The organism is Rhodoferax sp. (genome assembly GCF_025354435.1).
GTDB lineage: Bacteria > Pseudomonadota > Gammaproteobacteria > Burkholderiales > Burkholderiaceae_C > Rhodoferax_B.
Genome location: NZ_JANXMU010000071.1, coordinates 1 through 50,369, shown reverse-complemented (window position 1 = coordinate 50,369; position 50,369 = coordinate 1). Strand labels below are relative to the sequence as shown.

Annotated in this window: 53 protein-coding genes and 4 tRNA genes; 27 read left to right on the top strand and 30 right to left on the bottom strand. The window is 62.6% G+C overall.

Annotated elements, in window-relative coordinates:
• From Q0T48_RS22075 to Q0T48_RS17785, 6 genes are all read left to right on the top strand, one after another.
• The coding region (locus Q0T48_RS22075; RefSeq protein WP_366887934.1) for an IS3 family transposase at positions 1–103 on the top strand (103 nt) is incomplete at its 5' end.
• Between the two features lie 84 nt (positions 104–187).
• Positions 188–1,564, top strand: coding sequence for a GNAT family N-acetyltransferase (locus tag Q0T48_RS17805; RefSeq protein ID WP_295959020.1), 1,377 nt, complete (start codon positions 188–190; stop codon positions 1,562–1,564).
• 19 nt (positions 1,565–1,583) lie between these two features.
• The gene (locus Q0T48_RS17800) at positions 1,584–2,435 is read left to right on the top strand and encodes a TatD family hydrolase (RefSeq protein WP_295959017.1); all 852 of its coding nucleotides are present in this window, start codon (positions 1,584–1,586) and stop codon (positions 2,433–2,435) included.
• Complete coding sequence (locus Q0T48_RS17795; protein WP_295959014.1) at positions 2,432–2,968, top strand: DNA-deoxyinosine glycosylase; 537 nt, start codon at positions 2,432–2,434, stop codon at positions 2,966–2,968. The genes Q0T48_RS17800 and Q0T48_RS17795 overlap by 4 nt, the downstream gene beginning before the upstream one ends.
• The gene (locus Q0T48_RS17790; RefSeq protein ID WP_295959011.1) at positions 2,958–3,728 is read left to right on the top strand and encodes a spermidine synthase; all 771 of its coding nucleotides are present in this window, start codon (positions 2,958–2,960) and stop codon (positions 3,726–3,728) included. Before Q0T48_RS17795 ends, Q0T48_RS17790 begins: the two co-directional genes overlap by 11 nt.
• 7 nt (positions 3,729–3,735) lie before the next feature.
• A complete protein-coding gene (locus tag Q0T48_RS17785) occupies positions 3,736–5,508 on the top strand; it encodes a GspE/PulE family protein (RefSeq protein ID WP_295959008.1) in 1,773 nt (590 codons plus the stop codon).
• A gap of 5 nt (positions 5,509–5,513) precedes the next feature.
• Here Q0T48_RS17785 and Q0T48_RS17780 read toward each other — a convergent pair whose 3' ends face one another.
• Positions 5,514–6,482 (bottom strand): helix-turn-helix domain-containing GNAT family N-acetyltransferase, encoded by a 969-nt coding sequence (locus Q0T48_RS17780; protein WP_295959005.1) that lies wholly within the window; start codon positions 6,480–6,482, stop codon positions 5,514–5,516.
• A 181-nt stretch (positions 6,483–6,663) separates the two neighbouring features.
• Between Q0T48_RS17780 and Q0T48_RS17775 the strand changes: the two genes are divergently transcribed.
• Positions 6,664–7,566 carry a DMT family transporter gene (locus Q0T48_RS17775; RefSeq protein WP_295959026.1) on the top strand — a complete coding sequence of 301 codons (903 nt, stop codon included), beginning with the start codon at positions 6,664–6,666 and terminating at the stop codon, positions 7,564–7,566.
• A gap of 26 nt (positions 7,567–7,592) precedes the next feature.
• Positions 7,593–8,387, top strand: a complete 795-nt coding sequence (locus Q0T48_RS17770; RefSeq protein WP_295959002.1) for an SDR family oxidoreductase — start codon at positions 7,593–7,595, stop codon at positions 8,385–8,387.
• Here Q0T48_RS17770 and Q0T48_RS17765 read toward each other — a convergent pair.
• The 8 genes from Q0T48_RS17765 to Q0T48_RS17730 form a co-directional block, all read right to left on the bottom strand.
• On the bottom strand, positions 8,384–9,676 hold the full coding sequence (locus Q0T48_RS17765; protein WP_295958997.1) for a tryptophan--tRNA ligase: 1,293 nt from the start codon (positions 9,674–9,676) through the stop codon (positions 8,384–8,386). The two genes, Q0T48_RS17770 and Q0T48_RS17765, sit on opposite strands and share 4 nt — an antisense overlap.
• A 5-nt stretch (positions 9,677–9,681) precedes the next feature.
• Positions 9,682–10,350, bottom strand: a complete 669-nt coding sequence (locus tag Q0T48_RS17760) for a site-2 protease family protein (protein WP_295958993.1) — start codon at positions 10,348–10,350, stop codon at positions 9,682–9,684.
• Between the two features lie 24 nt (positions 10,351–10,374).
• Positions 10,375–11,010, bottom strand: coding sequence for an L-threonylcarbamoyladenylate synthase (locus tag Q0T48_RS17755; protein WP_295958990.1), 636 nt, complete (start codon positions 11,008–11,010; stop codon positions 10,375–10,377).
• A gap of 12 nt (positions 11,011–11,022) precedes the next feature.
• On the bottom strand, positions 11,023–11,913 hold the full coding sequence (locus tag Q0T48_RS17750) for a DMT family transporter (RefSeq protein WP_295958985.1): 891 nt from the start codon (positions 11,911–11,913) through the stop codon (positions 11,023–11,025).
• Complete coding sequence (locus tag Q0T48_RS17745; protein WP_295958982.1) at positions 11,910–12,764, bottom strand: 3',5'-nucleoside bisphosphate phosphatase; 855 nt, start codon at positions 12,762–12,764, stop codon at positions 11,910–11,912. Before Q0T48_RS17745 ends, Q0T48_RS17750 begins: the two co-directional genes overlap by 4 nt.
• Before the next feature lie 114 nt (positions 12,765–12,878).
• Entirely contained in the window at positions 12,879–13,049 is a 171-nt protein-coding gene (gene rpmG, locus Q0T48_RS17740; RefSeq protein ID WP_076198758.1) for a 50S ribosomal protein L33, read from the bottom strand.
• Between the two features lie 11 nt (positions 13,050–13,060).
• A complete protein-coding gene (rpmB, locus tag Q0T48_RS17735; RefSeq protein WP_295958977.1) occupies positions 13,061–13,294 on the bottom strand; it encodes a 50S ribosomal protein L28 in 234 nt (77 codons plus the stop codon).
• A 490-nt stretch (positions 13,295–13,784) separates the two neighbouring features.
• On the bottom strand, positions 13,785–14,567 hold the full coding sequence (locus Q0T48_RS17730; RefSeq protein ID WP_295958973.1) for a DUF5677 domain-containing protein: 783 nt from the start codon (positions 14,565–14,567) through the stop codon (positions 13,785–13,787).
• Positions 14,568–14,705: 138 nt separating this feature from the next.
• Between Q0T48_RS17730 and Q0T48_RS17725 the strand changes: the two genes are divergently transcribed.
• The 5 genes from Q0T48_RS17725 to Q0T48_RS17705 all read left to right on the top strand — a co-directional run bounded on the left by Q0T48_RS17725 (position 14,706) and on the right by Q0T48_RS17705 (position 18,276).
• Positions 14,706–15,296, top strand: a complete 591-nt coding sequence (locus Q0T48_RS17725; protein ID WP_295958970.1) for a recombinase family protein — start codon at positions 14,706–14,708, stop codon at positions 15,294–15,296.
• 1,025 nt (positions 15,297–16,321) lie between these two features.
• Entirely contained in the window at positions 16,322–16,705 is a 384-nt protein-coding gene (locus tag Q0T48_RS17720) for a hypothetical protein (protein ID WP_295958959.1), read from the top strand.
• On the top strand, positions 16,702–16,944 hold the full coding sequence (locus tag Q0T48_RS17715; protein ID WP_295958957.1) for a hypothetical protein: 243 nt from the start codon (positions 16,702–16,704) through the stop codon (positions 16,942–16,944). Before Q0T48_RS17720 ends, Q0T48_RS17715 begins: the two co-directional genes overlap by 4 nt.
• Positions 16,916–17,521, top strand: a complete 606-nt coding sequence (locus Q0T48_RS17710; protein ID WP_295958954.1) for a Bro-N domain-containing protein — start codon at positions 16,916–16,918, stop codon at positions 17,519–17,521. The genes Q0T48_RS17715 and Q0T48_RS17710 overlap by 29 nt, the downstream gene beginning before the upstream one ends.
• Positions 17,518–18,276 carry a hypothetical protein gene (locus Q0T48_RS17705; protein WP_295958951.1) on the top strand — a complete coding sequence of 253 codons (759 nt, stop codon included), beginning with the start codon at positions 17,518–17,520 and terminating at the stop codon, positions 18,274–18,276. The genes Q0T48_RS17710 and Q0T48_RS17705 overlap by 4 nt, the downstream gene beginning before the upstream one ends.
• 205 nt (positions 18,277–18,481) lie before the next feature.
• On the opposite strand, the gene Q0T48_RS17700 is transcribed toward Q0T48_RS17705, so the two are convergent.
• The 8 genes from Q0T48_RS17700 to Q0T48_RS17665 all read right to left on the bottom strand — a co-directional run bounded on the left by Q0T48_RS17700 (position 18,482) and on the right by Q0T48_RS17665 (position 28,221).
• Positions 18,482–19,849: a tyrosine-type recombinase/integrase gene (locus Q0T48_RS17700; protein ID WP_295958949.1), complete on the bottom strand. Its 1,368-nt coding sequence runs from the start codon at positions 19,847–19,849 to the stop codon at positions 18,482–18,484.
• 96 nt (positions 19,850–19,945) lie between these two features.
• Positions 19,946–20,021, bottom strand: a tRNA-Thr gene (locus Q0T48_RS17695).
• Between the two features lie 14 nt (positions 20,022–20,035).
• Positions 20,036–21,043 (bottom strand): class 1 fructose-bisphosphatase, encoded by a 1,008-nt coding sequence (locus Q0T48_RS17690; RefSeq protein ID WP_295958947.1) that lies wholly within the window; start codon positions 21,041–21,043, stop codon positions 20,036–20,038.
• Between the two features lie 18 nt (positions 21,044–21,061).
• A complete protein-coding gene (gene pepN, locus Q0T48_RS17685; protein WP_295958944.1) occupies positions 21,062–23,755 on the bottom strand; it encodes an aminopeptidase N in 2,694 nt (897 codons plus the stop codon).
• The gene (locus tag Q0T48_RS17680; protein ID WP_295958942.1) at positions 23,745–24,434 is read right to left on the bottom strand and encodes an HAD family phosphatase; all 690 of its coding nucleotides are present in this window, start codon (positions 24,432–24,434) and stop codon (positions 23,745–23,747) included. The genes pepN and Q0T48_RS17680 overlap by 11 nt, the downstream gene beginning before the upstream one ends.
• Positions 24,434–25,538, bottom strand: a protein-coding gene (gene prfB / locus Q0T48_RS17675; RefSeq protein WP_295958939.1) for a peptide chain release factor 2 whose coding sequence is annotated in 2 segments (ribosomal slippage) — positions 24,434–25,456 and positions 25,458–25,538 — 1,104 coding nt in all. Because the reading frame shifts where the segments join, the coding sequence is not laid out codon by codon here. The genes Q0T48_RS17680 and prfB overlap by 1 nt, the downstream gene beginning before the upstream one ends.
• An 80-nt stretch (positions 25,539–25,618) precedes the next feature.
• A complete protein-coding gene (locus Q0T48_RS17670; RefSeq protein ID WP_295958936.1) occupies positions 25,619–27,163 on the bottom strand; it encodes a methyl-accepting chemotaxis protein in 1,545 nt (514 codons plus the stop codon).
• 143 nt (positions 27,164–27,306) lie between these two features.
• A complete protein-coding gene (locus Q0T48_RS17665) occupies positions 27,307–28,221 on the bottom strand; it encodes an alpha/beta hydrolase (RefSeq protein ID WP_295958934.1) in 915 nt (304 codons plus the stop codon).
• A 66-nt stretch (positions 28,222–28,287) separates the two neighbouring features.
• On the opposite strand from Q0T48_RS17665, the gene Q0T48_RS17660 reads away from it, so the two are divergent.
• The 3 genes from Q0T48_RS17660 to plsY all read left to right on the top strand — a co-directional run bounded on the left by Q0T48_RS17660 (position 28,288) and on the right by plsY (position 30,739).
• Positions 28,288–29,349, top strand: a complete 1,062-nt coding sequence (locus Q0T48_RS17660; protein WP_295958931.1) for an aldo/keto reductase — start codon at positions 28,288–28,290, stop codon at positions 29,347–29,349.
• A 213-nt stretch (positions 29,350–29,562) separates the two neighbouring features.
• Entirely contained in the window at positions 29,563–30,054 is a 492-nt protein-coding gene (locus tag Q0T48_RS17655; protein WP_295958928.1) for an aminoacyl-tRNA deacylase, read from the top strand.
• 37 nt (positions 30,055–30,091) lie between these two features.
• Positions 30,092–30,739, top strand: coding sequence for a glycerol-3-phosphate 1-O-acyltransferase PlsY (gene plsY / locus Q0T48_RS17650; RefSeq protein ID WP_295958926.1), 648 nt, complete (start codon positions 30,092–30,094; stop codon positions 30,737–30,739).
• 1 nt (position 30,740) lies between these two features.
• On the opposite strand, the gene Q0T48_RS17645 is transcribed toward plsY, so the two are convergent.
• The 3 genes from Q0T48_RS17645 to Q0T48_RS17635 all read right to left on the bottom strand — a co-directional run bounded on the left by Q0T48_RS17645 (position 30,741) and on the right by Q0T48_RS17635 (position 32,929).
• Entirely contained in the window at positions 30,741–31,721 is a 981-nt protein-coding gene (locus Q0T48_RS17645; protein ID WP_295958923.1) for a phosphodiesterase, read from the bottom strand.
• Positions 31,722–31,802: 81 nt separating this feature from the next.
• Positions 31,803–32,444: a TIGR02281 family clan AA aspartic protease gene (locus Q0T48_RS17640; RefSeq protein WP_295958920.1), complete on the bottom strand. Its 642-nt coding sequence runs from the start codon at positions 32,442–32,444 to the stop codon at positions 31,803–31,805.
• On the bottom strand, positions 32,444–32,929 hold the full coding sequence (locus tag Q0T48_RS17635; RefSeq protein WP_295958918.1) for a YajQ family cyclic di-GMP-binding protein: 486 nt from the start codon (positions 32,927–32,929) through the stop codon (positions 32,444–32,446). Before Q0T48_RS17635 ends, Q0T48_RS17640 begins: the two co-directional genes overlap by 1 nt.
• Positions 32,930–33,003: 74 nt before the next feature.
• On the opposite strand from Q0T48_RS17635, the gene murB reads away from it, so the two are divergent.
• Positions 33,004–34,044, top strand: a complete 1,041-nt coding sequence (gene murB / locus Q0T48_RS17630; RefSeq protein ID WP_295958915.1) for a UDP-N-acetylmuramate dehydrogenase — start codon at positions 33,004–33,006, stop codon at positions 34,042–34,044.
• A 13-nt stretch (positions 34,045–34,057) separates the two neighbouring features.
• A complete protein-coding gene (locus tag Q0T48_RS17625; RefSeq protein WP_295958914.1) occupies positions 34,058–34,477 on the top strand; it encodes a 5-carboxymethyl-2-hydroxymuconate Delta-isomerase in 420 nt (139 codons plus the stop codon).
• Positions 34,478–34,495: 18 nt separating this feature from the next.
• Here Q0T48_RS17625 and Q0T48_RS17620 read toward each other — a convergent pair whose 3' ends face one another.
• The 3 genes from Q0T48_RS17620 to Q0T48_RS17610 all read right to left on the bottom strand — a co-directional run bounded on the left by Q0T48_RS17620 (position 34,496) and on the right by Q0T48_RS17610 (position 35,949).
• Positions 34,496–34,813, bottom strand: coding sequence for a pyrimidine/purine nucleoside phosphorylase (locus Q0T48_RS17620; protein WP_295958911.1), 318 nt, complete (start codon positions 34,811–34,813; stop codon positions 34,496–34,498).
• A 136-nt stretch (positions 34,814–34,949) separates the two neighbouring features.
• The gene (locus Q0T48_RS17615) at positions 34,950–35,552 is read right to left on the bottom strand and encodes a hypothetical protein (RefSeq protein ID WP_295958908.1); all 603 of its coding nucleotides are present in this window, start codon (positions 35,550–35,552) and stop codon (positions 34,950–34,952) included.
• Positions 35,553–35,595: 43 nt separating this feature from the next.
• Positions 35,596–35,949, bottom strand: coding sequence for an ArsC family reductase (locus tag Q0T48_RS17610; protein ID WP_295958905.1), 354 nt, complete (start codon positions 35,947–35,949; stop codon positions 35,596–35,598).
• A gap of 31 nt (positions 35,950–35,980) precedes the next feature.
• Between Q0T48_RS17610 and folC the strand changes: the two genes are divergently transcribed.
• From folC to Q0T48_RS17570, 8 genes are all read left to right on the top strand, one after another.
• Positions 35,981–37,270, top strand: a complete 1,290-nt coding sequence (gene folC, locus Q0T48_RS17605) for a bifunctional tetrahydrofolate synthase/dihydrofolate synthase (RefSeq protein WP_295958904.1) — start codon at positions 35,981–35,983, stop codon at positions 37,268–37,270.
• Between the two features lie 11 nt (positions 37,271–37,281).
• The gene (locus Q0T48_RS17600) at positions 37,282–38,046 is read left to right on the top strand and encodes an SPOR domain-containing protein (protein WP_295958901.1); all 765 of its coding nucleotides are present in this window, start codon (positions 37,282–37,284) and stop codon (positions 38,044–38,046) included.
• A 12-nt stretch (positions 38,047–38,058) separates the two neighbouring features.
• Positions 38,059–38,544, top strand: coding sequence for a CvpA family protein (locus tag Q0T48_RS17595; protein ID WP_295959023.1), 486 nt, complete (start codon positions 38,059–38,061; stop codon positions 38,542–38,544).
• Between the two features lie 27 nt (positions 38,545–38,571).
• Positions 38,572–40,098 carry an amidophosphoribosyltransferase gene (gene purF / locus Q0T48_RS17590; RefSeq protein ID WP_295958898.1) on the top strand — a complete coding sequence of 509 codons (1,527 nt, stop codon included), beginning with the start codon at positions 38,572–38,574 and terminating at the stop codon, positions 40,096–40,098.
• Between the two features lie 14 nt (positions 40,099–40,112).
• Positions 40,113–41,495 (top strand): glutamate--tRNA ligase, encoded by a 1,383-nt coding sequence (gene gltX, locus Q0T48_RS17585; RefSeq protein ID WP_295958893.1) that lies wholly within the window; start codon positions 40,113–40,115, stop codon positions 41,493–41,495.
• A gap of 81 nt (positions 41,496–41,576) precedes the next feature.
• Positions 41,577–41,652 (top strand) — tRNA-Ala (locus tag Q0T48_RS17580).
• Between the two features lie 49 nt (positions 41,653–41,701).
• Positions 41,702–41,777, top strand: a tRNA-Glu gene (locus tag Q0T48_RS17575).
• 57 nt (positions 41,778–41,834) lie between these two features.
• Positions 41,835–41,911: transfer RNA gene (locus Q0T48_RS17570), tRNA-Asp, on the top strand.
• Positions 41,912–42,237: 326 nt separating this feature from the next.
• On the opposite strand, the gene pcaF is transcribed toward Q0T48_RS17570, so the two are convergent.
• Genes pcaF through Q0T48_RS17555 form a run of 3 tightly spaced genes read right to left on the bottom strand, consistent with a single transcriptional unit; the run spans position 42,238 to position 44,851 of the window.
• Positions 42,238–43,440, bottom strand: a complete 1,203-nt coding sequence (gene pcaF, locus Q0T48_RS17565; RefSeq protein WP_295958891.1) for a 3-oxoadipyl-CoA thiolase — start codon at positions 43,438–43,440, stop codon at positions 42,238–42,240.
• Between the two features lie 35 nt (positions 43,441–43,475).
• Positions 43,476–44,120, bottom strand: coding sequence for a 3-oxoacid CoA-transferase subunit B (locus Q0T48_RS17560; RefSeq protein WP_295958889.1), 645 nt, complete (start codon positions 44,118–44,120; stop codon positions 43,476–43,478).
• Positions 44,121–44,134: 14 nt separating this feature from the next.
• Positions 44,135–44,851 (bottom strand): 3-oxoacid CoA-transferase subunit A, encoded by a 717-nt coding sequence (locus Q0T48_RS17555; RefSeq protein WP_295958888.1) that lies wholly within the window; start codon positions 44,849–44,851, stop codon positions 44,135–44,137.
• Positions 44,852–44,951: 100 nt separating this feature from the next.
• Between Q0T48_RS17555 and Q0T48_RS17550 the strand changes: the two genes are divergently transcribed.
• Positions 44,952–45,758, top strand: coding sequence for an IclR family transcriptional regulator (locus Q0T48_RS17550; RefSeq protein ID WP_295958886.1), 807 nt, complete (start codon positions 44,952–44,954; stop codon positions 45,756–45,758).
• On the opposite strand, the gene Q0T48_RS17545 is transcribed toward Q0T48_RS17550, so the two are convergent.
• From Q0T48_RS17545 to benC, 4 genes are read right to left on the bottom strand one after another with little or no spacing between them, the layout of a single operon-like run.
• Positions 45,755–46,933, bottom strand: a complete 1,179-nt coding sequence (locus Q0T48_RS17545; RefSeq protein ID WP_295958884.1) for a benzoate/H(+) symporter BenE family transporter — start codon at positions 46,931–46,933, stop codon at positions 45,755–45,757. The two genes, Q0T48_RS17550 and Q0T48_RS17545, sit on opposite strands and share 4 nt — an antisense overlap.
• 27 nt (positions 46,934–46,960) lie before the next feature.
• Positions 46,961–48,325 carry an MFS transporter gene (locus Q0T48_RS17540; protein WP_295958881.1) on the bottom strand — a complete coding sequence of 455 codons (1,365 nt, stop codon included), beginning with the start codon at positions 48,323–48,325 and terminating at the stop codon, positions 46,961–46,963.
• Between the two features lie 47 nt (positions 48,326–48,372).
• Entirely contained in the window at positions 48,373–49,158 is a 786-nt protein-coding gene (locus Q0T48_RS17535; protein WP_295958878.1) for a 1,6-dihydroxycyclohexa-2,4-diene-1-carboxylate dehydrogenase, read from the bottom strand.
• A 53-nt stretch (positions 49,159–49,211) separates the two neighbouring features.
• Complete coding sequence (gene benC, locus Q0T48_RS17530) at positions 49,212–50,219, bottom strand: benzoate 1,2-dioxygenase electron transfer component BenC (protein WP_295958876.1); 1,008 nt, start codon at positions 50,217–50,219, stop codon at positions 49,212–49,214.
• Positions 50,220–50,369: the final 150 nt, after the last annotated feature.

The window sequence follows — 50,369 nt, the reverse complement described above, 5'->3', positions numbered from 1 at the left end:
TTGGTATAACCGGACTCGACTGCATTCGACGCTGGACTATGTCAGCCCGGTGCAGTTCGAGCAGAACTGGCTTGCGAATCAGCCCAAGCAAGCCAACTCATGAGCTCGGTTATGGGATACGGATTCCAGGGGCAAGGTCAGATTTGAAAAAATACCTAACATATTAATAATAACTAAAAACGCATTTATGAAGCATTCGCGCGCATCCAATACCCGCAAATTCGTCCGCCATGGCCTGCGCAAGGCCTTTGCCTTTTTACCCCGGCCACTTCGCTTTTCCATTTACCGCTCTTTTGTCGATTGCGACCCCAATCCCGATGCGCGGCTGGTGCTGAAAATCGCCGACACCCAAGAGGAACTGGAAGCCTGTTTCAAGCTATTGCACGATGCCTATGTAGGCAGCGGCTTCATGCAGCCCGACCCGTCCGGGCTGCGCGCCACGGTGTACCACGCCCTGCCGACCACCACCACGCTGTGCGCCAAGTTTGACGGTGAGGTGGTGGGCACCATTTCGCTGATCCGCCAGAGCAGCTTTGGTTTTCCGCTGCAGGCGATTTTTGACCTGAGCGAGATCCACGCCGAAAAAGGCAAGATCGCCGAAATCTCGGCCCTGGCGGTGCACCCCCGGTTCCGCAAAAGCGGTGGCTCCATCCTGTTCCCGCTGATGAAGTTCATGTACCAGTACAGCACCACCTTCTTCGACACCTACCACCTGGTGATCGCGGTGAACCCCGACCGGATCGAGATGTACGAGTCGCTGCTGTTCTTCAAGCGGCTGCAAAAGCACGCGGTGCAAAACTACGACTTTGCCAATGGTGCACCGGCCATTGGGGCGACGCTGAATTTGTTGCAGGCCCCCAAGCTGTTCAAGAAAATATACGGGGGCAAGCCAAAGCGCAAAAACCTGTATTTTTATTTTGTCAAAACCAAGCTTAAAAATATTATCTTGCCCACCCGCAGGTATTTCACCACCAACGACCCGGTGATGACCCCCGCCATGCTGGACTACTTTTTCAACCAGCGAACCCAGGTGTTTGCCCACCTGTCCAACCGCGAAAAACTGCTGCTGGCCGCCATTTACGACATGCCCCATTACCAGGCGGTGCTGCCCTCCGTGGTCGGGTTTAGCGACTCGCAACAAGACATCCGCCAGCACCAGCGCTACTCGCTCAAATGCCGTGGCGTGCTGACCGTGGACGACCAGGCCATGGCGCTGCAACTGGTCGAGCTGTCCGACGACGGCTTCCAGGCCCACGCCAAAGGCGAGGTGCCGCTGAATGTCTGGGCCAGCGTGCAAATCCAACTGGGCAGTGACGAGGTATCGACCATGCAGGTGATGGCGGTACGAGGTGAGGCGCATGGCGAATACCACTATTACGGTTTCAAGCTGGCCGAGCCGGACCTGGCCTGGCGCAAGTTCGTGACGGCACTGCAGTTGGGCATCACCGCCAAAGACTTGGACAACGCCACCCTATTTCTGCCTGGCCACCAAGACTTCGATGCCACCACCGTGCCCGATCTACTAGAGCGGTCGGAGTTTGAAGACACCCGACCCGGGCGCTGAGGGGTAAAGTCGGCCCCCTATGTGGATCGACACGCACTGCCATCTGGATGCCCCAGAATTTAAAGAAAATCATGCGCTAGCGCATGATCTACGTGCGCAAGCAGCTATTAAAAATGTAGCGTTATGTGTTTTGCAGGGCGTGCTGGCCGCCAACTTTGACACCGTGCGCCGGCTGGCCCACCAAACGGGCGATGCCTACGCGCTGGGCATCCACCCGCTGTTTGTGGCCCGCGCCCAAGATGGCGACCTGGACCTGCTGGATACCGCCCTGACCACCCACCGCGACGACCCGCGCCTGGTAGCCGTGGGCGAGATCGGGCTGGACTACTTTGTGCCCGCGCTGCAAGAGCCCACCCTGCTGGCACGCCAACAATTCTTTTACCGCGCCCAACTCAAGCTGGCCAAAAAGCACGGCCTGCCGGTGATCTTGCACGTACGCCGCAGCGCCGACCATGTGCTGAAACACCTGCGCGCCGTGGCCGGGCCGGGCGGGCGCTGGCTGGGCATTGCCCATGCTTTCAACGGCAGCCCGCAGCAGGCGCAAGCTTGCATAGCCATCGGGCTCAAGCTCGGCTTTGGCGGTGCCATGACTTTCGAGGCCGCGAACCAGTTGCGCCGCCTGGCTGCCAGCCTGCCGCTCGATTCCCTGGTGCTGGAAACCGACGCACCTGATATTCCGCCCCAGTGGCTGTACACCACCACCGCCCAGCGCGCGGCGGGCCAGCCGCAGGGCATCAACTCACCGCTGGAGTTGCCGCGCATTGGCGCAGTGCTGGCCGGGCTGCGTGGGCTGCCGGTGGACGCGATTGAAGCTGCCACCACCGCCAACGCGCTGGCCGCCTTGCCGCGTTTGCGGGCCTTGTTGCCATGATCCCGCTCACCCCGCTCACCCGGCTGTTTGGTTTGCCGCCGCTCGTGTCGGCCAATACCCGGCTGCTGGTGCTGGGCAGTTTTCCGGGGGCAGCCTCGCTGGCGGCGCAGCAGTACTACGGTCATAAGCAAAACCAGTTTTGGCGGATTTTGCAAGCTATTTATGCCTCTGGCGCAGATGCTATCTACACTAGTAGCTATGAAAAACGTAGCGAATGGATGCTGTCGCACGGCGTGGGCCTGTGGGACGTGTACGCCAGTTGCGAGCGCCAGGGCAGCTTGGACAGCCAGATCCGCAATGCCGAGGTGAATGACTTCGCGGCCCTGCGCCAGCGCTGCCCGCAGCTGCGGGCCGTCGCGCACAATGGGGCCGAGAGTTTTCGCCACACCGCCCGGCTGGAAAATCTGGGCCTGCCTACCGTGCGCCTGCCATCCACCAGCCCCGCCAATGCCAGCTGGAGCTTTGAGCGCAAGCTGGCCGCGTGGCGGGATGTATTTGAACAATTTGGACTGATTGAAATTAATGGCCCGTAAATCTGTTGCAAGCGCAACCTCCGCCCTGCCTGAAGTCAACTTTTGCGACTACGGCGACGTGCGCACCCTGCACCTGGGCACCGAGTGGGTCCAGGGCTCGATGCTGCTGGACACCCCGTACGAGATCGAGCTGGAATACGTGCAGCGCATGATGGCCTGGCTGCTGTTTGTGCCGCCCAGCAGCGTGGCCAAGCGCCACGCCATGCAGCTCGGCCTGGGCGCAGCGGCGCTGACCAAGTTTTGCCGCAAGAAGCTGCGCATGAACACCACGGCGGTGGAGCTGAACCCGCAGGTCGTTTCGGCCTGCCGCTTCTGGTTCAAGCTGCCGCCGGATGACGAGCGCCTGCACATCGTGCTGGGCGACGCGGCCCTGAAAATCCAGAACACCGACTGGGCGGGCACGGTAGACGCACTGCAGGTGGACCTGTACGACGAAGATGCCGCCGCCCCCGTGCTGGACAGCGCCGACTTCTACGCCGACTGCCGCAAGTTGCTCACCGAAGAAGGCTGCATGACCGTCAATCTTTTTGGCGAATCCAGCAGCTACCCGGCTAGTGTGGAGAAGATCACCGCTGCCTTTGGGGCCGATGCGGTGTGGGCCTTCAAACCCACGCGCGAGGGCAACACCGTGGTGCTGGCCCAGCGCAACCCCACCCGGCCCACACGCGAGGCGCTGGTGGAACGCGCCGATGTGATCCAGACCCGCTGGGGCCTGCCTGCCGCCAAGTGGCTGAAAGTATTTAAACCCGTTGTGGCCTGAACCCACCATGAAAACCACCCTCCACCCAGCCTACCAAGGCCCCGTCACCTGGCGTCTGCTGGTCGGCTGGTTGGCTGAAGACGGCGTGATCGCCCCCAGCGAGCAGCAGCGCACCATCGCCCGCTGCTCGCAGGCCGAAAGCGCCCAGCCCGCCCTGGTGCGGCTGGCCAGCGTGGCCATGCTGCGCGCCCGCGATGGCAAGCCGCTGGACATGGAGCTGCTGACCCAGTGGCTGGCCGGACGCGCCGGGCTGCAGTATTTGCGCATTGACCCGCTCAAGGTGGAAGTGGGCAAGGTGGCCGACACCATGAGCGCGGTGTACGCTGAGCGCCACAAGGTGCTGCCGGTACAGGTCACCACGGCAGAGGTGGTGGTGGCGACCAGCGAGCCGTTCATCACCGATTGGGTGTCCGAGGTAGAGCGCCAGTCGCGCCGCACTGTGCGCCGGGTGGTGGCCAGCCCGCTGGAAATCCACAAGTTCACGGCAGAGTTCTACGCCCTGGCCAAGTCGGTCAAGGCGGTGCAAAAAGCCGGTGGCAATATCGGCGCGGGCAGCTTCGAGCAACTGGTGGAGCTGGGCAAAACCGCCAAGCAACTCGATGCCAACGACCAGGGCGTCGTGCAGGTGGTGGACTGGCTGTGGCAGTACGCCTTCAACCAGCGCGCCAGCGACATCCACTTGGAGCCACGCCGCGAGCAGGGTGTGATCCGCTTCCGCATCGACGGCGTGCTGCACCCGGTCTACCAAATGCCCATGACCGTGATGAACGCCATGGTGGCCCGCATCAAGCTGCTGGGCCGCATGGACGTGGTGGAAAAGCGCCGCCCGCTGGACGGCCGCATCAAAACCCGCAATCCGCGCGGCGACGAGGTGGAAATGCGCCTGTCCACCCTGCCCACGGCCTTTGGCGAGAAGATGGTGATGCGGATTTTTGACCCCGATACCGCCGTGAAAGACCTGGACGCCCTGGGCTTCACCCCGCACGACGCACAGCGCTGGGAGGCGCTGGTCAAGCGCCCGCACGGCATTATTTTGGTGACCGGCCCCACCGGCTCGGGCAAGACCACCACGCTGTATTCCACCCTGAAACGCGTGGCCACCGAAGAGGTGAACGTCAGCACGGTGGAAGACCCGATCGAAATGATCGAACCCAGCTTCAACCAGACCCAGGTGCAGCCGCAGCTCGACTTTGGCTTCACCGAAGGCCTGCGCGCCCTGATGCGGCAAGACCCGGACATCATCATGGTGGGCGAAATCCGCGACCTGGCCACGGCGGAAATGGCTATCCAGGCGGCGCTCACCGGCCACCTGGTGTTCTCTACCTTGCACACCAACGACGCGCCCTCGGCCCTCACGCGGCTGATGGAGCTGGGCGTGCCCGCCTACCTGCTGAACGCCACCGTGCTGGGCGTGTTGGCCCAGCGCCTGGTGCGCACCTTGTGCAAGTCCTGTCGCGCCCCCGACGAGGCCCTGGCCCGCGACACCCTGGCCACCGCCATCAAGCCCTGGAAGATCAACGCCGGCTACACGCCCTACAAGCCGGTGGGCTGCGTGGACTGCCGCATGACCGGCTTTTTAGGCCGCATGGGCGTGTACGAGTTGCTCACCGTGTCCGAAGCTTTCAAGGGCCTAGTCAACCAGAGCCCCAGCATCGACGCGCTGCGCCGCCAAGCGGTGGCCGACGGCATGCGCCCGCTGCGCCTAGCCGGAGCGCTGCGCGTGGCCGAGGGCCTGACCACGCTGGACGAAGTGCTGTCCACCACGCCGCCGCTGGAATAAGGCCGTTACACGGTCGGTGCCGCTTCCCGTAGCCGGACGAAGCGCTGTTCGACCAGTTCCGTGCCCCATTGGCTGCCAGGCTGCTCTTGCGCCAGCACAAAGCCCTCGCTTTCATACAGGCGGCGGGCGGCATCCAGCCCCTGGAATGTCCACAGGTGGACCGCCGCCCGCCCCTGTTGGTCGCAAAACGCCAGGGCCTGCTGCAATAGCGCGCGGCCCACACCCGACCCCCGCTGGCTGTCGTCCACGATGAACCAGCGCAGGTGGGCGATCTCGCCACCCAGGTCTTCGCCGTCAATGGCAATCGATCCGACGGTGCGACCGGCCTGCACGGCGGTCCACAGCGCGTTGTGAGGGCAGTCCAACCGGGCGGTGAATTCGGCCATGCCGGTGGCGACCTGGCTCTCAAAGAACTGGCCGAAACCGAAGTTGTGGGCGTAGTAGTCGGCATGCATCTGCGCCACCCGTCCAATCACGCCGGGCTGGTATCCGCGTGCAATGCGGGTCTGCTCCGCAGTGCTGGCCACCGGGCCCAGGCGCAGGGCTTCCAGCGCCTGGGCGTAGGCGACCAGCCCATCGCGCACCACGCTGTGTTGCGCTTTGGCCAATGGGGCCAGGGCGGCGGCCACCTGCTGCCTGCCAAAAGCCTCTACCGCCGCCCATGTGCGTTGGCCTTGCGGGGTCAGGGTGAGCGTCTTGGCGCGGCCGTCGGCCCCGCTGGCACTTTCTTGCACCTCATCTGCCTCTACCAGCTTGCGCACCATGCGGCTGACGCTGGATTTGTCGAGGTTCAGGATGTCGGCCAACTGGGCAGCCGTCAGCGACTGCTGTCGGCCGATTTCCAGAATCGCGTGGACCGCCGACGGTGGGTAATCTGTGGCTGCCAGTGTCGATTGCATGAAGCCGAGTTCGCGCACCATCTTGCGCGAAGCGCTGCGCACCGAATCGACCAGGGAAGGGGCTATGCCAGGCATGTGGGGGCGGCCTAAAAAGGTTGCATCATACAACTAGGCGCCGTGCGTGCACCATGGGCTCCACGCCATGTGGGTGCGCCACCAGGGCTGCATGGGCCGCGCGGTGCGGGCCATTGCTGCGGCGTATCGCGGTGGACTGCAGGTTTTTTAGCCTTCAACATAAAATAAGGCTCCAGCGCTTATTCCATCTGCACCAGTGGCTACAAAAAATAGAGCATCCGGCCTTCTGCTGGCCCTCGTGGGTTCGATTGCCTTCAGCGGCAAAGCCATCATCGTCAAGCTCGCCTACCGCTACGGGGTCGATGCCGTCACGCTCATCATGTACCGCATGCTGTTTGCGCTGCCCATCTTTGCCACCATGGCCTGGTGGTCCAGCCGCGGCAAACCGCCGCTGACGCGCAAGGACTGGTGGGGCGTGCTGGGCCTGGGCTTTACCGGCTATTACCTGGCCAGCTTTCTGGACTTTGCCGGGCTGGGCTACATCAGCGCCTCGCTGGAGCGGCTCATCCTGTACCTGAACCCTACCATCGTCGTTGCCATGGGCTGGGTGCTGTACCGCAAGCCCATCACCCGCATCCAGGCCCTGGGCATGGCCGTGTGCTACGCCGGTGTGGTGCTGGTGTTTGGCCACGAGATCAACATCCAGGGCGCGAACGCGAGCCTGGGTGCCGTGCTGGTGTTTGGCAGCGCCATCAGCTACGCCATCTACCTGGTCTACAGCGGCCAGATGGTGCAGCGCCTGGGCTCCATCCGGCTGGTGGGCCTGGCGACCACTGTGGCTTGTCTGTGCTGCCTGCTGCAGTTTGTGCTGGTGCGGCCGATGTCGGCGGCCATCGTGGCACCCGAAGTTATCTGGCTGTCGGTGCTGAACGCCACGGCCTGCACCGCCGCCCCGGTGCTGATGGTGATGATGGCCATCGAACGCCTGGGCGCTGGCCTGGCCGCGCAGGTGGGCATGGTGGGGCCGCTGTCCACCATTCTGATGGGCGTGGTGATCTTGGGTGAGCCGTTTACCGGCTGGGTGGCCGCAGGCACGGTGCTGGTGGTGGCCGGAATTTATGTATTTACCCGCAGCGGGCGCTGAATCTTCACATACGCAAAGGAAAAATCATGGACTTAGGAATCGCAGGCCGCTGGGCCTTGGTGTGCGGGGCCAGCAAGGGCCTGGGGCTGGGTTGCGCGCAGGCGCTGGTGCGCGAGGGGGTGAACGTGCTCATCGTGGCGCGCGGTGCGGAGGTACTGGAGGCAGCTGCTATGCAATTAATAGCTGATAGTGCAGGTAGCACCTACGCTAGCGTGCTATTTTGTGCTGCAGATATCACCACGCCAGAAGGCCGGGCCGCCGTGTTCGCCATCCGCTCTGACTTTGACATTGTGGTCACCAACGCGGGCGGTCCGCCCACGGGCGACTTCCGCAGTTGGGACCGCGACACCTGGATCAAGGCGGTGGATGCCAACATGCTGACCCCCATCGAACTGATCAAGGCCACGGTGGACGGCATGGCGGCGCGGGGCTTTGGGCGCATCGTCAACATCACCAGCAGCGCGGTGAAGTCGCCCATCGACGTGCTGGGCCTGAGCAACGGTGCGCGCAGCGGCCTGACGGGATTTGTGGCCGGTGTGGCGCGCAGCCCGCTGGCGGCGCAGGGCGTGACTATCAACAATCTGCTGCCGGGCTCGTTCGACACCGACCGCCTGCGCGGCAATATGCAGGGCGCGGCCACTAAGTCCGGCCAAAGCGTGGAGGCACTGGCCGATGTGCGTCGCCAGGACATTCCGGCCCAGCGCTTTGGCACGCCGGAGGAATTTGGGGCCATCTGCGCGTTTTTGTGCAGCACGCATGCGGGCTACATCACCGGCCAGAACGTGTTGGCCGATGGTGGGGCGTATCCGGGGACGTTTTAAGCCGCCTGCAGTGCTTCCAGGGCCTGGGTTACCTCGTCCAAGGTGACGCCGTCGGCCGGCTGCAGCGTGCCCAAGGCGGCAATGCCTTCGGTCTGCAACTGGCGGACCGCCGTGCCCGCATCCTTGGGGGCATCGAAACCGGCGCTCAGCAATAGCAAGCGCCCGTGGGCATCGACCAGCTTGAAATGGAATTTGCCGTCCGCTTCGCGGTACTGCTTGAAGCTGGGCAGTGCGGCCTTGGCGGCCTTGGTCGATTTTTGCGTGGCCTGGGCGTTCAGGTCGCGCAGGCCGACGGCGTGGCGCAGCTTGGCGATGAACGGGGTGGCGGTCTGGCGGGCCTTGAGGGCTCCGGCGCGCAGAATGGTTTCCACCTCACCGGGGTTGTCCATGTAGCGCTGGTAGGCCTCGCGCATGGGTGCGACTTCGCAGTCGATGCGCTCAAACAGGGTTTGTTTGGCATCGCCCCAGGCAATGCCGTCGGCATAGGCTTGGCGCAACTGGGCGGTTTCCTCTTCGCTGGCAAAGGCTTGGTAGATCTGGAACAGGGCCGAGCCCTCGGTGTCCTTGGGTTCACCGGGGGCGCGCGAGTCGGTGACGATGCCCGCAATCAGCTTGCGCAGCTCGGCCTTGGGTGCGAACAGCGGAATTGTGTTGTCGTAGCTCTTGCTCATCTTGCGGCCATCCAGGCCGGGCAGGGTGGCCACGGACTCTTCGATCAGCGCCTCGGGCAGTACGAAGTGATCGCCGTAGCTGTGGTTGAAGCGCTGGGCGATGTCGCGCGCCATCTCGATGTGCTGGATCTGGTCGCGGCCCACCGGTACTTTGTGGGCGTTGAACATCACAATGTCGGCGGCCATCAGCACCGGGTACATAAACAGCCCGGCGTTGATCTCGGCATCCGGGTCGGCCTGGGCGGCAACGTTCTTGTCCACCGAGGCCTTGTAGGCATGGGCGCGGTTGAGCAGGCCCTTGGCCGTCATGCAGGTCAGCAGCCAGGTGAGCTCGGGGATTTCAGGGATGTCGGACTGGCGGTAGAAGGCCACGCGGCTCGGGTCCAGCCCGGCGGCCAGCCAGCTGGCGGCAATCTCCAGCGTGGAGCGCTGGATGCGCGCCGGGTCGTCGATCTTGATCAGCGCGTGGTAGTCGGCCAGGAAGTAGAAGCTCTCGACCCCGGGAGCCAGGCTGGCGCGCACCGAGGGGCGGATGGAGCCCACGTAGTTGCCCAAATGGGGGGTGCCGGAGGTGGTGATGCCGGTGAGGACGCGGGAAGTCGCACGGGAGGTGGTCATAAAAATCAGCGGATCAAAAAGTTCAACGGGCTCAGCAAGATGTCCAGCAGGCCAAAGGTCAGGCCCATCACCGGTTGCATCCATAGCGTGCTGACGATGCCGGAAATCACCAGGGCCATGACGATGAAAAAGCCCCAGGGCTCCACCCGCGACACCAGCACGGCCTGGCGGTAGGGCAGCAGCCCCACCAGAATGCGGCCCCCGTCCAGCGGCGGCAGCGGGAACAGGTTGAAAGCAAACATTACCACGTTGACCAGCATGCCAGCCTTGCACATCTTCAGGAAGAACGGCTCGGTGGTGCCGGTAGCCACCAGCACATACATCAGCACGCCCCACAAAAAGGCCTGGATCAGGTTGGCACCTGGACCCGCCAGGGCCACCCACACCATGTCGCGTTTGGGGTTGCGCAGGTTGCCAAAGTTGACCGGCACCGGCTTGGCATAGCCAAACAAAAAGGTGCCCGAGGTGGCGAAGTAAAGGATCAGCGGCATCAGGATGGTGCCGACAGGGTCGATGTGCTTCATCGGGTTAAGCGTGATGCGGCCCATTCGCGCGGCGGTGTTGTCGCCAAAGTAATGGGCCACATAGCCGTGTGCGGCTTCGTGCACCGTGATGGCAAACAGCACGGGCAGGGCATAGACCATGACGGTCTGGATCAGGTTGGCAATATCCACGGGGGAGGTGTCTCGGTAAAAAGTTTAAAGGCCTATTGAGGCCAAGTCGCCCCGGCCTTGGCGCACCAGCACCGGGTCGCCGCCGTTGCCCATCTCGGTCAGGTCGATCACGGTGGTGGGCTCCAGCGGGCAGGCCCCGGCATCCAGCACGGCGGCAATCTGGTGCTCGAACATATCGCGGATGGCGTGTGCGTCGTTCAGTGGCTCGGTCTCGCCCGGCGGAATCAGCGTGGTGGCCAGCAGCGGGCCGCCGTGCAGTTCCAGCAGGGCTTGCAGGGTCTTGTGGTCGGGCACGCGCAGGCCGATGGTCTTGCGCGACGGGTGGCTCAGGCGGCGCGGCACTTCCTTGCTGGCTTCCAGAATGAAGGTGTAGGGGCCGGGCGTGGCGGCCTTGAGCAGGCGGTACTGCTTGTTGTCTACCCGCGCGTAGTTGGCCAGCTCGCTGAGGTCGCGGCACAGCAGGGTCAGGTGGTGCTTGTCGTCCACGCCCCGGGTGCGGCGCAGCAGGTCGGCGGCGGCCTTGTCATCCAGGTGGCACACCAGGGCGTAGCTGGAGTCGGTAGGCACCGCCACCAGCTTGCCCTGGCCTAGCAGAGCCACGGTTTGTTTGAGCAGGCGGACCTGCGGGTTGTCGGGGTGGATTTCGAAGTGCTGGGCCATATCGTTGTGATTTTAAGATTCGGTGGGTTGCACGGTAATGCGGCTTTCCCGCACGGTCAGCCAGGCTCCGGCAGCACCGCAAATGGCCACCAGGATGATGCCCAGTGTGGCCCACAGGTCAGGCACGTGGTCGAACACCAGCCAGCCGCCCAGCATGGCAAAGCCAATCTGCCCGTACAAAAATGGCATCAGCGTGGCCGCCGGGGTGCGGGCATAGGCCAGGATCAGCAGCAAATGGCCGACGCTGGCCATCACCCCCATGACCACCATGCCCATCCACAAATGCCAGTCGGTGATGGTTTCCCAAACGAAGGGCACAGCCAGCGAGGCCACCACGGTACCAATCCAGCCGGTGTAGAAATGCATGGTCAAGGGGTCTTCGGTGCGGGCGAGCCGACTGGTCAGCACCTGGAACCAGGCGTTGCAGGCCACCACGGCCAGAGGCAGCAGCATGGCCCAGGCAAAGGTGTCGCCGCCGGGCCTGATGATGACCAGCGTGCCCATAAAGCCGCCTGCTACCAGCAGCCAGCGCAAGCCCGACACGCGTTCGCCCAGCACGGCCGCCACCAGGGTGATGACCAGTGGCGTGATCATCACAATCGCGGTGAATTCCCCCACTGGCATGAACTTGAGGCTGAAAAATGCAAACAGGCTGGTCAACAGCAGCAGTACGCCACGCAGGCACTGGAATTTGGGATGCGCGGTGCGCAGTAAAGCCTTCCCGCGTACCGGCAGCATGGTGACCGTAGTTACCACCGCCTGGAAGGCGTAGCGGAACCACAGAGCCATTAGCAGGGGCACGCTGACGGTGGTCCATTTGGTGGTGGTGTCCAGCACGGCAAAGCACGCTACCGCCACCGTCACCAGCGCAATGCCGGCTAGCGCAGAGCGGGGGCGGTTCACTGGATGCGGTCCGCCAGCAGCTCCCACACCGGTGTGAGGTCTTTTGGCAGGTAGGGCAGGGTGCCCAGATCGGTGTGGCTCTCAAGGGGGCTGTGGAAGTCGCTGCCGCGCGAGGCGGCCAGGCCAAATTCACGCGCTACGTCGGCGTATTCGGTGTATTCGGCCACCGTGTGGCTGCCGGTGACCACCTCTACACCGCGCCCGCCGTGCGCCTTGAATTCGCTGAACAGGGCGTACTCTTCGTTGGCGGTAAATTTATAGCGGCCGGGGTGGGCGATCACGGCGATGCCGCCGGTTTGGGTGATCCAGCCCACGGCATCCTTGAGCGCTGCCCAGCGGTGCGGCACGTAGCCGGGCTTGCCTTCGGTGAGGTATTTGCGAAACACCTCGTAAGTGTCGGTACAGGCACCGGATTCGACCAGAAAGCGGGCGAAATGAGTGCGCGAGATCAGCTCGGGGTTGCCTACAAACTTGAGTGCGCCCTCGTAGGCGTTGGGAATGCCAACCGCTGCCAAGCCTGCTGCCATTTCCATCGCACGCTGTCCCCGGCCCCCGCGGGTGGCTTCCAGGCCTTGGCGCATCGGCGGGTTGTTGGCATCAAAGCCCAGGCCGACGATGTGCACGGTTTCATTGGCAAACGTCACTGAAATCTCGGCTCCGGTCAGGTATTTCATGCCGTGTGCTTTGGCGGCCGCAGCGGCACGCTGCTGGCCGCCCACCTCGTCGTGGTCGGTCAAGGCCCATAGCTCGACGCCGTTGGCGCTGGCGCGGGCTGCGAGTTGTTCGGGGGTGAGTGTGCCGTCGGATACGACCGAGTGGCAATGGAGATCGGCGTTGAGTATGGAGGTCACGGGTTGATTTTAGGCGGTATGGGTTTTCCCTGCCCCCGACATCGGCAATCGGCTGGCAATAAAAAACCCGCCGGATTAGGGCGGGTTTTTGTTGGACACAAAGACCAGTCTGAATTACTTCAGCTTGATTTCTTTGTAGTCCACATGCTTACGAGCTTTGGGATCAAACTTGCTGATCAACATTTTCTCGGGCATGGTTTTCTTGTTTTTGGTCGTGGTGTAGAAGTGCCCCGTACCCGCTGTAGATTCCAGCTTGATTTTTTCGCGTCCGCCTTTGGTTGCCATGATTCAGCTCCTTATGCTTGGCCACGTGCGCGCAAATCGGCGAGCACAGAGTCGATACCGTTTTTGTCGATCAAACGCAGACCGGCGTTGGAGATGCGCAAGCGAATCCAACGGTTTTCTGTTTCGACCCAGAAGCGGCGGTATTGCAGGTTCGGCAGGAACCGACGTTTGGTTTTGTTGTTGGCGTGGGAGACATTGTTCCCCGTCATCGGGCCTTTGCCCGTTACTTCGCATACGCGTGCCATGAGGACACTCCAATCAGAGCCGGGGCAGCAGACAAGCTATCCCAGCCAATTAACGGCAAATGCCGCACCTCGCCATCCATGAAGGTGGCGGTAAAAGTAATTTACCTTGTCTTGCAAGACCTTGGAAGAGGTCGCAAAATTCAGTAAAGTCTGTGATTATAGCCTTGTCAGAGAAAAGCCTCCTTGACATGCTTTCAGGCATGAAAAAGCCCACTACTTTTGACAGCAGCGGGCTTTTTTTGTATGTGGTGCCGGAGAGATGCTTTTATGCACCATACATCCAAGCGCAAGATGTTGATTTTAAACGGACTTGCTGTGTGGCTGGGTTGAAGTTACCACGCAGTCTACCACTCCCGTATTTTCTTCACAAAAATGTCTGGGGTCTATGTATATGTTCGTTCTGCGGTCTTCCCCCCGTGCCCCCCCCCCCCTCGGTTCTCATTGATGCCCTGTGTATAGAGGCCGGGCAAGCGTTTCTGTCCATCGTGCCTTAGTCTCGCTTGTCTGCGCGCACCCTAAAAGTGTTCAAGGTCGTTTGCATTCTCAATAGTTTCGTTTTCCTGTCGTCGGTCATCGTTTGCAATGGAAGCACGGTGAGCGCATCGAACATCAATGAGGCTGCGGTTAGACAATATTCAGGTGCCAACCGCCTTGGAATATTAGGGCGCAGGCGTGGTGAGTCAGTGTTGAGCCCATCGAAGTAGTCGCAAGTGCCTGCTGAACCGCCGTGCGAATGTCTGCACAATAAACGATAGATGGTGACGTAGTTGCCTTTTGATTTCGCCAGCCCCGCCCAGTTGTGTGCCACGAACTTAGTTCCTGCATTCAGGTTAGCCATCTCGGCATCAAGAAAGTCATCAGTCAGCAGATCATCGCGTTCATCCGGCCCTAATTGTTTGAGTCCTTCAAGAGCGTTGCGGCCTTCGGCTTGGCCCTGACTAAAGAGGTCGCTTAATTTGTCCGGGTTATCTGCAATCGCTACGAGCACATACCAAAGCTCTATGAGGACGCGCAGCAAGGCCCCAGCGGGGTCTATGAGTCCGCCGGCTGCCGTGCTTTCAATGCCTTGAGAAAACCGCAGCATTCTCCAGCGGTGAGCTAGAAGAAACTGGTCCCTGTCAGTTAGTCCAATTTGCGGCCCTCCTAGGACACTCTCTGCAAAGCGGTTCAGCTCTGCGATAAATTGGAGAGCGTCTGCCGTGAGGTCCTCAATCTGTTGTGCCCCTGTGAATTGGTTCATCCGTTGATTTTGCACCGCTTGCGGGGAATCCATCTGGAGTACACCCTAACTGCACAGGCGTAATGCCCGTGGATTGTGTTCGTCTGGGGTGGTTTTATAAATTGATTGACACTTTACGTATTGGGTCTTAGAATCTATCTGTACACAACCAACCATACGGACAGATTGACCATGAGCACCAGCACCCCCAGCACAGCGCCAGCAGCCCCCAAGGGCCAAACTGTAGGCTATGTCCGCGTTAGCAGTGTTGACCAGAACACCGCCCGCCAACTGGATGGCATCCACACCAATAAGACCTTCACCGACAAGGCCAGCGGGAAGGACACCCAGCGGCCACAGTTGCAGGCCATGCTTGAGTTCGTCCGTGCAGGTGATACGGTGCTAGTTCACAGCATGGACCGCTTGGCCCGGTCTTTGGGTGACCTTGAGGGTATCGTGAAGGGACTCACGGCCAAAGGCGTGGCGGTCAATTTCGTCACCCAGAATATGACGTTCACCGGGGATGATTCGCCTATGAATACGCTGCTGCTGCAACTGCTAGGGGCCGTGGGGCAGTTTGAGCGCTCCCTGATCCTGGAACGCCAGCGTGAGGGCATCGCCAGTGCCAAGACCAGGGGCGTTTACACGGGCCGCAAGGCTTCGCTGAGCCCTGCGCAGGTGGTGGAGCTGCGGGCGCTGGTGGTGGGAGGAATGCCCAAGGCGCAGGCGGCGGTGAAACTGGGCGTCTCACGGACCACGGTTTATGCGGCCTTGAAGGATTGAGGGCGCGGGGCTGTCTGCACCTGTTTTTTGCGCACCGATGCAGCGGTGAATAGCCCGCCCCGGTTTAATCCATTTTTGGAATCATCTCACTTCGGTAATCATTCCACAAATGAGACGATTCCATATATGGGTGCTTGCTATGTAGCTATGATTTTTGAGTGGTATAGTCCGCCGCACAGGGCGCATTCGGTGCCCTGCAATTCACCTCAAGGGACACCACAGAATGCACAGCGCTACCGACCCCATCACACCAGCCCCCACCACCATTGCACAGCGGGCATGGGACCGCCTCCTAGGCCGCACGGTGCATGTCCTGGATGTACTTGGGGAGGGCGCAGCGGCCATCGTTTCCCGGTTCACGCCGGATGTATGGGGCGTTCATTTTCAGGTTCATCCCCAGCATATGGCGCACACCGATGCATGGGCGGTGAATTCAGGTAGCGACAGGTGCTATTACCTGCACGTCGGGCGGGGGGAGTTCGCATTCTTCCGTGAGGCGCGGCGTGCTGGCTGACCACAGCGCCCAGCGGGGCAATCACCGGCCCCGTGAAGGGCCAAGCAAGGGGCCGTATCGGTCCTTTGGTGTTTCTGGGGGCTGGCAGAGGCCGTGCACGCGGTGCTATCGCCATATGAATCAAAGGCTTGCGTAGGTTTTCTGGATGTTTCCCCCTCCATGCCCCCGACCCTAGCTAGAACAGAAGAAACCGCCAGTGCGCAGTGCAGCCCACCCAACACGGAAGGATATTTGCAGGGGCTCAGGAAGGCTATCCAGAGGCTGCGTGAGCCGACTTATTGGACTTTTGATGCTGGTGTAGCTATGTGCCGGTTAAATCGTTTTCAGTGCTATGAAAAACTGCTGTGAAATTAAAGCCAGATAAGGGCTGGGGCCGTTTTCCTTGCTAAACCCACACCATCGCTAAAACAAAGAGCCAAAAGCCGGGTATTTCGCCCGGCGGTTTCTGCCGTTTTATCACCCGTCTCCGCTGCACTTCCGCAGCACTTACCAACCCCGAAAGATTGAATCAATGAAAACCACCAAAGCCACAGCCACGCCCGCACCTCAAGCCCCCGCAATGCCGGACGTGTGGTTAGACCCCCGCCAAGTTAAAGCACTTCGCGCATCCATCACACCGGAAACCTTGCAGGAGCTGGTGGACTACCAGGAGGAAATATGGGGCGTGCTCTGTATCTCGCACGGCCTTGAGCTACGCGGGGCCTTTGAATCTGGCGAAACAGCCCCCGTTGATGCCCTCGTGCGGATGCTTATCGCCGACTCCCGGGGCATCCGAGAGGCTGCGCTCAATGCCACCGATGAGGCACAACGGGCGGCGATGCGGGCGAACTACGACATTCAGAATGACCCGCTATGGAAGTTGGATTCCACGGGTATCACGGCATTCAAAGCATGAGCGCCGCCACGAGCCCCCACCCAGAAAAGGCGGTCTTCCGCAATCTGGCCCTCCCGGTCTCGGTCTTTGACTACATCAAGGACACCCAGCGCGGCCAAGAGGCCCGCCACGGAGACCGTCTGAGCATTTCGCAGGTGGTCAGCCAGATCATCCGCGAACACCAAACCCATTCAACCCCTGAGCGGTCAATCCGCAGTGAAGCACAAAACAATGTTCCAGCTCTCTTTATCTCTCGCTGAATCCTCAGCCGTCCCGGCCCTGCACTTCATCCGTGAAGGACAGGCACACGCCCTGCGCACATCCATAGGCCCCGATGGGCAACATTGGTTTGTGGTCAAAGATGCCTGCGCGGCGCTGGGCTTGTCCAATGCCTACCGCTCCCTGCTTGCGCTGAGCCCCGAGGAAAAGGGTTCTACACAATTGTCCACCCCCGGAGGTGTGCAGACGTTTGTCACCGTGAACCAGTCAGGGCTATATGCAATGGCCCTGCAAAGCCGCAAGCCTGCCGCCGTTGAGTTCCGCAAGTGGGTTACGGGGCATGTGCTCCCAGCCATCCAGCGTGATGGCGTGTATGTCCGAGGGGAGGAGAGGCTACTGCAGGCGACCTCTCCCGAGGAGGCGCAGGCACAGGCGCAGGTGCTGGCCGAGGTGGCCGCGCAGGGCTTGGCGGCAAAGTATGAGCGCACCCGCGAAGATACCCTTGAGGAGCGAGATGGGCAGCGCAGTGCGTGGAAGATCATGAGCAGGAACCGCAAGCCTCACAAGAAACCGAAAGCCACCAGCCGGGCCGCTTCCAAGAAGGCGGGCACACGATGAAGCCCGGCAAAGCCCCCCAGCCCGTGGCCCTCAAGGCCCCCGAATGGGCCGAGGAGTGGATTCCCTTTGCGGCCATTCAGCAGGTCCACGGGCTGCAGGTTCGGCACAGACTTAACGAGGGGGCAATCAAGCGCTACCAGGACCAGACGCGGGCCGGGAGTCTGCCGCCCCCTATCAAGATTGGACGGACCCCCACGGGCGCTCTGTTCTTGGTCGATGGGTGGCATCGCATGGAAGCCGGGGCACTGCAAACGGTCGATGAGCTGAACGGGCGGGAGGTCTTGGCCCTGGTGGCGGACCTGTCAGAGCGGGAGGTCCGATGGGAGGCCGCGCAGGCCAACATGGGCCACGGCGTGCAACTGAAGCCGAAGGAGTACCGGGAGGTATTCCGGGCGTTCGTGAAGGCGGGCAAGTGCAAGCTCCCCCGTGGGCGGCTGATGAGTTATCGGGAGATTGCCCCGCTCATTGGAAAAGGCCACACCACAATCAGAACCTGGATGATGGCGGACTTCGCAAGCATCGCCGAGCGGATGGGCGGGGATGAAGGCGGAAATGTGAATGCAGAACAGCCCCCGGCTGAGCTTGTCACGCTGGCGGATGAGCAGTGCGCCGAGGCGGTGCAGGCAGCAAAGATGGCCTTGCTGGCACTCCCCGGCTTGTCCCCGCAGCAACGGCACAAGGTTGCGGAGCACCTGCGGGAGGTCTTGCAGGAGGCGGAGCGCCTGGGCATGGAGGCCGAGGTAAGCGCGTTCTGATGGCGTGAGTCTCAAGGCCCCAGTTCGGGGCACAACAGGGCCGCAGTCGGCGCGCCACAGGGGCAACTTGAGGGGGCCGACTGGGCTACTGTTCAAAATGAACAGGTGCAGTGAACAGGAGAGGGCTTAAGTTGTTGTCAGCATTGGACTTTTTGACGCTTTTCGTCGGGTTTTTGAAAACGGCACGCCGAACCCCCTGGAGTCCTCACGGCGGGGGTAGTGCGACCTTATCCAGCCACCCCGCAAGCGCCTTGAGGCCGTGCCCGTTGCCGTAGGTGTCGCCCACATCCTGCGCAGCGTGGCCGTCGATGGCATAGCGGATTTCCTTGGAGCAGCTCACATCCCGCAGCCTATCGGCCATCGTGTGGCGCAGTTCGTGGATAACATGGTCTATGCCCCTGCGCCGTATCCAGCTAACGAGCGTGGCCGATGCGGAAGTGGCGTTGCACTCTGTGGCGGTTGTGTACTGCGGAAAGGCGAACCGCTGACCCGGTGCTACGGTGGCAACTACGCGTTGTGCGCCCCACAGAGCCGCACCCACGAGGGGCACTTTGCGGGCGGAGGCTTTGTTCTTGAGGCTGCGCCACGGGTGCGGCTTGATGTCGATGTACGGTGTGGGCGTGTCAATGTGAATATCCGCCAGGGCCATGCCCGTGAGTTCCGCAAGTCGCGCCCCGGTGTCAGCGCAAAGGGCTATCAACCAGCGGGCGGAATCGTCTTTCTTGACGCACTCAGCGTAGAGCTTGGACAGGTCCGCAGCGGAATACGGGTTGCGTTCTTCTCTGTCGTCGCCTTCACCTGCGATGGCGATGTTCTCGAACGGGTTTGCTTGCTGTGGGTCTTTCTCAATTCGCCACGTGGTGAGCACCGCACGCATAGCGCCCATCAATCGGCGCACGGTGGTTGTTTTGCTCCCTCCTGCCAATGCCTTTTCAATGTAGCTGCGCACATCGTCGCGGGAGAGGTCTTTTACAGCCTTGTCCCCGGTCACCGCCAAGAGAGCCGCCCATGCCCTGCGCTGGTAAGTGGTGAATTTGAGATCATCCCGCTTTTTGTGGATGCGTAGATGCAACTCCAACGCCTCAGACAAGATAGGCGGCAATGTATGGGCATGCAACAGCTTGAGGGCCGCAAGCTCCAAAGGTGGCAAGACTTCCGCAGGCGTTAATTCTTGGTATGCCGCATCGTCCAAGCCCAGAGCGATAGCATGGGCGTGGGCTTTGTCTTCCAGTGCCCCCAGGAAGTGTTCCGCCTCAATTGATGCCGCTGCATCCGCTGTGCCTGGAATGACCCCGAAGGTCTGTAGGAGGGCTGCAGCGTGGACCCTGAGGGCCTGCGGGGAGGACTCAGGCGCAGCCAGCAAGCCAGACCATTCCGCCTCGAACTCCTTGTTCAGGGCTGCAACCCGCCGGGCGGCTGTGGGAATGTCCACGGGGCCGAGGTTGATTTTTATCAGGCTGGACGTATAGCGGCCCCGCAAGGCCCGTGGAATGGCCCGCTGGTAATAGATGGAATCACCGCGCTGGTACGTGTTCTTTATTGTCACTAGGAGGGGGCCAAAAGCCTTGAACATGGGCGGTATGCCGTGGAGTTACCACGGAAATTACCACACAGAAGACCCTAGGTGTCCCGCAAACCCAGCATTGACGCGGGCTGCGGGACTTTTGGATGGTGCCGGAGAGATGAATCGAACATCCGACCTTCTCATTACGAATGAGCTGCTCTACCAACTGAGCTACACCGGCACATAAGCCTTCAATTATAGCTTGTCGAAATAGGCCACTGCCTGGGCGACTTCATTTTTGGACCCCAGCACCACGCTCACGCGCTCATGGAGCTTTTGCGGGACGATGTCGAGGATGCGCTGGGTGCCGGTGCTGGCGGCACCACCGGCCTGTTCGACCAGCCAGCCCATGGGGTTGGCTTCGTACATCAGGCGCAGCTTGCCGGGTTTGCCGGGTTCGCGCTTGTCCCAGGGGTAGAGGAAGATGCCGCCGCGGGTGAGGATGCGGTGCACGTCGGTGACCATGCTGGCGATCCAGCGCATGTTGAAGTCTTTGCCGCGCGGGCCTTCCGTGCCTTGCAGACAGTCGTCGATGTAGCGCTTCACCGGTGTGTCCCAGTGGCGCATATTGCTCATGTTGATGGCAAATTCTTGCGTGTCCACCGGGATCTGGACGTTTTCTTGCGTGAGGAAGAACGAGCCCTGCTCGCGGTCCAGGGTGAACATGGCAACGCCGTTGCCCACCGTCAGCACCAGCGTGGTTTGCGGGCCGTAAAGGCAGTAGCCTGCGGCGACCTGGTTCTTGCCGGGCTGGTAGAAGTCTTGCTCGACCACGGCGGCATCGCCCTTGGGCTTTTTCAGCACGCTGAAGATGGTGCCGATGCTGACGTTCACGTCGATGTTGCTCGAGCCGTCCAGGGGGTCGAACAGCAGCAGGTATTCGCCCTGCGGGTAGCCGTTAGGCACGGCGTAGATTTCTTCCATTTCTTCCGAGGCCATGGCCGCCAGGTGGCCGCCCCATTCGTTGGCTTCGATGAGCACTTCGTTGGCGATGATGTCCAGCTTTTTCTGGATTTCGCCCTGCACGTTTTCCGATTCGGCCGAGCCCAGCACGCCACCGAGCGCGCCCTTGTTGACGGCGTGGCTGATGCCTTTGCAGGCGCGGGCCACGACTTCGATCAGCAGGCGCAGCTGCGACGGGATCAAGCCGTCTACGCGTTGCTGTTCGACCAGGTAGCGGGTGAGAGAGATGTGTTGCGACATGGGGATTATTCCTTCTTGTTAGTCTGCCAGTGCACGGGAAACCACCTCGCGCACGTCGTTGCTGAGGTCGGTTTTGGCGGCCACGCGGCCCAGCGCTTCGCGGGCGGCGGTGCGGTAGGGTTCGGCCAGATTTTTCCAGCGGTCTAGGGCGCGTGCCAGGCGGGCGGCCACCTGGGGGTTGATGCCGTCCAGCTCGATGACGCGCTCACTCCAGAACACATAGCCCGCCGCATCCTTGCGGTGGAAGGCACCCGGGTTGGCGCTGCAGTAGCTAAACACCACGCTGCGGGCGCGGTTCGGGTTGCGCAGGCTGAAATCGGGGTGCTTGAGCAACTGGCGCACGGCGGGCAGGATGTCACCGTTGCGGTCGGTGGCACCGGCTTGCAGGGCAAACCATTTGTCCAGCACCAGCGGCTCGTTCTTAAACAAGGCGTGGAAGCGGGGCAGGGCCTGCGCCGCCAGCGGGTGGCCGCTGGAGACCAGGGCGCTGAGCGCGTTGAAGCGGTCGGTCATATTGCCCGCATCCTTGAAGCGCTGCAGCGATTTACCGGGCCAGACCGTGTCGCCACTGGCTTGCGCCGCCAGGCAGAGCTGGCTCAGGGCCATGCCGGTCAGGGCGCGGCGGCCGCTGGACAGCGGGTCGGGCGAGTAGGCCCCGGTATCGCTGTAGGTGGCGTAGACCCAAGCCCAGTCTTCTGCCAGCGCCTGCGCGAGCTGGCTGCGCATGGCTTCGCGCACTGCGTGGATGCGCTGCGGATCGACCACATCCAACTGCTCGGCCAGGTAGGTTTCCGACGGCAGGGTCAGCACCAGTTCCTTGAAGGCAGCATCCAGATCGGGGTGGCGCAAGACGCTGCGCATGGCCTCGATATAGGCATCGTTTAGAGGGTTTGCGCTGATTGGATCAGCGTGGGCAGCTATTAAAGAAATAGCGGACCGCACGGCCAGGCGCTGCCCGGCTTCCCAGCGGTTGAAGGCATCGGTGTCATGCGCCAGCAGGGTCAGCAGCTGGGTGTCGGTGTAGTCAAACGCCAGCACCACCGGGGCCGAGAAGCCGCGCAAGATGCTGGGCACGGGCTCGGCATCCAGGTTGACGAAGGTCAGCGTTTCTTCGGCCTCCGACATCACGAAGGTGTAGGGCGCGGTGAGTGTGGAGCCGTCGGCGCTGTGCAGGGCGAGCTCGGTGCCGTCTTGCGCCAGCAGGCCCAGGCCGATAGGGATCACGAACGGCTCCTTGGCGGCCTGCCCCAGCGTGGGCGCGCAGCTTTGCGCCAGGGTCAGCGTGTAGCTGCGCGAGGCTGCGTCATACATGCCTGAGGCCTGCACGCGCGGCGTACCGGCCTGGTTGTACCAGCGTTTGAACTGGGGCAGCAGGCGCGCTAGGTCGGACTGTGGATTGGCATCGGCAATCGCCTGGGCGAAATCGTCGCAGGTCACGGCCTGGCCGTCGAAGCGCTCAAAGTACAAGGTCATGCCCTTGGCAAAGCCGTCGCGGCCCACCAGGGTTTGCATCATGCGAACCACCTCGGCACCCTTTTCGTAGATGGTGACGGTGTAGAAGTTGTTGATCTCGATGTAGCTGTCGGGCCGCACCGGGTGGGCCATGGGGCCCGCATCTTCGGGGAACTGGGCGGTGCGCAGCACGCGCACGTCTTCGATGCGCTTGACGGCTTTGGCCGACGGGTCGCGGCACAGGTCCAGGCTGAACTCCTGGTCGCGGAAGACGGTCAGGCCTTCTTTCAGGCTCAGCTGGAACCAGTCGCGGCAGGTGACGCGGTTGCCGCTCCAGTTGTGGAAGTACTCGTGGCCCACCACCGACTCGATATTGGCGAAATCGGTGTCCGTGGCGGTGGCCTGATTCGCCAGCACGTACTTGGTGTTGAAGATGTTCAGGCCCTTGTTTTCCATTGCGCCCATGTTGAAGTCGCTGGTGGCGACGATCATGAAGCGCTCCAGGTCCAGCGGCAGGTTGAAGCGGGCTTCGTCCCAGGCGATGGAAGCCATCAGCGAATGCATGGCGTGTTCGGTCTTGTCCAGGTCGCCAGGGCGCACAAAGACCTGCAGCAGGTGGTCTTTGCCGTTGCGCGCGGTGATGCGCTGCTCGCGGCTCACCAGCTGGCCAGCCACCAGTGCAAACAGGTAGCAGGGCTTGCGGAACGGGTCTTCCCACTTGGCGAAATGGCGGCCATCGTCGAGCAGGCCGTGGTCTACCAGGTTGCCGTTGCTCAGCAGCACCGGGTACTTGGCCTGGTCGGCGCGCAGCACCACGGTGTAGGTGGACATCACGTCCGGGCGGTCCAGGAAGTAGGTGATGCGGCGAAAGCCCTCGGCCTCGCACTGGGTGAAGAAGGTGTCGTTGCTGACAAACAGGCCCATCAGCTTGGTGTTCTTGATGGGCGCGCAGGTGGTGAAAATCTCCAGGTCAAACGCGCCGTCGTCCACGCTGGGCAGGTTCTCCAGCACCAGCTGGCTGCCTTCGATCTTGAAGGAAGCCCCTTGGCCGTTGACCAGCACGCGCGCCAGGTTCAGCTCTTCGCCGTCTAGGCGCAGCGCCTGGGCGGGCACGTCGGGGTTGCGGCGCATGCACATCTTGTTGAGCACGCGGGTTTTGGCAGGGTCCAGGTCAAAGCACAGCTCCACCGTGTCGATCAAGAAAGCAGGCGCGGTGTAGTCGGCCCGGTGGATGGCTGTCGCCTGTCCTTCACGGTACATGGAGGGTCTCCAAAAAATTCGATTGCAAAAGTTCTTCGTAATTGTGCACAGTGGCGATGACGTGCGGCCCGGCCAGCTCCTCGGGCGTGTTGCTGGTGCAGATGGCTACGGCCCGCATCCCGGCCCGGCGTGCAGCTTCTATGCCAAAGGGTGCATCTTCGAACACGATACAGTGCTCTGGCGCAATACCCACGCGCTGTGCAGCTGCTAAAAAGATAGCGGGTGTGGGCTTGCCACTCAAGCCCTCGTCGCCGCGCGCAATCGCATCCGGCGGTGGGTTCATTTGCAAATGGCCCAGTGCGAATTCCACATTGTGGATATCGCCCGCCGTGCCCACGCCCACCTTCAGGCCCCGCGCCCGGGTGGCGGCGTAAAAGGCGGTGAAGCCTTTGACCTCTTGGAAGATCGGCCCAAAGATATCGCGGTAGAGCTGCTCTTTCTCGTGCACCAGCGCCCAGGCGTGTGCCTCGTCCATCTCCGGCTGGTCAAGGATCAGGCGCACGCATTCCAGGCCGGTGCGGCCCGTGGTGCGGCGCATCAGCTCGGCAATGTCCATTTCCAGGCCATGCTTCTGGGCAAAGTCCAGCCAGGTGGACGTGTGGTGCGGCATGGAGTCAATCATGGTGCCGTCCATGTCGAAGAGGATGGCCTTCACTGGCTGCGAGAGAAGAGCTTGCATTACACGCCTTGCTTCAAAGAGGCTTCAATAAAGATGTCCAAATCCCCGTCCAGCACCTTCTGCGTGGCCGAGACTTCGACGTTGGTGCGCAAATCCTTGATGCGGCTGTTGTCCAGCACATAGCTGCGGATCTGGTGGCCCCAGCCTACGTCGGTCTTGGTGTCTTCCAGCTTTTGCTGGGCTTCTTGCTGTTTGCGCAGTTCGAAGTCGTACAGGCGGCTGCGCAGGCGCTTCCAGGCGACGTCGCGGTTGCTGTGCTGGCTGCGGCCATCCTGGCACTGCACCACGATGCCGGTGGGCAAGTGGGTCAGGCGCACGGCCGAATCGGTCTTGTTGATGTGCTGGCCGCCTGCGCCGCTGGCGCGGAAGGTGTCGGTGCGCACATCGCTGGGGTTGATGTCGATCTGGATCGAGTCGTCGATCTCGGGGTAGACAAACACGCTGGCAAAGCTGGTGTGGCGGCCGCCCGACGAGTCGAACGGGCTCTTGCGCACCAGGCGGTGCACGCCGGTCTCGGTGCGCAGCAGGCCGAAGGCGTATTCGCCCTCGATCTTGATGGTCGCGCCCTTGATGCCGGCGGTGTCGCCGTCGGTGATGTCTTCCACCGTGGCGGTGAAGCCCTTGCGCTCGGCGTAGCGCAGGTACTGGCGCAGCAGCATGCTGGCCCAGTCGCAGGCTTCCGTACCACCGGCACCGGCCTGGATGTCCAGGAAGCAGGGCAGGGGGTCGGCCGGGTTGTTGAACATGCGGCGGAATTCGAGGGTTTCGACCTCGACGGCCAGACCGGCGGTGTCCGTTTCGATGGTCAGCAGGCCGTCGTCGTCGCCTTCTTCCTTCGACATTTCGAACAGTTCGGTGTTGTCGGCCAGCTCACGGGTGAGCTTTTCCAGCATCAGCACCACGGCGTCGAGCGACTTTTTTTCCTTGCCTAGTTCCTGGGCTTTTTTCGGGTCGTTCCAGACGCTGGGGTCTTCTAGCGAGGCATTGACGGTGCGCAGGCGTTCGGCTTTGGCATCGACGTCAAAGATACCTCCGTAAATCTTCCGTCCGCACGCTCAGGGTGCTGAGTTGGTTGCCAATGGTGTTGATACGTTCTGCGTCCATGAGATTCTTCCTGAAGTGGGTGCCGGGGGCTAACCGATTATTTTCTCATGCCACGCAGTGCCGTTTTGCGGCTGTGCGCTTCAGGCCAAAAGCCGTGTTCCGCCCAGCCGGAATACCGACACGGTGTGCACCAGTTCGGCCGCCTGGTGCTTCAGGCTGTCGGCGGCAGCCGCGCTTTGCTCGACCAGGGCGGCGTTTTGCTGGGTGGTCTGGTCGATCTGGGTGATTGCTTCGCTGATTTGCTGCACCCCCAGGGTCTGCTCGCGGCTGGCGGCGCTGATGTCGCCCATGATGTCGGTGACGCGGCGGATGGAGGCCACCACTTCCTGCATGGCGGCCCCGCTCTCATCCACCAGCGCCGTGCCCTGGGCCATGCGCTGCACGCTGGTCTGGATCAGGCCTTTGATTTCGCGGGCGGCATCGGCGCTGCGCTGGGCCAGCAGGCGCACCTCGCTGGCCACCACCGCAAAGCCCCGGCCCTGCTCCCCGGCGCGGGCGGCTTCTACGGCGGCGTTCAGCGCCAGGATGTTGGTCTGGAAGGCAATGCCGTCGATCACGCCCACGATGTCGGCGATCTTGCTAGAGGCCTGGGCAATGCCGGTCATGGTGTCGGCCGCGCGGGTAAACACCTCGGAGCCGCGTACGGCCACGCTAGAGGCCTGCAGCGCCAGCTGGTTGGCGTGCTGGGCACCGTCGGTGTTTTGTTGGATGGTGGCGCCCAGTTCTTCCATGCTGGCGGCGGTTTCTTCCAGGGCCGAGGCCTGGGCTTCGGTGCGGGCGCTCAGATCGTGGTTGCCTGCGGCGATCTGGTGGCTGGCGCTGGAGACGCTTTCGGCGCTGGCGCGTACGCTGCCGACCACCTTGGACAGGCTGGTTTGCATGCTATTGAGGGCGTTGAGCAGGTCGGCCAGCTCGTTTTTACCCACCACGGCCTGGGCGGCGGTCAGGTCGCCGCTGGCCACCGACCGGGGCACGCCCAGCGCATGGCCGATGCGGGTGGTGATGGTGCGGCTGAAGCGCCAGCTCGCCAGCATCACGGCCAGGCAGACTAGCAGCATGACGGCCAGGCTGATGCGGGTGGCGCGTTGGCCGGTCTGGGCGGCCAGGTCGGCCACGGCACTGCTGTCAGCGGCGATGGTTTTTTCGGCATCGTCCAGCAGCTTGGCGGGTTCGCGGTCCATGCCTTGCACGGCCTTGTCGCCCACGGTGGGGTCGAAGTCGGCGGCTTTGAAGGCTTCCAGCCCCTTGCGGTAGGCTGCACCCATGGTTTGGTGGGCCTGCGCAAAGCGCTCGACCAGATTGCGCGCTTCGCCCGACGGCAGGGCCTGTTGCAAGGTGCTGGCGGCTTTGGCAATGCTGCTCTCCTGGGTTTCAAACGACTTCCAGTAGCGCGCCAGTGCCTCGGAGTTTTTGCCGCGCAGCAAGACGTTTTTCCATTCCTGCACCTGCACCTTGAAGTCATTGAGCAGGTGGGAAATGGCGCGTTCGTTGGCGTGGCTGGACTGCACCGTGGTCTGGTAGGTGTTGAGCGACTGGTTCAGCTGGTAGATGCCAAACAGCGCGGCACACAGCACCAGCACCATGGCGGCGGCAAACGCCAGGGGAAGTTTGAGACTCAGTTTCATACTTAACCGCTTTGCAGCGCCCGTGTAGCCAAGGTGCTTACATACTGACACAGATCACCGCCAGGCGCTATGCAATCAATTGCTATTTAATTAATAGCTATATGTCAAGGTGGAACATGCGCTAGAGGCCTAAAAAGCTTGCATTATTCGGCTAAAAAATCCTCTACCAACCGGGCCAATGCTGCGGGCTGGTCGTGGTGCAGCATGTGGCCCGCGTCCTGGACCACCGCCACCGTGGCCTGGGGCACCGACTGCAGGCGCTCGTGGTATTCGGCCAGCGTGTAGCCCAGGCCCCAGCGGGCCAGGCTGTCGTCCGAGGCTTCGACCGACAGCGTGGGCGCGGTGATGCGCTGGTACACGGCCACAGCCTCGTCCACGCGGAACAGCTGGGGGTTGCGCAGCTTGTGGGCCGGGTCGCCCAGAATCTGCCAGGGCCGGGTGCCGTCGTTCTGGATGGTAGGGGCCGACCAGTGCTGGGCCAGCCAGTCGGCCTTGTCCTGGGGCAGGCGGGGGTTGGTCTTCATCAGGCGGCGGGCCACGCCGCGCAGGTCGGGGTAGGTTTTCAGGCCCATCTCGCCCTGGTGCAGGCTGTGCAGGCCGTCCATCCATTGGGCGAAGCGGCCCGGTGCCTGGGCGGCCTTGGTGGCGGGCATGCCAAAGCCCTCCAGGTTCACCAAGCGGCGGATGCGCTCGGGGCGCACACCCGCATACAGCATGGCCACGTGGCCGCCCATGCTGTGGCCCACCAGGTCCACGGCCTGGCCGGGTGCGTAGTGGTCCAGCAGAAAGTCCAGGTCGGCCAGGTAGTCGGGAAACCAGAAGCTGTCGGCCCCGCCGCTGCCGGTCTGGCCAAAGCCGCGCCAGTCGGGGGCCAGGATGTGGCGGTCTTGCGCCAGGGCATCCACCATGAACTGGTAGCTGGCGGCCACGTCCATCCAGCCGTGCAGCAGCACCAGGGGCGGCTGGCCGGGGCGGGGCTGGCCCCATTGGCGGACGTGGTAGCGGATGGTGCGGATAGGGATGAACTCGCTGCGCGAGGGGCGTTGGATGGCGTACATGGCGCAATATTAGCCACAGCCATGTTGTAGGATGGAAAAAACCCCCTTCTGACTACCTCCGACCCCATGAAAAAAATCCAACTCGGTCAAAGCGACCTGCAAGTCACCGCCGTTTGCCTGGGCACCATGACCTTTGGCGAGCAGGTGGATGAAGCCCATGCCCACGCCATCCTCGACCGCTCGCTGGAGCGCGGCGTGAACTTTGTGGACACGGCCGAGATATATTCCGTGCCCGCCCGGGCCGAAACCTACGGTGCCACCGAAACCATCCTGGGCCACTGGTTCATGAAAAACCCCGGTGCACGGCACAAAGTGGTGTTGGCCACCAAGGTGGCGGGCCCGGCGCGCGGTATGGGCTGGATCCGCAACGGCAGCGCCGACCTGACCCGCGCCGAGATCATCGACGCCTGCCATGGCAGCCTGCACCGCCTGCACACCGACGTAATCGACCTCTACCAGATCCACTGGCCGGTGCGCCACGTGCCCGCGTTTGGCGGCGTCTACTTCGACCCGGACAAAGACCTGCCGGTGTCCTCCATCCACGAGCAACTGGAGGCCCTAGCCTCCCTGGTCAAGCAGGGCAAGGTGCGCAACATCGGCCTGTCGAATGAAACCCCGTACGGCGTGCACGAGTTTGTGCGCTTGGCCGAGCAGCACGGCCTGCCGCGCGTGGCCACCGTGCAAAACCCCTACTGCCTGATCAACCGCACCCTGGAAAACGGCCTGGACGAAACCATGCACCGCCTGGGCGTGTCGCTGTTGGCCTATTCGCCGCTGGGCTTTGGCCTGTTGACGGGCAAGTACGATGCCTCGGGCACCACCGGCCCGGACGCACCGCAGGGCCGCATGGCCATGTTTGAGTCGATGCGCAAACAGCGCTGGGGCCGCCCCGAGGCGCTGGAAGCCGCGCGCCGCTACAACGCCCTGGCCCGCGCCAACGGCATGACCCCCACGCAAATGGCGCTGGCGTTTTGTAATTCCAAATGGCAGGTGGCCAGCACCATCATCGGGGTCACGTCCCTGGCGCAACTGGACGAGTGCCTGGATGCCTGGGGCAAGACCCTGCCCGCCGACCTGCTGGCCGCCATCGACAAAATCCGCTGGGAACTGCGCGATCCAGCCCAGTGATTAGGCTCACCCCCAGGCTCACACTTCGTGTTTCCGCCAACCCCCTTGCAGGGGGCGAACCCAGCGGTCCGGCGAAGCCGGTCCCGCGGGTTCTCTGGGATAAGCCCGGAGTGTTAATGTGCATCGGAGGTGTTTTTAGGTTGTTATAATTTAAATAGCTACTAGCGTAGGTGGTACATGCGCTAGAGGCACTTTTTATATAAATTTTTGAGTATGGCCAAAGCTGCGCATATTTCCGAGACCCCCGCCACCCAGTTTCTCAAAGCGCAGGGCGTGGCTTTCACTGAGCACCCCTACGCCTACGTAGAGCACGGCGGGGCCCAGCACAGTGCCGAGGTGCTGGGGTTGGACCCGTTCACAGTCGTCAAAACCCTGGTGATGGAGGACGAGCACGCCAAGCCGCTGCTCGTGCTGATGCACGGCAACCGCGCGGTGTCGCTGAAGAACCTGGCGCGGCAGATCGGCTGCAAATCCGTCACGCCCTGCAAACCCGAGGTGGCGAACCGGCACAGCGGCTACCTGGTCGGCGGCACCTCGCCGTTCGCCACCCGTAAAACCATGCCGGTGTACATCGAGGCCGCCATTTTGGAACTTCCCCGCATCGCCATCAACGGCGGGCGGCGCGGCTACCTGGTGGGGCTGGACCCGCAGGTGTGCGTGCAGCTATTGAATGCAAAGCCGGTGGACTGCGCCATACCCCTGTGACGAACAGGCAAAATGCGCTCCAGTTTGGAGACACATTTTGACCACGATTTACCCGACCATCTACCCTGTTTTGGCCACCCTGGCCGCCTACCTGCTGGGCTCTTTGTCGTTTGCCGTCATCGTCAGCCGGGTGATGGGTCTGAGCGATCCGCGCACCTTTGGCAGCAAAAACCCCGGGGCTACCAACGTGCTGCGCTCGGGCAGCAAGCCCGCCGCCATCGCCACCTTGCTGCTGGACGGCGTGAAGGGTTGGCTGCCGGTGGCGCTGGTGGGCTGGTACGGCGCACCCTACGGCATGGAAGACGGCACCATTGCCTTGGTCGCGCTGGCAGCGTTTCTGGGCCATCTGTACCCGGTCTTCTTCAAGTTTGTGGGCGGCAAGGGCGTGGCCACCGCGCTGGGTGTGCTGCTGGGCATCCACCCGCTGCTGGGCCTGGTGGCCATGCTGACCTGGCTGCTGGTAGCCTTCATCTTCCGATTTTCGTCACTGGCTTCGCTGGTGGCCACGGCCCTGGCCCCTGTGGTCTATGTGCTGGGCAGCGGTGGAGCCTGGTACAGCGAAACGCCGGTGCTCATCTCTATCTGCGTGATGGGTGCGCTGCTGTTCTACCGGCACCGCGAAAACATCGTGCGTTTGCTGGGCGGCAAAGAGTCTCGCCTGGGCAAAGGCAAAAAACCGGCTTGAACTAGCGGGCTGCGGCCCGGTCTGCGTAGATGCCCTGGCGCAGCAGGCTCTGGTGGTTCACGCGGACCTTCACCGCGTCCTGGGTCAGCGCGGCCTGGATCAACGGGCTGCTGGTGGCGGTGCGGTGCAGGCGGGGTGGCGCAAACGCTTCGCCCTTGCGGTTCAACAGCATGGCCACCAGCGGGTGGTTGGCTTTGGCGCTGCGGCGCAACACCACGGCGGTTTCGCCACTGTCCATGCGCACATAGGTGCCGGGTGGGCACAGACCAATGGCGCGCACCAGCGCAAAACCTACCGGGTCGTGCGCGCCCAGGGCGCTGGCCATGATGCTGCGCACCGAATCCGTTACGCTGCGCCCGGTGCGCGATTTGCGCGGGCTGACCATGGCGGCATAGCGGTCCACCACCCGCAGGGTGTGGGCCAGCCGGGGCACCAGGCCCAGGCTTTGGATGTCGCTGCGTGGGTCGTGTGCGCTGTGGTGGGTGGCCACCACGTCCAGCCAGTCGGTGTCGGTGATGCCTACGTCCACCAGCACCTCGCGGCTGGTGGCGGCATGGGTACGGATCTGCGCCTGCTGGGTGTCGCTGGGTTGGCTGGTTTGCACGGCCAGGGTGTCTTGCAACTGGGTCATGCCGATGTTCATGGTCATGGCGGCACACACCAGGCTGTCGCGCTCGCTGTCTACCAGCCGCAGCTCCTGGGCGGTGATGTGGCACAGCACGGCGCACACCAGGGCGTGCAGGGCGCTGTAGCCGACCGACGCATTGGTGGCCAACTGGAACAGCAAATACAGCGCGGTGTCGGTGTCTTGTTGCAGCAGGTCTTGCATCCAGCGGTCGTACTGCCGGATCTTGGATTCAAAGTCGGGGATGTTGCGCGGATTGGCCAGCACCATGGCCAGGCCCGACTCCAGATCGGCCCACAGGCTGAGCAGGTCTTCGTAGTCGGCATCCTGCGGGTGGGGCAGTTGGGTGGTGGACATGGATCGGGGTGGGGCAGTCTTGCTTGTATCGTCTGCAGGCGGAATTTATCAGAGAACGTAGTTTGCCAACTGTGGGGCGCGCTAGTAGCGCCGTTCCAACACCATCTGGTCGTTGATGCGGGTCATCTGGAACTGGGTCAAAAAGCTGTTGCCCAGCAACACGTAGGGCATGGATGCCGGGGTGATCACCGCCTCTACGCCCGGCAGCTCCACATCGCCAATGCGCACCGAGGCCAGCCGTACCCGCCAGCCGACCGAGTTGCCATTGGCCGTGCTCATGTTGACCTGCTGGCCAGTTTTGTAATTGATGCCTATGCGCTCGGCCTCGTTCACGCTCAGGCTGACCGCCGTGGCACCGGTGTCCACCACAAACTGCATGGCCTGGCCATTGATCTTGCCGGGGCCGATGAAGTGGCCCTGGCTGTCGGCCGTGAGCACGATCTTGTTGCCCGCCCCTTTGCCTTTGACGCTGACCGGCGACTCGCCCATGTGCAGCGTGGCGCGCTTGCCCGCAATCTCCACCACCGCTTCTTCGTTGGCAGCCGACACCAGCTTTACCCCCAAATAGGTTTCGCCCGGCGCTACGCTTTTAGGCGCACGGCCATCGACCAGCAGCAGGGCCTTGCCGCCCATCATGCCGCTCAGTGCCACGGTTTGGGCTTGCGCGCCCGCCACCACGGCCGCGCAGAGCACGGTCAGGCCGAGGCGGCGCAGGGTGTGCATCAGTCTCTTTGGTTGTTGAAGCTCAGAGGCAGGTCGGTGATCTCTTTGCGGATCAGCGCCATGGCCGATTGCAGATCGTCGCGCTTGGCACCGGTAATGCGCACCGAATCGCCTTGAATGGCGGCGGTGACCTTGAGCTTGCTGTCCTTGATGGCGCGGGTGATTTTTTTCGACACTTCGGTCTCGATGCCGCTGCGCACCGTGATGACCACTTTGACCTTGTCGCCGCCCATCTTCTGCACGTCGCCCTTATCGAGGAACTTCACGTCCACATTGCGCTTGGTGAGCTTGTTGGTCAGCACGTCCATGATCTGGTCGAGCTGGAATTCGGCGTCGCCGATCAGGGTGATTTCCTTGTCTTTCAGCGCAATGCTGGCCGAGGTGCCCTTGAAGTCGAAGCGGGTGGTGATTTCTTTGGTGGTGTTGTCCACGGCATTGCGCACTTCGGGCATGTCGGGTTCGCAAACGGTATCGAATGAAGGCATGGTTTTCTCGGAAATATGGTGTGGGCGAGGGCTGTATTGGCAGATGGCCCGCCGCCCGGTGGGACAATCTAGGCATGTTAATCGAGAAAAATGTTCCCTTGCGCGGCTATAACAGCTTTGGCATCCATGCCCGCGCCCACACGCTGGTGCGCATCCGCAGCGAGGCCGATCTGCAGGCGCTGCGCTCCGATGCCACGCTGCATCCGCAGCCCAAGTTTGTGCTGGGCGGTGGCAGCAACATCGTCATCACCGGCGATGTGAAACCCCTGGTGCTCAAGGTCGAAGTGCTTGGCAAGCGCCTGGTGTCCGAGACCGATAAAGCCTGGGTGGTCGAGGCCGGAGCCGGGGAGAACTGGCACGACTTCGTGGCCTGGACGATGGACCAGGGCTACTGGGGGCTGGAAAACCTGGCCCTCATCCCCGGCACCGTGGGGGCCACGCCGGTGCAAAACATCGGAGCCTACGGCGTGGAGCTGCAAGACCGCTTCGAGGCGCTGGACGCGGTGGATTTATTGACCGGCGACAGCTTTACCCTGAACGCCGCCCAGTGCGCCTTTGGCTACCGCGATTCGGTCTTCAAGCACCAGGGCGGTATGGGGCTGGAGGGCCGGGCGCTGATCACCCGCGTGCGTTTCCATCTGTCCAAGGCCTGGAAACCCGTGCTGGGCTACCTCGATCTGGAAAAGAAAATGGCCGCTACCGGCATCACCGCGCCCAGCGCGCGCCAGATCTTCGACTGGATTTGCGAGATCCGCCGCGCCAAGCTGCCCGACCCGCAGGTGCTGGGCAACGCGGGCAGCTTCTTCAAGAACCCCACCGTCAGCGCCGAGCAGTGCGCCGACATCATCGCCCGCGAGCCCCGCGTGGTGTATTACCAGCTGGCCAACGGCACGGTGAAGCTGGCCGCAGGCTGGTTGATCGACGCGTGTGGCTGGAAGGGCAAGTCGGTCGGCAACGCCGCCGTGTACGACAAGCAGGCGCTGGTGCTGGTGAACCGCGGCGGGGCCGAGCACCCGGCCACCGGCGGCGAGGTGATGACCCTGGCCAAAGCCATCCAGACCAGCGTGTACGAGCGCTTCGGCATCCGCCTGGAGCCCGAGCCGGTTGTTGTTTAACTTCTTATTTCCTATGCCGCACCTCGTCATCCTCTACACCGGTCAACTCGACGCACCCGCCGCCCAGGGCGGCAGCGACATCGGCCAACTCTGCCGCAGCTTGGCCGACACCATGCTGGGGGTACTGGACGACGCGGGTAAACAGCTCTTTCCCACCGGCGGCACGCGCGTGCTGGCCTACCCGGCGGCACACTACGCGGTGGCCGATGGCAAGGAGGACTACGCGTTTGTGTACCTGAATCTGCGCATGGGCAAGGGCCGCAGCGAGGCCACCCAGCAGCGCGCGGGCGAGGCCTTGCTGGCCTGTACCCGGGCGCATTTCGCGCCCATCTTCGACCAACGTCCGATCGGCATCACGTTGCAGATCGACGTGGGCCCCGAGGTGTTTGACGGTAAATACAACAACCTGCACCCGCTGTTCCAGAAGAACTAGCGGGCGCGGGCGGCTGCTTTAGCCAAAGTGGCAGATGTAGTGGTACGGGGCGGTTACACGAATTTGGAAGCTGGTGTTGCCCGCCACATTGAAGGTTTCGCCTTCGCCGGACTTCACCCACACGTCCGTACCGGCCAGCATGTATTCGCATTCGCCGCCCACGCCTTCCATGATCTCTGGCGCACCGGTGTTGAAGGTCAGCGTGGCGGGCAGGATCACGCCGACGCTTTTCTTCGTGCCGTCGGCAAAGGTGATGCCGTGGCTGATGCACTTGCCGTCGAAGTAGACGCTGGCTTGGGTGGTGACGGTGACGCTGGGGATGTGGGTGGTGATCATGGATACAAAGAGAGTTTGCTACTGTTTGTGTAGCTTCTTGCCTAGATATAACATGCGCTAGAGGCACTTTTTATCTAAATTCGGCAGCTACGCGTTCCCGGATTTTAAGCGCTGCAATTGTGCTGACATGGTTGGCTTACATGGGCGGCGTGAAGCCGTTGCGGCCCGCCAGAATGCGCTGCGCGGTAGGCTTGCCGTCTACCACCTGGGCGTTCACCAGCACCTTGGCACCGGGTACCAGCAGGCTGGCATCGGCGGGCTGGAAGGTCACCACCGGCACGTTGGCGGGCACCAGCAGCTTCTTTTCGCCGTCTTTGTACTTCAGCGTCAGCGTGCGGCCATCGCCTGCGGTCACCAGATCGGCCACGGTGGCGTTGGTCATGGTGCTTTGCGGCTGCAGGTCCCATGGGTAATGGCCCTCGCCCGCGCCGCGTGCGGCCTCGGGAAACACCAGTACTTCCAGCGCCAGTTGGCTGCCATCGGCCTGCGGCATGGCGGCGGTGCCGATGAAACTACTGGCTTTGATTTCGGACAGGGCGATCGGCAATACCTCGGACACCGGCGTGGCAGAGGTCATCACCAGTTGCACCACCTCGCCGCTGCGCTCCTTGAGGGTGATGCTGCCTGGCTCCACCTTCTCGATGGTGCCGCGCAAACGCACGGTGGTGGCGGTGGCTTGCGCGAAAACAAGGGCGCTGGCGCTGCACAGGGCCAGGCCGGCTATCAGGTGTTTGATCATGGGGTGACTGGGTGGGTTAGTGAAAGACCGCCCAGTCTAGGGATTAACCGGGAATCTTGTCGGCCCAGGCATCCGGGCTAAAGCCCACTGTAAGGACATCACCCCCCCATTCCACCACCGGGCGCTTGACTGTGCTGGCATGCGCCAGCATTACCGCCTGGGCGCTGGCCGCATCGGTCACGCTGGCCTGGGTGGCCGCGTCCAGCTTGCGCCAAGTGGTGCCCTGGCGGTTCAGCACTTTCTCCCAGCCCAAAATCTGGGTCCAGGTGGCCAGCCGGTCAGCGGGTACACCGGCTTTTTTGAAGTCGTGGAAGCTGTAGGGCAGGGCGTGGGTGTCGAGCCAGGCGCGGGCCTTTTTGACCGTGTCGCAATTGGGGATGCCGTAGAGGGTAATCATGGGCCGATTATCGTTTGCGACAATAGGGGCTATGGACACTTTGAACGACTGGCTGGCGCACTGCGAGCGGCTCCACCCCACCATCATCGAACTCGGCCTGGACCGGGTCCGCACCGTGGCCCAACGCATGGGCTTGGCGCTTGCCTGCCCGGTCATCACCGTAGCGGGCACCAACGGCAAGGGCTCGACCTGCGCCATGCTGGAAGCCATCCTGCTGCAATCGGGCTACCGCACGGGGGTCTACACCTCGCCGCACCTAGTGCATTTTGAAGAGCGCTGCCGGATTGGCGGCGAGATTGCAGGTGCTGCGGATTTTGTAGCGCACTTTGCAGAGGTGGAGAGCGCAAGAGGCGATATTTCCTTAAGCTATTTTGAATTTTCGACCCTGGCGATTTTGGCGCTGATGGCGCAGTCCCAGCTGGATGTGGCGATTCTGGAAGTGGGCCTGGGCGGGCGGCTGGATGCCGTCAACATCATCGATACTGACTGCGCCATCATCACCAGCATCGACCTGGACCACATGGAATTTTTGGGCACCACCCGCGAAGCCATTGGCTTCGAGAAGGCCGGCATCATGCGCGCGGGCAAGCCGGTGGTGGTCAGCGACCCCATGCCGCCGCAAAGCGTGCTGGACCACGCCAAATCTATCGGTGCCGACCTGTGGCGCTTTGGCGAAGACTTCAACTTCTCGGGCGACAAGCAGCAGTGGGGCTGGGCCGGGCGCGGGCGCCGGTACGCGGGCCTGGGCTACCCGGGGCTGCGCGGGGCCAACCAGCTCGTGAACGCCTCGGGCGTGCTGGCGGCGCTGACCGCGCTGCGCGAACAGTTGCCCATCACCGCCCAGGCGGTGCGCACCGGTTTGTCCATGGTCGAACTGCCGGGCCGCTTCCAGATCGTGCCCGGCCAGCCCACCTTGGTGCTGGACGTGGCGCACAACCCGCACGCGGTGGCGGCGCTGGCGGCGAACCTGGATGCCATGGGCTTTTATCCCACCACCCATGCGGTTTTCGGGGCCATGGCCGATAAAGACTTGCTGCCCATGCTGGCGCGCATCGGCCCGCTGATCGACCGCTGGTATTTCACCGACATGCCCACCCCCCGTGCGGCCACGGCGGCGCACTTGCAAACCCAGTGGCTGGCCCAAAATACCCGTAAAAATGCAGCCAGCACGGTTCACGCCGACCCCATGCAGGCGTTGCAGGCGGCCATCGCTGCCGCAGACCCCGCTGATAGAATTGTGGTCTTTGGCTCGTTTTACACGGTCGGCGGCGTCCTCCAAGGCGGTATTCCCCGGCTGACTGCCAAACACATGGGTTCCTGACTCTCCTCAGCATGGCATTTTTCAAGTTTCGCCCCAGCGGCTCCAAAGGCGACGAACAGTCGGCAGGTCCCGCTGAAACCATCGACGGCATGCGCCGCCGCGCCCGGCACCGCCTGATTGGCGCGGCGCTGCTGGTGCTGGTCGGCGTGGTCGGCTTCCCGTTGTTGTTCGACACCCAGCCACGCCCCGTAGCGTCCGATATCCCGATCGATATCCCCGACAAAGCCAAGGTCAAGCCGCTCAACGTCGTCAAGGTCGAGAAACCAGTCGAAACCGAAGAGCCCGTGGCCGCCCCCGCCAAAGAGGTCAAGGACGCCAAAGAACCCAAGGTGTCGGCCGAGTCCAGCCTGGATGCCAAAGAAGAAGTGGTGGCTTCCCGGCCCGTGGCCAAGGCCGAAAAGCCCGCCAAACCTGAGCCCAAGCCAGAACCTAAACCCGAATCCAAGCCTGAACCCAAAGCGGAACCTAAGCCCGTCCACAAGCCCGATGACGACGCGGCCAAGGCCCGCGCGCTGTTGGATGGCAAAGCCGTTGCCGACGCAGGCGATGGCCGTTTCATTGTCCAGGTGGGGGCTTTTGCAGATGCCGACAAGGCCCGCGAAGCCCGTCTGAAACTGGAGCACGCGGGCTTGAAAACCTACACCCAGGTCGTAGATACCAAAGATGGCCCACGGACCCGGGTACGGGTGGGTCCGTTCACTGGCAAGGCCGAGGCCGAAAAGGCCGCCAACAAGATCAAGGGCCTGGCTTTGCCCGCCTCGATCTTGTCTTTGTAGGTGCTGGCTTCCGTGGCCCTGCTGGACTGGGCTGTGCTGGCCATTTTGTTCATGTCCCTTTTGTTGGGCGCGTTCCGGGGGCTGGTGTACGAAGTATTGTCGGTGCTGGGCTGGATTGCGGCTTTTGTGGCGGCGCAGTGGTTTGCCGCCGACGTGGCCGCCAAGCTGCCCATGGGCACCGCCTCTGGCACGCTGCGGTTTGCCGCCGGATTTGTGCTGGTATTTGTGGCGGCCGCGTTTGCCGCCGGACTGGTCGCCCGTTTGATCAAAACGCTGGTGCAGGCTGTAGGCCTGCGATCAGTGGACCGCGTGCTGGGGGCTGTGTTTGGCCTGCTGCGCGGTGTCATTTTGGTGTTGATCGGCGGTGTCGTCGTCCACCTGACAGGCATGCACCAAGGTGCATGGTGGCAAGAGTCGCGCAGCGCCGGTGTGGTCACCGAAGTGCTGCACACCGCCCGGCCCGTGTTGCCGGAGGCTTTTTCTAAATTTTTACCATGACGCAAGTCACTCGCTAGGGAATAAACCATGTGTGGAATCGTTGGAGTTGTTAGCAACGCCCCTGTGAACCAGTTGATCTATGACGCCTTGCTGCTGTTGCAGCACCGGGGCCAGGATGCGGCGGGTATCGCCACCCAGCTGGACCGCAAGTTCTTCATGCACAAGGCCAAGGGCATGGTGCGCGATGCGTTCCGTACCCGCGACATGCGCGGCCTGCCGGGCAATTGTGGCTTGGGCCAGGTGCGCTATCCCACGGCGGGCAATGCCTACAGCGAAGAAGAGGCGCAGCCCTTCTACGTGAACGCGCCCTTTGGCATCGTGCTGGTGCACAACGGCAACCTGACCAATGCCCACGCGCTGAAGGCCGAGCTGTTCAATACCGACCACCGCCACATCAACACCGAGAGCGACTCCGAAGTGCTGCTCAACGTGCTGGCGCACGAGATCGAAAAATCCACCCGTGGTTTGCCGCTGTCGCCGATGGACGTGTTTGCCGCCGTGCGCAATGTGCACCGCCGGGTGCGCGGCTCGTACGCCGTGATCGCCTCTATCGCGGGCCACGGCCTGCTGGCGTTCCGCGACCCGTATGGCATCCGCCCCATGTGCATGGGCCGCGCGCCCGGCTCGGTGATGTTCGCCAGCGAATCGGTGGCCCTGGAAGGCACCATGCATACCCTGGAGCGAAATCTGGCCCCCGGTGAAGCCGTGTTCATCGACCTGGAAGGCAATGTGCACGCCCAGCAGTGCGCCGATGCGCCCACGCTGAACCCCTGCATCTTTGAATACGTCTACCTGGCCCGACCCGATTCGGTGATGGATGGCATCTCGGTCTACCAGGCGCGTTTGAACCTGGGTGAGACCCTGGCCAAGCGGGTGATTTCCACCGTGCCGCCGCAAGACATCGACGTGGTGATCCCGATTCCCGAGTCCAGCCGCCCCAGCGCCATGCAGCTGGCGCAGTTGCTGGGCCTGCCGTACCGCGAAGGTTTTGTGAAAAACCGCTACGTGGGCCGCACCTTCATCATGCCCGGCCACGAAGTCCGCAAAAAGTCGGTGCGCCAGAAGCTCAACGCGATTGCCAGCGAATTCAAGGGCCGCAACGTGCTGCTGGTAGACGACTCCATCGTGCGTGGCACCACCTCGAAAGAAATCGTGCAGATGGCCCGCGACGCCGGTGCCCGCAAGGTCTACATGGCAAGCGCCGCGCCACCGGTGCGCTTCCCCAACGTCTACGGCATCGACATGCCGACCAAGGACGAGCTGGTAGCGCATGGCCGCACCGTGGAGCAGATCCGCGAGCTGATCGGCTGCGATGCGCTGATTTACCAGGATGTGGACGGCATGAAGCGCGCCATCTGGGCCGCCACCGACACCTCTGCCGGTTCGCCCAATATGCCCATCAGCGGCTTCGATGCCTCTTGCTTTGACGGCGTGTACGTCACCGGCGACATCACTACCGACGACATACAGCGCATGCGCGACAACCGCCCAGTAGAGCAAGAGTCGGGTGGCGAAAACTCCCGTCTGGCCCTGCCCAATGCCGAACCCGCCTAATTTTTAAGAGTGTTATGAAGACCCGTACCCGTTTCGCCCCGTCGCCCACCGGCTTTATCCACCTGGGCAACATCCGTTCCGCCCTGTACCCCTGGGCCTTTGCGCGTGCCACCGGCGGCGATTTCATCTTGCGCATCGAAGACACCGACGTGGAGCGCTCCACCCAGGTCGCGGTGGACGTGATTATCGAAGGCATGCAGTGGTTGGGCCTGGACTATGACGAAGGCCCGTTCTACCAAATGCAACGCATGGAGCGTTACAAGGCCGTGCTGGCCGATATGGTGGCCGCCGGGCACGTGTACCCCTGCTATATGTCAGTGGCCAAGTTGGATGCCCTGCGCGACGCGCAAATGGAGGCCAAGGAAAAGCCCCGTTACGACGGCACCTGGCGACCTGCAGACGGTAAAACCCTGCCACCCATTCCCGCAGGCGTGCAGCCCGTGCTGCGCTTCAAGAACCCGCAGGGCGGCTTGGTGGTGTGGGACGATAAGGTCAAGGGCCGTATCGAGATCAGCAACGACGAGCTGGACGACCTGGTGATTGCCCGCCCCGACGGCACGCCCACCTACAACTTCTGCGTGGTGGTGGACGACCTGGACATGGACATCACCCACGTCATCCGGGGCGACGACCACGTCAACAACACGCCGCGCCAGATCAATATCTTCCGCGCCCTGGGCAAAGAGCCGCCGGTGTACGCCCATTTGCCCACCGTGCTCAACGAGCTGGGCGAGAAGATGAGCAAGCGCAACGGTGCCAAACCGGTGACGCAGTACGCGTTAGAAGGTTACTTGCCCGATGCCATGGTCAATTACCTGGCCCGCCTGGGCTGGAGCCATGGTGACGACGAAATCTTCAGCCGCGAACAATTCCTGCAGTGGTTCAACCTGGACCACCTGGGCAAGAGTGCCGCGCAGTTCGACGAAGCCAAGCTGCGCTGGGTCAACGCCCAGCATCTGAAGGCTATGGCCGACGACGCACTGGCGGCGCTGGTAGCCGTGCACCTACAGGCCAAGTGCATCGCCAGCGACGAGCGCCTGCCCGCCATCTGCGGCCTGTTCAAAGACCGCTGCGATACCACCGTGGTGCTGGCCGAATGGGCCGCTACCTTTTACGCCGATGTAACACCCAAAGCCGAAGAGCTGGCCCAGCACGTCACACCGGCCATCCGGCCCGCGCTGGCTTTGCTGCGCGAGAAGCTCGCTAGCTGCGCCTGGGACAAGCCTAGCATTGCGGCGGCCATCAAGGAGGTGCTGGCGGCGCAGGGCCTGAAGATGCCCCAACTGGCCATGCCGGTGCGCGTGCTGGTTATGGGAACGGCCCAGACGCCATCGCTGGATGCGGTGCTTTTTTTAAGTTCTCGCGAAAAAGTTTTGCAACGCTTGCAAACATCGTAATTTGCGCGCTATAATTCAAGGCTTGGAAGGTTAACAACAAAGCAGAGCTTACAAGGCAAAGCAGAGTTGGAGACAAAGTTGGGGGGTATAGCTCAGCTGGGAGAGCGCTTGCATGGCATGCAAGAGGTCAGCAGTTCGATCCTGCTTACCTCCACCACTTCTTTCAAGTGTGGAAGTTATTTTTGATAACGTTGTTCCAAGGTTTTGACCCTATCGTCTAGAGGCCTAGGACACTACCCTTTCACGGTAGGTACCGGGGTTCGAATCCCCGTAGGGTCGCCAAGTTGTAGCGCTTGGGTATGTTACTCGCAAGAGTCATGTGCCGAAAGCTATCTACCAGGAGTGGTAGTTCAGTTGGTTAGAATACCGGCCTGTCACGCCGGGGGTCGCGGGTTCGAGTCCCGTCCACTCCGCCACGTAAGTAAAAAGTCGTTGTAAATCTATGATTTACAACGACTTTTTCATTTTCTGCGATATGGCTTGTGGGTTTGCGGTACCACCCGAATTGGTATCGGGCGTTACTCGGTCGGGTTCTTCATGGCTCTACATGGAGTAGCCCCCAATGCCTTCTCCATCTTCGGCCGCCAAAACGGCGCTGAAGCGACGACGTACACGTTCCCGGCTATCTCTACCAACGCGCACTTAAAGTGCTCCAAGGTTTATCCATCTCGCCATCCACCATCTGACTGGGCCTGGCATCGCCGATCCATTGTGGGAATGGGCGGCCGGATGCATCCAGCCATCACATTCTTTCCAATACAAGGGCAATGCCCTGGCCCACGCCGATGCACATGGTGCACAGCGCATAGCGGCCACCGGTAGCGTGCAGGCGATTGATGGCGGTGGTGGCCAGGCGCGCGCCGCTGGCGCCCAAAGGGTGGCCCAACGCAATGGCGCCCCCCCAGGCATTCACCCGTTCGTCATCGTCTTGCAGGCCCAATTGGCGAAGCACCGCCAGGCCTTGCGCAGCAAAGGCCTCGTTTAGCTCGATCACGTCGAGCTGTGCCAGCGTCAGGCCGGTGAGGGCCAGCACTTTTTCGGTGGCAGGTGCCGGGCCGATGCCCATGACACGCGGGGCCACACCGGCCGTCGCCATACCCACCACGCGGGCACGCGGAGTCAGGCCGTATTTAGCAGCGCTGGCTGCATCGGCCAGCAACAGGGCGCAGGCGCCATCGTTCACCCCCGAGACATTGCCTGCCGTGACTGTGCCGCCGGGACGCACCACGGGCTTGAGCTTGGCCAGGGTCTCCATGCTGGTGGCACGCGGGTGCTCGTCGGTGTCCACCACGGTGGCGTCGCCTTTTTTTTGCGGGATGGTGACGGCGGTGATCTCGCGCGCCAGGTGCCCGGCTTTTTGCGCGGCCACGGCACGCAACTGGCTGTGCAAGGCCATGGTGTCCTGGTCTTCGCGGCTGATGCGGAAGTCGGTAGCCACGTTCTCTGCCGTTTCGGGCATGGAGTCCACGCCGTACTGCTCTTTCATCAGCCGGTTGATAAAGCGCCAGCCGATGGTGGTGTCGTGCACCGCGTTGCTGCGGCTGAAGGCGGACTCGGCCTTGGGCATGACGAAGGGGGCACGGCTCATGCTTTCCACACCGCCTGCTATCATTAATGTAGCTTCTCCAGCTTTGATGGCGCGCGCTGCAGTGCCTAAAGCATCCAAACCCGAGCCGCACAGGCGGTTCACGGTAGAGCCGGGCACCGCCAGCGGCAGGCCCGCCAGCAGCGCGCTCATGCGGGCCACGTTGCGGTTGTCTTCACCGGCCTGGTTGGCGCAGCCGTAGATGACATCGGTGACTGCCGCCCAGTCAACCTTGGGGTTGCGGGCCATCAGCGCCCGCAGGGGAATGGCACCGAGGTCATCGGCGCGCACGCTGCTCAGGGCACCGCCGTAGCGGCCAAAGGGGGTGCGGATGGCATCGCAGATAAATGCTTGGTTCATGGGGTTCTCGGTAGGGGTGGGGGCAACGGTGGCGGTCAGGCCTGGATGGGCAGGCCCACCAGACGCTCGAGTTCGGCGTGTTCCAGCCCATCGACCTTGTCGATCAGCTGCAGGCCTTGCGGCGTGCACGCCAGGGTGGCCAGGTCGGAGTAGATGCGCTTGACGCAGGCGATGCCGGTAAGGGGGTAGCTGCAGGCCTCGACCACCTTGCTTTCGCCCTTTTTGGTCAGCAAATCCATCATCACCCAGGTCTGTTTGGCACCGATGGCCAGGTCCATGGCACCGCCCACGGCGGGGATGGAGCCGGGCTCGCCGGTGCTCCAGTTGGCCAGGTCGCCGGTGGCAGAGACCTGGAACGCGCCCAGCACGCAGATGTCCAGGTGGCCGCCGCGCATCATGGCGAAGCTGTCGGCGTGGTGGAAGAACGCGCCGCCGTCCAGCAAGGTCACCGGTTGCTTGCCCGCGTTGATCAGGTCGTAGTCTTCCTCCCCCGCAGCGGGGGCCGGGCCCATGCCGAGGATGCCGTTTTCGCTGTGCAGCACCACTTCCCTATGGGCCGGGATGTGGTTGGCCACCAGGGTGGGTTGGCCGATGCCGAGGTTGACGTAGGCCCCGTCGTGGATGTCTTGGGCCACACGCTGGGCGAGTTCGTCTTTGCTGCGTTTTTGGTAGCTGCTCATGCTGTATCTCCGGCCTATGCGGCGTGTTTGAAGCCACCGGCTTGGGTGGCCACGTGGTGGATCTGGACGATCTTGGAAACAAAGATGCCGGGCGTGACGATGGCCTCGGGGTCCAGCGTGCCCAGTTCCACGATGGAGTGCACGGTGGCTACGGTGCACTTGGCGGCGGTGGCCATCACCGGGCCAAAGTTGCGGGCTGCCTTGCGGTAGACCAGGTTGCCCCAGCGGTCACCGCTCTCGGCCTTGATCAAGGCCACGTCGCCGTAGATCGGGTACTCCAGCACGTACGGCTTGCCGTTGATGGTCCGGGTCTCCTTGGGGCTGCCGTCGGCATGCTTGGCCAGCTCCGTGCCAAAGCCGGTAGGGGTAAAGAATGCACCCACGCCGGCCCCGGCGGCGCGTAGGCGCTCGGCCAGGTTGCCCTGGGGCACCAGTTCCAGTTCGAGTTGGCCGCTGCGGTACAGGCCGTCAAACACCTGGCTGTCGGCCTGGCGCGGAAAGCTGCAGATGATCTTGCGCACCCGTCCGGCCTTGAGCAGCGCGGCCAGCCCGGTCTCGCCATTGCCCGCGTTGTTGTTGACCACGGTCAGGTCGCGGGCCCCTTGGTCTATCAAACCGTCTATGAGTTCGTTGGGGATACCGGCGGTGCCGAAGCCACCGATCAGCACGGTGGCCCCGTCCTGGATACCTGACAATGCCTCGGCAACCGAGGCCGCAATTTTGTTGATCACACACTCACTCCTGCAATGTTTTCCGCAAAGGGTGCGGCATCCCGTTGTTCTCAATAAGAACAAATGTTCGTATAATGAATTTTAAAAGATTTCACTGACTATGGCAAATTCCGCAGTCCGCTCGGAGAGCGCTCCCGAGCCCGGCGACAGCTACGTGCAGTCCTTCGCCCGCGGGCTGGAGGTGATCCGCTCGTTCAACGCCCAGGCGCAGCAGCAAACCCTGAGCGAGGTGGCGGCCAGCACGGGCCTGACCCGCGCCGGTGCGCGCCGCATCCTGCTGACCCTGCAAACCCTGGGCTATGTGGACGGCGACGGCAAGTATTTCCACCTCACGCCGCGCATCCTGGAGCTGGGCTTTGCCTATCTGTCGTCCTTGCCGATCTGGAACCTGGCCGAGCCGGTGATGGAGCGCCTAGCCGACCAGGTCAAGGAGTCGTGCTCCGCCGCCGTGCTGGACCGCAGCGACATCGTTTATGTGCTGCGCGTGCACACCCACAAAATCATGTCGCTGAACCTGGGCGTGGGCTCGCGCCTGCCGGCTTACTGCACCTCGCTGGGCCGGGTGCTGCTGGCGGGTTTGTCGGATGCCGAGGTGGTGGATCATTTGCGCGCTACCGATCTGCAGGCCCGCACCCGCCACACCCTGACCGACCCGGCCGAGCTGCTGCGGCAGGTGCAGCAGGTGCATGCCCAGGGCTGGTGCCTGGTGGACCAGGAGCTGGAGGAGGGCCTGATTTCCATGGCGGCCCCGGTGTTCAACCGGGCTGGTGTGACCGTGGCGGCGCTGAACATTTCAGGCCAGGCCAACCGCAGCAGCGCCGAGGCCATGCAGCAGACCATGCTGCCCGCTCTGCGCGAGGCGGCCAGTACGATTTCCATGCTGTTGCGCTCCAGCCGGGCCCGCTAAACAGACTGCGCTGGGGCGGACCAGCGCTTGTGCAACAGCAGGTAGGCGACCGCCCCCAACACCACGCCCCAAAACGCCGACCCCAGGCCCCAGAAGCCCATGCCCGATGCAGTGGCCAAAAAGGTGATGACCGATGCCTCGCGGTGGTCGGCCTCCTGCATGGCTCCGGCCAGGCTGCCCGATATAGCCCCGACCAAGGCCAGCCCGGCCAGCACCGCGATCAGCTCTTTGGGCAGGGCCGCAAAAAACAAAATGATGGTGCCTGCAAAGCAGCCACCTACCAGATAGAAAACGCCGTTGGCGATACCGGCCACATAGCGCTTGCGGGCATCTTCGTGCGCATCTTTGCCGGTGCAGAGTGCGGCGGTGATGGCCGCAATCACCACCGTGATGCCGCCAAAAAAGGCCGCTCCTATGGATGCCAGGCTGGTCACCATGATGATGGGCCGGGCCGGTGTGCTGTAGCCCGCGCTGCGCAAAATCGCCATGCCCGGCAGGAACTGCCCCGTCACGCTGACCAGTACCAGGGGCAGCGCCAGGCTGAGGGTGGCACCCCAGGTCCATTCCGGTCGGATGAACACTGGGCTGGCCAGGTGCAAACCCACCCCGGCCAGGCTCACGCCTTTGAAGGCGACCGCCATGGCCAGACTGGCGATGAGCAAGACCACCAGACAGTATCGGGGCAGCAAGCGCCGGAACAGCAAGTAGACAGCGATCATGCCGAAGGTGATGGCGGGCATGGTTTTAACCGCCTGGAATGTGCCCACCCCAAACTGGAACAAGATGCCCGCCATCATGGCGCTGGCAATGCCCTTGAGGATGGCGTGCATCAGCTTGTCAAAGTAGCCCGAGGTACCGATGCCCAGAATGACCACCGCCGCCACCAGGTAGGCCCCTACGGCTTGTTCCAGCGAAATGTGCGGAAACAGCGTCACCAACAAGGCCGTGCCCGGGGCCGACCAGGCGGTCACCACCGGCACCTTGAGCCACCAGCTCAGCACAATGCCTGAGACCCCGGCACCGATGGAGATCGCCCAGACCCAAGAAGCCATCATGTCCGGGGATACGTGGGCATTCTGGGCCGCCTGAAAAAAGATCACCAGCGGGCCGGAATAGGAAATCAGCACCGCCAGGAATCCCGCCGTTATCGCCGACAGGGAAAAGTCTTTGTACATAGCGAAGCTGCGCCGGAACCGGGGCGCTTACTTGCCCGCGACAGCCGAAGCCGCAGGCACTGCCAGGCCCAGGTTTTCATGGCTGGCCGAGGCCGATCGGCGGTGGTTGATCATCGATGCGGCCAGCATGGCGATCACGGCGGGAATGGCAATCGCCATGAAGTTCTGCTGCAGTGGCAGCGCCATGCCCACCAGCGTGCCGATCACAATGGGTGCCAGGATGGCCCCACTGCGGCCCACGCCCGATGCCCAGCCGATGCCGGTCGAGCGCACGGCCATCGGGTAGAACTGGCCCGCATAGGCATAGGTGACGATTTGCGTGCCGATGGTCGATGCACCGGCCAGCCCGACCAGCACAAACAGCATTTCTGTCGATACCTTGTAGCCCAGCAGCGTGATCGACACGGCGGCCAGCGCGTACATGCCCACCAGCACATATTTGATGTGGAAGCGGTCGGCCAGCCAGCCGCCGCCCACTGCGCCAACCATCGCTCCAAAGTTGAGCACCAGCACAAAGGTCAGTGCGGAACCCAGGCTGTAGCCCGCACCGGCCATCAGCTTGGTCAACCACGAACTGAGGGCATACACCATGAATAGGCACATGAAAAAGGTGATCCAGAACATCACCGTGCTGAAGCCCCGGCCATCCTGGAAGAGCTTGCCGATGGGCGCGCCTTCTGCCCGGTCTGTGGATGGCAGCGCGAAGCGGTCATTGGCATCGGGCCGGTAACTCGGGGAGAGTTGCGAGACGATTTTCTTCAACTCGTCCAGGCGGTTTTGTTGGATCAGGAAGGGCATGGATTCGGGTAGCGGCTTCAGGATGAACGGAATCAGGAGCACCGGCAAACCGGCGGCCAGAAAGACGGATGCCCAGCCGTAGGCTTCGATTAGGCCCTTGCCCAGCAAGGCGGCCAGCATGCCGCCCACGGCATAGCCGCTGAACATCAGCGTGACCATGGTGGCGCGGATCTTCTTGGGCGAGTATTCGGTCATCTGCGCCACCACGTTGGGCATGACACCGCCGATGCCCAGACCGGCCAGGAAGCGCATGGCAGTGAAGGCAACCGGGTCGTGGGTAAAGCCTGCGGCTGCGGTGAACACGCTGAACAAAAAGATGCAGATGGCGATGGCCTTGCGGCGGCCGATCTTGTCGGCGATAGTGCCGAGGAAGATGGCTCCGAACATCATGCCAAACAGGGCCGAGCTGACCATGAAGCCCGCGTTCTGGGCGGTGACACCCATCTCCTTCATGATGGACGGCAGTGCAATGCCCGCCACCGCCAGGTCATAGCCGTCAAAGATGATGATCAGGGCGCACCATAGAAGAACCTTGCCGTGGAAGCCATTGAATGTGGCTTCGTCGGACAGCTTGTGTACATTGATGTGTCGCATGGTTTGTCTCTTTGTGGATATTGTTGAAATGCTTGCAAAAAATTGCCTCAGCCGAGGTCGCCGCCACCCACCGGCATGGTGATGCCGGTGATGTAGGAGGCCTCATGGGAGGCCAGGAACACAATGGCGTTGACCTGCTCGTCAATGGTTCCGTAGCGTTTCATCAGGCTGGACGAGGTGGTCTGGTCGATGATTTGCTGGTACCAGACTTTTTCCTGAGCGGTCTGCTCTGCGGTGTTGCGCGGGATGCGGCGTGGCGGGGCCTCGGTGCCGCCTGTGGCCACCGCGTTGACCCGCACGCCCCGCTCACCGGTTTCCAATGCCAGGCAGGCGGTCAAGGCATTTACGCCGCCCTTGGCTGCGCCGTAGGGCACGCGGTTGAGGCTGCGCGTTGCAATCGACGAGACATTGACGATGGCACCCTTGCCCTGCTTAAGCATGGTGGGCAAGGCGGCATGGCAGCACCACAGGGTGGGGAACAGCGAGCGGCGCACTTCTGCCTCGATCTCCTCCACTTGGTAGTGCTCAAAAGGCTTGGCCCAGATGGTGCCGCCCACGTTGTTGACCAGCACGTCGATGCGGCCAAACCGCTCCACGGCGGCATCCATGGTGCGCTGGCAATCGGCGCTTTTCTCCATGTCGGCGGTCAGTGCCAGCACCGGTGTGGCGTTGGCGCTGCGGGCCAGTTCGTCGCGCAGTTCAAAGATCAGTTCTGAGCGGTCAACCAGCACCAGGCTGGCACCTTCGGCCGCCATGCGCAGGGCCACGCTGCGGCCAATGCCCTGGGCCGCGCCGGTGATGACGGCGACCTGGGTGTGAAATCGTGGGTTCATGGTGTCACTCCAAAAATGCCCGTATGGATCGGGCCGTAGGCGGGGGCAGGCGCTCAGGCGCTGGCCGAGAATTTTTCGTAGTAGAAGTTGGCGGGCTTCAGGTTCTTGTCGCGGATGAACTGGCCCACGGCTTCCACCATGGGCGGAGGGCCGCACAGGTAGATGTCCACATTGCCGTCGTTCAGGTGCGCGGGCGCGATGTGCTGCGTCACGTAGCCCTTGTGGGGGTAGTGGCTGTCGGCGCTGGCCACGCAGGCAGAGAAGCTGAAGTTCGGGATGCGCTCGGCCAGGGCTTGCAGCGTGTCCATCTCCACCAGGTCGGCATCGTGGGTGACGCCGTACACCAGGTGCAGCGGGTGGGCGCTGCCTTGCTGGGCAATTTTTTCCAGCATCGCGGTGAACGGGGCCAGACCGGTGCCGCCCGCCAGCAGCAGCAGGGGTCGCTGGATATCGCGCAGGTAAAAGCTGCCCAGCGGCCCGGCCAGGGTCAGGGTGTCGCCGGGTTTGGCCTGGCCTGTGAGGTAGCTGCTCATCAGGCCGCCGGGCACGTTGCGCACCAGAAAGGACACCGTGCCGTCGCGCACCAGCGAGCTGAACGAGTACGCACGCGTCTGGGTGCTGCCCGGAACTTGCAGGTTGACGTACTGGCCCGGCAGGAAAGCCAGCTTGTTCAGGGTCTCGCTCTGGATCGACAGCGAAATCGTGCTCGGCGATACTTGGCGTACCTGGGTGATGGCGGCCTCGTAGCGGGCTTGCTGGGTGCGGCACACGCTGGACGACGCGGGCACCCGCACCACGCAGTCGCTTTTTGCCCGCATCTGGCAGGTGAGCACGTAGCCCTGCCGGGCTTCGTCTTCGGTCATGGCATCGTCGATGTATTCGCCCAGGGTGTACTGGCCGGATTCGGCAAAACACTTGCAGGTGCCGCAGGCCCCGTCACGGCAGTCCAAAGGGATGTTCATGCCCTGGCGATAAGCGGCATCAGCTACGGTTTCTGTAGCAGACGCATCGATGAAGCGGGTGACACCGTCTTCAAACTGGAGCGCAATGTGGTGGTTCATGGTGCGGGCCTTAGGGCAATGCTGAACAAGGCCATTCAAAATGGCTCTTCCGGGGTACTGATAACAAGAATGCGCCGAATCCGGCCAAAACGAGTCGTTTTCTAACCCCTTGGGGCTAGGTTCGCGGGCCTTTGGGCCCACTTTGCGCCC

What these genes read in the sequence shown, in the direction of transcription:
- Q0T48_RS17805 (WP_295959020.1), top strand. Translation starts at nt 188, where the DNA reads ATGAAGCATTCGCGCGCATCCAATACCCGCAAATTCGTCCGCCATGGC.
- Q0T48_RS17800 (WP_295959017.1), top strand. Translation starts at nt 1,584, where the DNA reads ATGTGGATCGACACGCACTGCCATCTGGATGCCCCAGAATTTAAAGAA.
- Q0T48_RS17795 (WP_295959014.1), top strand. Translation starts at nt 2,432, where the DNA reads ATGATCCCGCTCACCCCGCTCACCCGGCTGTTTGGTTTGCCGCCGCTC.
- Q0T48_RS17790 (WP_295959011.1), top strand. Translation starts at nt 2,958, where the DNA reads ATGGCCCGTAAATCTGTTGCAAGCGCAACCTCCGCCCTGCCTGAAGTC.
- Q0T48_RS17785 (WP_295959008.1), top strand. Translation starts at nt 3,736, where the DNA reads ATGAAAACCACCCTCCACCCAGCCTACCAAGGCCCCGTCACCTGGCGT.
- Q0T48_RS17780 (WP_295959005.1), bottom strand. Translation starts at nt 6,482, where the DNA reads ATGCCTGGCATAGCCCCTTCCCTGGTCGATTCGGTGCGCAGCGCTTCG.
- Q0T48_RS17770 (WP_295959002.1), top strand. Translation starts at nt 7,593, where the DNA reads ATGGACTTAGGAATCGCAGGCCGCTGGGCCTTGGTGTGCGGGGCCAGC.
- Q0T48_RS17765 (WP_295958997.1), bottom strand. Translation starts at nt 9,676, where the DNA reads ATGACCACCTCCCGTGCGACTTCCCGCGTCCTCACCGGCATCACCACC.
- Q0T48_RS17755 (WP_295958990.1), bottom strand. Translation starts at nt 11,010, where the DNA reads ATGGCCCAGCACTTCGAAATCCACCCCGACAACCCGCAGGTCCGCCTG.
- rpmG (WP_076198758.1), bottom strand. Translation starts at nt 13,049, where the DNA reads ATGGCAACCAAAGGCGGACGCGAAAAAATCAAGCTGGAATCTACAGCG.
- rpmB (WP_295958977.1), bottom strand. Translation starts at nt 13,294, where the DNA reads ATGGCACGCGTATGCGAAGTAACGGGCAAAGGCCCGATGACGGGGAAC.
- Q0T48_RS17730 (WP_295958973.1), bottom strand. Translation starts at nt 14,567, where the DNA reads ATGGATTCCCCGCAAGCGGTGCAAAATCAACGGATGAACCAATTCACA.
- Q0T48_RS17725 (WP_295958970.1), top strand. Translation starts at nt 14,706, where the DNA reads ATGAGCACCAGCACCCCCAGCACAGCGCCAGCAGCCCCCAAGGGCCAA.
- Q0T48_RS17720 (WP_295958959.1), top strand. Translation starts at nt 16,322, where the DNA reads ATGAAAACCACCAAAGCCACAGCCACGCCCGCACCTCAAGCCCCCGCA.
- Q0T48_RS17715 (WP_295958957.1), top strand. Translation starts at nt 16,702, where the DNA reads ATGAGCGCCGCCACGAGCCCCCACCCAGAAAAGGCGGTCTTCCGCAAT.
- Q0T48_RS17710 (WP_295958954.1), top strand. Translation starts at nt 16,916, where the DNA reads ATGTTCCAGCTCTCTTTATCTCTCGCTGAATCCTCAGCCGTCCCGGCC.
- Q0T48_RS17705 (WP_295958951.1), top strand. Translation starts at nt 17,518, where the DNA reads ATGAAGCCCGGCAAAGCCCCCCAGCCCGTGGCCCTCAAGGCCCCCGAA.
- Q0T48_RS17700 (WP_295958949.1), bottom strand. Translation starts at nt 19,849, where the DNA reads ATGTTCAAGGCTTTTGGCCCCCTCCTAGTGACAATAAAGAACACGTAC.
- Q0T48_RS17690 (WP_295958947.1), bottom strand. Translation starts at nt 21,043, where the DNA reads ATGTCGCAACACATCTCTCTCACCCGCTACCTGGTCGAACAGCAACGC.
- pepN (WP_295958944.1), bottom strand. Translation starts at nt 23,755, where the DNA reads ATGTACCGTGAAGGACAGGCGACAGCCATCCACCGGGCCGACTACACC.
- Q0T48_RS17680 (WP_295958942.1), bottom strand. Translation starts at nt 24,434, where the DNA reads ATGCAAGCTCTTCTCTCGCAGCCAGTGAAGGCCATCCTCTTCGACATG.
- Q0T48_RS17670 (WP_295958936.1), bottom strand. Translation starts at nt 27,163, where the DNA reads ATGAAACTGAGTCTCAAACTTCCCCTGGCGTTTGCCGCCGCCATGGTG.
- Q0T48_RS17665 (WP_295958934.1), bottom strand. Translation starts at nt 28,221, where the DNA reads ATGTACGCCATCCAACGCCCCTCGCGCAGCGAGTTCATCCCTATCCGC.
- Q0T48_RS17660 (WP_295958931.1), top strand. Translation starts at nt 28,288, where the DNA reads ATGAAAAAAATCCAACTCGGTCAAAGCGACCTGCAAGTCACCGCCGTT.
- Q0T48_RS17655 (WP_295958928.1), top strand. Translation starts at nt 29,563, where the DNA reads ATGGCCAAAGCTGCGCATATTTCCGAGACCCCCGCCACCCAGTTTCTC.
- Q0T48_RS17645 (WP_295958923.1), bottom strand. Translation starts at nt 31,721, where the DNA reads ATGTCCACCACCCAACTGCCCCACCCGCAGGATGCCGACTACGAAGAC.
- Q0T48_RS17640 (WP_295958920.1), bottom strand. Translation starts at nt 32,444, where the DNA reads ATGCACACCCTGCGCCGCCTCGGCCTGACCGTGCTCTGCGCGGCCGTG.
- Q0T48_RS17635 (WP_295958918.1), bottom strand. Translation starts at nt 32,929, where the DNA reads ATGCCTTCATTCGATACCGTTTGCGAACCCGACATGCCCGAAGTGCGC.
- murB (WP_295958915.1), top strand. Translation starts at nt 33,004, where the DNA reads ATGTTAATCGAGAAAAATGTTCCCTTGCGCGGCTATAACAGCTTTGGC.
- Q0T48_RS17625 (WP_295958914.1), top strand. Translation starts at nt 34,058, where the DNA reads ATGCCGCACCTCGTCATCCTCTACACCGGTCAACTCGACGCACCCGCC.
- Q0T48_RS17620 (WP_295958911.1), bottom strand. Translation starts at nt 34,813, where the DNA reads ATGATCACCACCCACATCCCCAGCGTCACCGTCACCACCCAAGCCAGC.
- Q0T48_RS17615 (WP_295958908.1), bottom strand. Translation starts at nt 35,552, where the DNA reads ATGATCAAACACCTGATAGCCGGCCTGGCCCTGTGCAGCGCCAGCGCC.
- Q0T48_RS17610 (WP_295958905.1), bottom strand. Translation starts at nt 35,949, where the DNA reads ATGATTACCCTCTACGGCATCCCCAATTGCGACACGGTCAAAAAGGCC.
- folC (WP_295958904.1), top strand. Translation starts at nt 35,981, where the DNA reads ATGGACACTTTGAACGACTGGCTGGCGCACTGCGAGCGGCTCCACCCC.
- Q0T48_RS17600 (WP_295958901.1), top strand. Translation starts at nt 37,282, where the DNA reads ATGGCATTTTTCAAGTTTCGCCCCAGCGGCTCCAAAGGCGACGAACAG.
- purF (WP_295958898.1), top strand. Translation starts at nt 38,572, where the DNA reads ATGTGTGGAATCGTTGGAGTTGTTAGCAACGCCCCTGTGAACCAGTTG.
- gltX (WP_295958893.1), top strand. Translation starts at nt 40,113, where the DNA reads ATGAAGACCCGTACCCGTTTCGCCCCGTCGCCCACCGGCTTTATCCAC.
- pcaF (WP_295958891.1), bottom strand. Translation starts at nt 43,440, where the DNA reads ATGAACCAAGCATTTATCTGCGATGCCATCCGCACCCCCTTTGGCCGC.
- Q0T48_RS17560 (WP_295958889.1), bottom strand. Translation starts at nt 44,120, where the DNA reads ATGAGCAGCTACCAAAAACGCAGCAAAGACGAACTCGCCCAGCGTGTG.
- Q0T48_RS17550 (WP_295958886.1), top strand. Translation starts at nt 44,952, where the DNA reads ATGGCAAATTCCGCAGTCCGCTCGGAGAGCGCTCCCGAGCCCGGCGAC.
- Q0T48_RS17545 (WP_295958884.1), bottom strand. Translation starts at nt 46,933, where the DNA reads ATGTACAAAGACTTTTCCCTGTCGGCGATAACGGCGGGATTCCTGGCG.
- Q0T48_RS17540 (WP_295958881.1), bottom strand. Translation starts at nt 48,325, where the DNA reads ATGCGACACATCAATGTACACAAGCTGTCCGACGAAGCCACATTCAAT.
- Q0T48_RS17535 (WP_295958878.1), bottom strand. Translation starts at nt 49,158, where the DNA reads ATGAACCCACGATTTCACACCCAGGTCGCCGTCATCACCGGCGCGGCC.
- benC (WP_295958876.1), bottom strand. Translation starts at nt 50,219, where the DNA reads ATGAACCACCACATTGCGCTCCAGTTTGAAGACGGTGTCACCCGCTTC.